The organism is Arthrobacter sp. CAN_A1 (assembly GCF_015751665.1).
Taxonomy (GTDB): Bacteria; Actinomycetota; Actinomycetes; order Actinomycetales; family Micrococcaceae; genus Arthrobacter_D.
The window spans coordinates 57,672-113,970 of sequence record NZ_JADOUR010000005.1 but is presented as its reverse complement, the minus strand read 5'-3'; the positions used below and the strand labels follow the sequence as shown (position 1 = coordinate 113,970).

Annotated in this window: 56 protein-coding genes and 1 tRNA gene (2 of these 57 only partly in view); 31 read left to right on the top strand and 26 right to left on the bottom strand. The window is 64.9% G+C overall.

Translation table 11 applies throughout. The features are described from left to right. The 16 genes from IWX62_RS07700 to IWX62_RS07625 form a co-directional block, all read left to right on the top strand. A protein-coding gene (locus IWX62_RS07700; RefSeq protein WP_196840779.1) for an ABC transporter ATP-binding protein crosses the window boundary here: on the top strand, positions 1 to 1,448 show its 3' portion. Its footprint begins 85 nt before the window's first position; 1,448 of the gene's 1,533 nt are visible here — the last part of the coding sequence; the start codon falls outside the window, past its left edge; the stop codon is at positions 1,446 to 1,448. Then, complete coding sequence (locus IWX62_RS07695; protein ID WP_196840778.1) at positions 1,448 to 2,689, top strand: ABC transporter permease; 1,242 nt, start codon at positions 1,448 to 1,450, stop codon at positions 2,687 to 2,689. The genes IWX62_RS07700 and IWX62_RS07695 overlap by 1 nt, the downstream gene beginning before the upstream one ends. Beyond that, on the top strand, positions 2,686 to 3,972 hold the full coding sequence (locus IWX62_RS07690; protein WP_196840777.1) for an ABC transporter permease: 1,287 nt from the start codon (positions 2,686 to 2,688) through the stop codon (positions 3,970 to 3,972). The genes IWX62_RS07695 and IWX62_RS07690 overlap by 4 nt, the downstream gene beginning before the upstream one ends. A 2-nt stretch (positions 3,973 to 3,974) precedes the next feature. Next, complete coding sequence (locus IWX62_RS07685; protein WP_196840776.1) at positions 3,975 to 4,394, top strand: cytidine deaminase; 420 nt, start codon at positions 3,975 to 3,977, stop codon at positions 4,392 to 4,394. 53 nt (positions 4,395 to 4,447) lie between these two features. Beyond that, positions 4,448 to 5,740 (top strand): thymidine phosphorylase, encoded by a 1,293-nt coding sequence (locus tag IWX62_RS07680; protein ID WP_196840775.1) that lies wholly within the window; start codon positions 4,448 to 4,450, stop codon positions 5,738 to 5,740. Between the two features lie 316 nt (positions 5,741 to 6,056). Next, complete coding sequence (locus IWX62_RS07675; RefSeq protein ID WP_196840939.1) at positions 6,057 to 6,695, top strand: DedA family protein; 639 nt, start codon at positions 6,057 to 6,059, stop codon at positions 6,693 to 6,695. Between the two features lie 72 nt (positions 6,696 to 6,767). Further along, positions 6,768 to 7,904 carry an adenosine deaminase gene (locus IWX62_RS07670; protein ID WP_196840774.1) on the top strand — a complete coding sequence of 379 codons (1,137 nt, stop codon included), beginning with the start codon at positions 6,768 to 6,770 and terminating at the stop codon, positions 7,902 to 7,904. After that, positions 7,897 to 8,679: a MazG nucleotide pyrophosphohydrolase domain-containing protein gene (locus IWX62_RS07665; protein WP_333483278.1), complete on the top strand. Its 783-nt coding sequence runs from the start codon at positions 7,897 to 7,899 to the stop codon at positions 8,677 to 8,679. Before IWX62_RS07670 ends, IWX62_RS07665 begins: the two co-directional genes overlap by 8 nt. A 46-nt stretch (positions 8,680 to 8,725) precedes the next feature. Continuing rightward, positions 8,726 to 10,006: a phosphopyruvate hydratase gene (gene eno / locus IWX62_RS07660; protein ID WP_196840773.1), complete on the top strand. Its 1,281-nt coding sequence runs from the start codon at positions 8,726 to 8,728 to the stop codon at positions 10,004 to 10,006. A gap of 82 nt (positions 10,007 to 10,088) precedes the next feature. Further along, positions 10,089 to 10,799, top strand: a complete 711-nt coding sequence (locus IWX62_RS16245) for an FtsB family cell division protein (protein WP_333483277.1) — start codon at positions 10,089 to 10,091, stop codon at positions 10,797 to 10,799. A 72-nt stretch (positions 10,800 to 10,871) separates the two neighbouring features. Further along, complete coding sequence (locus IWX62_RS07650; RefSeq protein WP_196840772.1) at positions 10,872 to 11,573, top strand: DUF501 domain-containing protein; 702 nt, start codon at positions 10,872 to 10,874, stop codon at positions 11,571 to 11,573. Beyond that, positions 11,570 to 12,538 carry a Ppx/GppA phosphatase family protein gene (locus tag IWX62_RS07645; protein WP_196840933.1) on the top strand — a complete coding sequence of 323 codons (969 nt, stop codon included), beginning with the start codon at positions 11,570 to 11,572 and terminating at the stop codon, positions 12,536 to 12,538. The genes IWX62_RS07650 and IWX62_RS07645 overlap by 4 nt, the downstream gene beginning before the upstream one ends. Beyond that, positions 12,535 to 13,995, top strand: coding sequence for a S8 family serine peptidase (locus IWX62_RS07640; RefSeq protein ID WP_196840771.1), 1,461 nt, complete (start codon positions 12,535 to 12,537; stop codon positions 13,993 to 13,995). Before IWX62_RS07645 ends, IWX62_RS07640 begins: the two co-directional genes overlap by 4 nt. Before the next feature lie 78 nt (positions 13,996 to 14,073). Beyond that, entirely contained in the window at positions 14,074 to 15,525 is a 1,452-nt protein-coding gene (locus IWX62_RS07635) for an NAD(P)/FAD-dependent oxidoreductase (protein ID WP_196840770.1), read from the top strand. Between the two features lie 368 nt (positions 15,526 to 15,893). Continuing rightward, positions 15,894 to 15,966 (top strand) — tRNA-Leu (locus tag IWX62_RS07630). Between the two features lie 184 nt (positions 15,967 to 16,150). Continuing rightward, on the top strand, positions 16,151 to 17,533 hold the full coding sequence (locus tag IWX62_RS07625) for an ABC transporter substrate-binding protein (RefSeq protein WP_196840769.1): 1,383 nt from the start codon (positions 16,151 to 16,153) through the stop codon (positions 17,531 to 17,533). 144 nt (positions 17,534 to 17,677) lie between these two features. Here the strand turns inward: IWX62_RS07625 and IWX62_RS07620 are convergent, their stop codons facing one another. The 6 genes from IWX62_RS07620 to IWX62_RS07595 all read right to left on the bottom strand — a co-directional run bounded on the left by IWX62_RS07620 (position 17,678) and on the right by IWX62_RS07595 (position 23,296). Next, positions 17,678 to 18,061 (bottom strand): hypothetical protein, encoded by a 384-nt coding sequence (locus tag IWX62_RS07620; RefSeq protein ID WP_196840768.1) that lies wholly within the window; start codon positions 18,059 to 18,061, stop codon positions 17,678 to 17,680. Continuing rightward, positions 17,971 to 18,483, bottom strand: coding sequence for a DDE-type integrase/transposase/recombinase (locus IWX62_RS16445; protein ID WP_442859248.1), 513 nt, complete (start codon positions 18,481 to 18,483; stop codon positions 17,971 to 17,973). The genes IWX62_RS07620 and IWX62_RS16445 overlap by 91 nt, the downstream gene beginning before the upstream one ends. Before the next feature lie 607 nt (positions 18,484 to 19,090). Continuing rightward, entirely contained in the window at positions 19,091 to 19,831 is a 741-nt protein-coding gene (locus IWX62_RS07610; RefSeq protein ID WP_196840767.1) for an ABC transporter ATP-binding protein, read from the bottom strand. Continuing rightward, a complete protein-coding gene (locus tag IWX62_RS07605; RefSeq protein WP_333483298.1) occupies positions 19,828 to 20,844 on the bottom strand; it encodes an ABC transporter ATP-binding protein in 1,017 nt (338 codons plus the stop codon). Before IWX62_RS07605 ends, IWX62_RS07610 begins: the two co-directional genes overlap by 4 nt. Before the next feature lie 104 nt (positions 20,845 to 20,948). Next, positions 20,949 to 21,929, bottom strand: coding sequence for a branched-chain amino acid ABC transporter permease (locus tag IWX62_RS07600; protein ID WP_196840765.1), 981 nt, complete (start codon positions 21,927 to 21,929; stop codon positions 20,949 to 20,951). Positions 21,930 to 21,940: 11 nt separating this feature from the next. After that, positions 21,941 to 23,296: a branched-chain amino acid ABC transporter permease gene (locus IWX62_RS07595; RefSeq protein WP_196840764.1), complete on the bottom strand. Its 1,356-nt coding sequence runs from the start codon at positions 23,294 to 23,296 to the stop codon at positions 21,941 to 21,943. A 252-nt stretch (positions 23,297 to 23,548) separates the two neighbouring features. Between IWX62_RS07595 and IWX62_RS07590 the strand changes: the two genes are divergently transcribed. Then, entirely contained in the window at positions 23,549 to 24,418 is an 870-nt protein-coding gene (locus tag IWX62_RS07590; RefSeq protein ID WP_196840763.1) for a Bax inhibitor-1/YccA family protein, read from the top strand. Between the two features lie 86 nt (positions 24,419 to 24,504). Here the strand turns inward: IWX62_RS07590 and galK are convergent, their stop codons facing one another. From galK to IWX62_RS07575, 3 genes are read right to left on the bottom strand one after another with little or no spacing between them, the layout of a single operon-like run. Further along, a complete protein-coding gene (gene galK, locus IWX62_RS07585) occupies positions 24,505 to 25,671 on the bottom strand; it encodes a galactokinase (protein ID WP_196840762.1) in 1,167 nt (388 codons plus the stop codon). Continuing rightward, positions 25,668 to 26,831, bottom strand: a complete 1,164-nt coding sequence (gene galT, locus IWX62_RS07580) for a galactose-1-phosphate uridylyltransferase (RefSeq protein ID WP_196840761.1) — start codon at positions 26,829 to 26,831, stop codon at positions 25,668 to 25,670. Before galT ends, galK begins: the two co-directional genes overlap by 4 nt. Positions 26,832 to 26,839: 8 nt before the next feature. Next, positions 26,840 to 27,655 (bottom strand): DeoR/GlpR family DNA-binding transcription regulator, encoded by an 816-nt coding sequence (locus IWX62_RS07575; protein WP_196840760.1) that lies wholly within the window; start codon positions 27,653 to 27,655, stop codon positions 26,840 to 26,842. A 141-nt stretch (positions 27,656 to 27,796) separates the two neighbouring features. On the opposite strand from IWX62_RS07575, the gene IWX62_RS07570 reads away from it, so the two are divergent. The 3 genes from IWX62_RS07570 to IWX62_RS07560 are packed head-to-tail and all read left to right on the top strand — an operon-like array spanning position 27,797 to position 30,893. Continuing rightward, on the top strand, positions 27,797 to 29,044 hold the full coding sequence (locus IWX62_RS07570) for an AI-2E family transporter (RefSeq protein WP_196840759.1): 1,248 nt from the start codon (positions 27,797 to 27,799) through the stop codon (positions 29,042 to 29,044). Continuing rightward, positions 29,041 to 30,294 (top strand): threonine ammonia-lyase, encoded by a 1,254-nt coding sequence (ilvA, locus tag IWX62_RS07565; RefSeq protein WP_196840758.1) that lies wholly within the window; start codon positions 29,041 to 29,043, stop codon positions 30,292 to 30,294. The genes IWX62_RS07570 and ilvA overlap by 4 nt, the downstream gene beginning before the upstream one ends. A 2-nt stretch (positions 30,295 to 30,296) precedes the next feature. Continuing rightward, on the top strand, positions 30,297 to 30,893 hold the full coding sequence (locus IWX62_RS07560; protein ID WP_196840757.1) for a rhomboid family intramembrane serine protease: 597 nt from the start codon (positions 30,297 to 30,299) through the stop codon (positions 30,891 to 30,893). 16 nt (positions 30,894 to 30,909) lie between these two features. Here IWX62_RS07560 and greA read toward each other — a convergent pair whose 3' ends face one another. Both greA and IWX62_RS07550 read right to left on the bottom strand, forming a co-directional pair. Further along, positions 30,910 to 31,407: a transcription elongation factor GreA gene (gene greA, locus IWX62_RS07555; RefSeq protein WP_196840756.1), complete on the bottom strand. Its 498-nt coding sequence runs from the start codon at positions 31,405 to 31,407 to the stop codon at positions 30,910 to 30,912. 254 nt (positions 31,408 to 31,661) lie between these two features. Then, positions 31,662 to 32,108 carry a DUF4307 domain-containing protein gene (locus IWX62_RS07550; RefSeq protein ID WP_196840755.1) on the bottom strand — a complete coding sequence of 149 codons (447 nt, stop codon included), beginning with the start codon at positions 32,106 to 32,108 and terminating at the stop codon, positions 31,662 to 31,664. Between the two features lie 68 nt (positions 32,109 to 32,176). Between IWX62_RS07550 and mca the strand changes: the two genes are divergently transcribed. Both mca and IWX62_RS07540 read left to right on the top strand, forming a co-directional pair. After that, complete coding sequence (gene mca, locus IWX62_RS07545; protein ID WP_196840754.1) at positions 32,177 to 33,106, top strand: mycothiol conjugate amidase Mca; 930 nt, start codon at positions 32,177 to 32,179, stop codon at positions 33,104 to 33,106. 75 nt (positions 33,107 to 33,181) lie between these two features. Continuing rightward, the gene (locus tag IWX62_RS07540) at positions 33,182 to 33,493 is read left to right on the top strand and encodes a hypothetical protein (protein ID WP_333483276.1); all 312 of its coding nucleotides are present in this window, start codon (positions 33,182 to 33,184) and stop codon (positions 33,491 to 33,493) included. Between the two features lie 51 nt (positions 33,494 to 33,544). Here the strand turns inward: IWX62_RS07540 and IWX62_RS07535 are convergent, their stop codons facing one another. The 3 genes from IWX62_RS07535 to trhA all read right to left on the bottom strand — a co-directional run bounded on the left by IWX62_RS07535 (position 33,545) and on the right by trhA (position 35,128). Continuing rightward, a complete protein-coding gene (locus IWX62_RS07535; RefSeq protein WP_196840752.1) occupies positions 33,545 to 34,027 on the bottom strand; it encodes an SRPBCC family protein in 483 nt (160 codons plus the stop codon). A gap of 23 nt (positions 34,028 to 34,050) precedes the next feature. After that, complete coding sequence (locus tag IWX62_RS07530) at positions 34,051 to 34,398, bottom strand: ArsR/SmtB family transcription factor (RefSeq protein WP_196840929.1); 348 nt, start codon at positions 34,396 to 34,398, stop codon at positions 34,051 to 34,053. A gap of 76 nt (positions 34,399 to 34,474) precedes the next feature. Beyond that, a complete protein-coding gene (gene trhA / locus IWX62_RS07525) occupies positions 34,475 to 35,128 on the bottom strand; it encodes a PAQR family membrane homeostasis protein TrhA (RefSeq protein ID WP_196840751.1) in 654 nt (217 codons plus the stop codon). Positions 35,129 to 35,318: 190 nt separating this feature from the next. On the opposite strand from trhA, the gene IWX62_RS07520 reads away from it, so the two are divergent. Then, positions 35,319 to 36,080: an isoprenyl transferase gene (locus tag IWX62_RS07520; RefSeq protein ID WP_196840927.1), complete on the top strand. Its 762-nt coding sequence runs from the start codon at positions 35,319 to 35,321 to the stop codon at positions 36,078 to 36,080. Between the two features lie 240 nt (positions 36,081 to 36,320). Continuing rightward, entirely contained in the window at positions 36,321 to 37,748 is a 1,428-nt protein-coding gene (locus IWX62_RS07515; RefSeq protein ID WP_333483275.1) for a PhoH family protein, read from the top strand. A 28-nt stretch (positions 37,749 to 37,776) separates the two neighbouring features. Here IWX62_RS07515 and IWX62_RS07510 read toward each other — a convergent pair whose 3' ends face one another. Further along, positions 37,777 to 38,520 carry a hypothetical protein gene (locus tag IWX62_RS07510; protein ID WP_196840750.1) on the bottom strand — a complete coding sequence of 248 codons (744 nt, stop codon included), beginning with the start codon at positions 38,518 to 38,520 and terminating at the stop codon, positions 37,777 to 37,779. A 58-nt stretch (positions 38,521 to 38,578) separates the two neighbouring features. On the opposite strand from IWX62_RS07510, the gene IWX62_RS07505 reads away from it, so the two are divergent. Further along, positions 38,579 to 39,091, top strand: a complete 513-nt coding sequence (locus IWX62_RS07505) for a prepilin peptidase (RefSeq protein ID WP_196840749.1) — start codon at positions 38,579 to 38,581, stop codon at positions 39,089 to 39,091. A 4-nt stretch (positions 39,092 to 39,095) separates the two neighbouring features. After that, positions 39,096 to 39,566: an NUDIX hydrolase gene (locus IWX62_RS07500; protein ID WP_196840748.1), complete on the top strand. Its 471-nt coding sequence runs from the start codon at positions 39,096 to 39,098 to the stop codon at positions 39,564 to 39,566. Here IWX62_RS07500 and IWX62_RS07495 read toward each other — a convergent pair. The 5 genes from IWX62_RS07495 to IWX62_RS07475 all read right to left on the bottom strand — a co-directional run bounded on the left by IWX62_RS07495 (position 39,563) and on the right by IWX62_RS07475 (position 44,801). After that, positions 39,563 to 41,218 carry an MDR family MFS transporter gene (locus IWX62_RS07495; protein ID WP_196840747.1) on the bottom strand — a complete coding sequence of 552 codons (1,656 nt, stop codon included), beginning with the start codon at positions 41,216 to 41,218 and terminating at the stop codon, positions 39,563 to 39,565. The two genes, IWX62_RS07500 and IWX62_RS07495, sit on opposite strands and share 4 nt — an antisense overlap. Continuing rightward, on the bottom strand, positions 41,215 to 41,859 hold the full coding sequence (locus IWX62_RS07490; RefSeq protein ID WP_196840746.1) for a TetR/AcrR family transcriptional regulator: 645 nt from the start codon (positions 41,857 to 41,859) through the stop codon (positions 41,215 to 41,217). The genes IWX62_RS07495 and IWX62_RS07490 overlap by 4 nt, the downstream gene beginning before the upstream one ends. 192 nt (positions 41,860 to 42,051) lie before the next feature. Then, positions 42,052 to 43,479, bottom strand: a complete 1,428-nt coding sequence (locus tag IWX62_RS07485; RefSeq protein ID WP_196840745.1) for a class II fumarate hydratase — start codon at positions 43,477 to 43,479, stop codon at positions 42,052 to 42,054. 22 nt (positions 43,480 to 43,501) lie between these two features. After that, a complete protein-coding gene (locus IWX62_RS07480) occupies positions 43,502 to 44,116 on the bottom strand; it encodes a carbonic anhydrase (RefSeq protein ID WP_196840744.1) in 615 nt (204 codons plus the stop codon). A gap of 37 nt (positions 44,117 to 44,153) precedes the next feature. Next, positions 44,154 to 44,801 carry a DUF4245 domain-containing protein gene (locus tag IWX62_RS07475; RefSeq protein ID WP_333483274.1) on the bottom strand — a complete coding sequence of 216 codons (648 nt, stop codon included), beginning with the start codon at positions 44,799 to 44,801 and terminating at the stop codon, positions 44,154 to 44,156. Positions 44,802 to 44,945: 144 nt separating this feature from the next. On the opposite strand from IWX62_RS07475, the gene glpX reads away from it, so the two are divergent. After that, on the top strand, positions 44,946 to 45,995 hold the full coding sequence (gene glpX / locus IWX62_RS07470) for a class II fructose-bisphosphatase (RefSeq protein ID WP_196840743.1): 1,050 nt from the start codon (positions 44,946 to 44,948) through the stop codon (positions 45,993 to 45,995). 52 nt (positions 45,996 to 46,047) lie between these two features. Next, the gene (locus tag IWX62_RS07465) at positions 46,048 to 47,079 is read left to right on the top strand and encodes a lipid II:glycine glycyltransferase FemX (protein ID WP_196840742.1); all 1,032 of its coding nucleotides are present in this window, start codon (positions 46,048 to 46,050) and stop codon (positions 47,077 to 47,079) included. 2 nt (positions 47,080 to 47,081) lie between these two features. Here the strand turns inward: IWX62_RS07465 and IWX62_RS07460 are convergent, their stop codons facing one another. The 5 genes from IWX62_RS07460 to IWX62_RS07440 form a co-directional block, all read right to left on the bottom strand. After that, a complete protein-coding gene (locus IWX62_RS07460) occupies positions 47,082 to 48,719 on the bottom strand; it encodes an ABC-F family ATP-binding cassette domain-containing protein (protein WP_196840741.1) in 1,638 nt (545 codons plus the stop codon). Between the two features lie 285 nt (positions 48,720 to 49,004). Beyond that, positions 49,005 to 50,270: a mannose-6-phosphate isomerase, class I gene (manA, locus tag IWX62_RS07455; RefSeq protein WP_196840740.1), complete on the bottom strand. Its 1,266-nt coding sequence runs from the start codon at positions 50,268 to 50,270 to the stop codon at positions 49,005 to 49,007. A gap of 13 nt (positions 50,271 to 50,283) precedes the next feature. Continuing rightward, positions 50,284 to 51,879, bottom strand: coding sequence for an LCP family protein (locus IWX62_RS07450; protein WP_196840739.1), 1,596 nt, complete (start codon positions 51,877 to 51,879; stop codon positions 50,284 to 50,286). Continuing rightward, a complete protein-coding gene (gene purE / locus IWX62_RS07445; RefSeq protein ID WP_196840921.1) occupies positions 51,876 to 52,379 on the bottom strand; it encodes a 5-(carboxyamino)imidazole ribonucleotide mutase in 504 nt (167 codons plus the stop codon). Before purE ends, IWX62_RS07450 begins: the two co-directional genes overlap by 4 nt. Positions 52,380 to 52,402: 23 nt before the next feature. Then, on the bottom strand, positions 52,403 to 53,536 hold the full coding sequence (locus tag IWX62_RS07440; protein WP_333483297.1) for a 5-(carboxyamino)imidazole ribonucleotide synthase: 1,134 nt from the start codon (positions 53,534 to 53,536) through the stop codon (positions 52,403 to 52,405). 242 nt (positions 53,537 to 53,778) lie between these two features. On the opposite strand from IWX62_RS07440, the gene IWX62_RS07435 reads away from it, so the two are divergent. After that, the gene (locus IWX62_RS07435) at positions 53,779 to 54,384 is read left to right on the top strand and encodes a GtrA family protein (protein ID WP_196840737.1); all 606 of its coding nucleotides are present in this window, start codon (positions 53,779 to 53,781) and stop codon (positions 54,382 to 54,384) included. On the opposite strand, the gene IWX62_RS07430 is transcribed toward IWX62_RS07435, so the two are convergent. Continuing rightward, entirely contained in the window at positions 54,362 to 55,090 is a 729-nt protein-coding gene (locus tag IWX62_RS07430) for a TIGR03089 family protein (protein WP_196840736.1), read from the bottom strand. The genes IWX62_RS07435 and IWX62_RS07430 overlap by 23 nt on opposite strands. A 332-nt stretch (positions 55,091 to 55,422) precedes the next feature. Between IWX62_RS07430 and IWX62_RS07425 the strand changes: the two genes are divergently transcribed. Both IWX62_RS07425 and IWX62_RS07420 read left to right on the top strand, forming a co-directional pair. Further along, entirely contained in the window at positions 55,423 to 55,989 is a 567-nt protein-coding gene (locus IWX62_RS07425) for a WhiB family transcriptional regulator (protein WP_196840735.1), read from the top strand. A 29-nt stretch (positions 55,990 to 56,018) separates the two neighbouring features. Beyond that, positions 56,019 to 56,299, top strand: the start of a protein-coding gene (locus tag IWX62_RS07420) for a glycosyltransferase family 2 protein (RefSeq protein WP_333483272.1). 3,268 nt of this gene lie beyond the right edge of the window; the window shows 281 of its 3,549 coding nt (coding positions 1-281); its start codon is at positions 56,019 to 56,021; its stop codon lies off the right edge, out of view.

Sequence of the window (56,299 nt, the reverse complement as noted above, 5' to 3'; positions counted from 1 at the left end):
AAGTGCACTGTCTGCTCGGCGAGAACGGCGCAGGCAAATCCACGCTCATGAACGTCCTCTACGGACTGTATGAACCCACCGAGGGCAGCATCCTGCTCGACGGCAAGCCCGTCACCTTCAGAGGCCCCGGCGACGCCATGGCAGCAGGGATCGGCATGGTGCACCAGCACTTCATGCTCATCCCCGTCTTCACCGTCGCTGAAAACGTTGCGCTCGGTGACGAGTTCACCCGCGCCGGCGGCCTCCTTGACCTCGAAAAAACCCGCGCCAAAATACGGGCCATCTCCGACCGGTATGGGTTCGACGTCGATCCTGACGCCCTGATCGAAGACCTCCCGGTCGGAGTGCAGCAGCGGGTCGAAATTATCAAGGCGCTGGTCCGTAACGCCAGTGTCCTGATCCTGGACGAGCCCACCGCCGTCCTGACCCCGCAGGAAACCGACGAACTCATCGACATCATTGGCCAGCTCAAGGCTGCCGGTACGGCAATCGTTTTCATCTCCCACAAACTGCGGGAGGTCCGCGCCGTATCCGATGTGATCACCGTGATCCGCCGCGGCGCCGTGGTCGGCAGCGTTGATCCCGCCACCAGCACCACCGATCTGGCTAACATGATGGTGGGCCGACAGGTGAGCCTGAGCCTGAACAAGGCGCCCGCGCAGCCGGGGGAGCGTACCTTCCAGGTCAAGAACCTCACCGTGCTCTCCGCCACCGGGCAACGCCTGGTCGACGACGTCACCTTCGACATTGCCCAGGGCGAGATCCTCGCCGTCGCCGGTGTCCAGGGCAACGGTCAAACCGAACTGACCGAAGCCATCCTGGGCCTGCAGCCCCATACCAGCGGATCAATCACCCTGAAGGGCACCGAGCTGATCGGGATGAAGGCCAAAGAGGTGATCCGGCAGGGTGTCGGTTTTGTTCCCGAGGACCGGAAGGTCGACGGGCTCGTCGGCACCTTCTCGGTTGCCGAGAACCTGATCCTCAACTGGTACAACGAGCCGCCCTTCGCCAAGGGCGTGGCCATGAAGCCCTCGGTGGTCCTCGCCAACGCGACAGCGAAAATCGCCGAGTATGACGTGCGCACCCAGTCGCCTGAATCGGCTGTCGGCACACTGTCGGGCGGCAACCAGCAGAAGGTGGTGCTGGCCCGCGAACTGTCCCGGCCACTGAACCTGTTCATCGCCTCGCAGCCGACCCGCGGGGTCGACGTCGGCTCCATCGAGTTCCTGCACAAACGCATCGTTCAGGAGCGCGACGGCGGCACGCCAGTCATGATCGTCTCGACTGAACTGGACGAAATCAGTGAGCTGGCCGACCGGATTGCCGTGCTGCACCGCGGGAAACTGATGGGTGTGGTCCCCGGGAACACCACCCGCGACGTCCTTGGATTGATGATGGCCGGAATGACGGCGGACGAGGCCCTGGGCCAGTCCGCGGAGGAGAAATAATGAGTTCACAGCTGCAGCAGGGAGAAGGCTCCCGCAGCGTACTGCACCGGATCATGGGCGGAAGCTCTCTGGTGGCGTTGCTGGCCGTGGTGCTGTCCATGGTGTTGGGCGGTCTCCTGATCGCCGTCACCGACGAGCAGGTTGCCGAGACGTCGTCGTACTTCTTCAGCCGGCCCGGAGACATGCTGTCCGCCGCCTGGGAAGCAGCCAGCGGCGCGTACATCGCCCTGTTCCAGGGTGCCGTCTTCAACCCGGGTGCCGACACCATTGCGCAGGCGTTCCGCCCGTTCACTGAGACGCTCACCGTCGCCACCCCGCTCATCCTGGCGGGCCTCGGTGTCGCCATCGCGTTCCGCACCGGCCTGTTCAACATCGGCGCCCAGGGGCAGATCATCCTCGGCGCAACCTTCGCCGCCTGGGTCGGATTCACCCTCGACCTGCCGCCGGGCATCCACCTCCTCATTGCTGTGCTCGCCGGGTTCCTCGGCGGTGCGCTCTGGGGCTTCATCCCCGGCATTCTCAAGGCACGCACCGGGGCCCACGAGGTGATCGTGACGATCATGCTCAACTATGTGGCCGTCTACCTGGTGGCCTACCTCCTGTTCACCCCGGCGTTCCAGAACCCCGGCTCGTCGAACCCGATCAGCCCGCGGCTCGACGATTCGGCCTTGTTCCCGCTGCTCCTGGGCTCCGGTTTCCGCCTGCACCTGGGCTTCCTGGTGGCAGTCGCAGCAACCTACGGCGTGTGGTGGTTGCTGAACCGTTCGACAACCGGGTTCGAGCTCAGAGCTGTCGGCGCCAACCCCAACGCGGCACGCACTGCCGGGATCAGTGTCACCAAGGGCTACGTCGTCGTCATGATGATTGCCGGCGGACTTGCTGGCCTTGCCGGGGTGGCGCAGGTCGCCGGGACCGAGAAGGTCCTCACCGGCGGCATCGCGGCGAGCTTCGGTTTCGACGCCATCACCGTCGCCCTGCTGGGCCGGTCGCACCCCTGGGGCGTGTTCTTCGCCGGGCTGCTGTTCGGTGCCTTCCGCGCCGGCGGTGTCCAGATGCAAACCCAGACCGGCACGCCGATCGACATTGTGCTGGTGGTGCAGTCACTGATTGTGCTGTTCATCGCCGCACCACCCCTGGTCAAAGCGATCTTCAGGATTGACCAGAAAAAGAAGAAGACCAACAAACCCGATCAGTCCCCGGCGGACATCACCACCACGACGGCAGCTGGAGGAGTGGCGTGAGCGTTGCAACAGACACGCGGCCTGAGGGCCCGGCCCGGACCGCGACAGTGAAGAACTGGAAGGCGCCTATCGGCTTCGGCATTGGTGCCCTCGTCGCGCTGTTCGTCTTCGCCCTGGGCAGTCCATCGCAGACGGCAGTTTTCCGTGTCTCCAACGACTCGGACCGGTTCCGGCTCGCGGACGTGGCACTTCCCGCAGCGGGAGTCGGCTGGTTCACCGCCGTCGTACTCACCCTCATTGCGGTGTATGCGTTCCTGCAGGTGAGGAACGGCCGCCCGGTGAACCGGTGGATCCCGATCATCTATGGCGTGCTGTTCATGGTCGCCTTCCTTACCTGGGTGGTGGCCAGCGCCAACACCCCCAGCATCTCCCTGTCCGGACTCATCGCCGGATCAGTCACCCTCGCGATTCCCCTGATCTTCGGTTCGCTCTCCGGCGTGCTGTGCGAGCGGGTCGGCGTGGTGAACATCGCCATCGAAGGGCAGCTGCTCTCCGGCGCATTCGCTGCAGCCGTGGCAGCCTCGATTTCCGGGAACGCCTACGTCGGTCTGATCGCCGCAGCCTTCGCCGGCACCCTGGTTTCGGTGGTGCTCGCCGTCTTCAGCATCAAGTACTACGTCAACCAGATCATTGTCGGCGTGGTGCTGAACGTGCTGGTATCCGGGCTGACCGGGTTCCTCGCCTCGACGCTCCTGAACCGTGACCCGGCCACGTTCAACTCCCCGCCCAGCCTGCCGGTGATCAGCATCCCGCTCCTGTCCGATCTGCCCATCATCGGTGGAATCCTCTTCAGGCAGAGCATCGTCGGCTACCTGATGTACATCGCTGTCATCGTTATCTACGTGGGTCTGTTCCACACCAAGTGGGGGCTGCGGGTCAGGGCCGTCGGCGAGCACCCGCAGGCCGCCGACACCATGGGGATCAAGGTCAACGCGACCCGGTTCTGGAATGTCCTGCTCGGCGGCGCTGTCGCCGGCTTCGGTGGCGCCTTCTTCACCCTCGTCTCGGTGAGTTCCTTCTCCCGGGACATGACCGCCGGTGCAGGCTATATTGCCCTTGCGGCACTGATCTTCGGGCGCTGGAACCCGATCGGAGCGTTCTTCGCAGCTCTCCTGTTCGGCTTCTTCACCAACCTGCAGTACGTGCTCTCCATCGTGGGGACCTCGGTACCGAGCCAATTCATGGCCATGCTTCCGTACGTCGTCACCATCCTCGCCGTCGCCGGACTGGTCGGTCGTTCGCGGCCACCCGCTGCCGGCGGCACCCCATACATCAAGGAGTAGCCATGACCGCCGTCCCCACCGAGCGCGACCAGATTCCCTGGGAGCAGCTCACCGCCGCCGCCACCGAGGCGATGCGCCATGCCTACGTGCCGTACTCGAAGTTCCCGGTCGGCGCCGCAGCGCTGACCGACGACGGCCGGGTAGTCTCCGGGTGCAATGTGGAGAACGCCTCCTACGGGCTGACGCTGTGCGCCGAGTGTTCCCTGGTGAGCCAGTTGCAGATGACCGGCGGCGGGAAGCTTGTCGCGTTCAGTTGCGTTGACGGCAACGGCAACACCCTGATGCCGTGCGGCCGGTGCCGTCAGCTGCTGTACGAGTTCCGCGCCCCCGGCATGGTGCTCCTCACGGTCAGCGGCATCAAAACCATGGACGAAGTGCTGCCCGACGCCTTCGGGCCCGAGCACCTCCCCGACAACCACTAGGGCGCTCCCTGTGCAGCCCAGTTCGAAGCCACGAAGTAAAGGACACCCAGTACATGTCTGAGCAGTTCGACGCCGTCGACATCATCCGCGTCAAAAGGGACAACGGTACCCTCAGCCCGGAGCAAATCGACTGGACCATCGACGCCTACACCCGCGGCGCCATCGCTGATGAGCAGATGGCCGCCCTCAACATGGCGATCCTGCTCAACGGGATGGACCGCGCCGAGATCAGCCGATGGACGACGGCGATGATCGCCTCGGGCGAGCGCATGGACTTCTCGTCCCTGGGCAAGGCCACCAGCGATAAGCACTCGACCGGGGGAGTGGGCGACAAGATCACTCTGCCCCTGGCACCCCTGGTGGCGGTCTTTGGTGTTGCCGTCCCGCAACTGTCGGGGCGGGGCCTCGGCCACACCGGCGGCACGCTGGACAAGCTGGAGTCCATCCCCGGCTGGCGCGCGGACCTCAGCAACGACGAGATGATGCGACAGTTGGCTGACGTCGGAGCGGTGATCTGCGCTGCCGGTGCGGGCCTCGCCCCGGCCGACAAAAAGCTGTACGCGCTCCGTGACGTCACCGGCACCGTCGAAGCCATCCCGTTGATCGCTTCGTCCATCATGAGCAAGAAGATCGCCGAGGGCACCGGCTCGCTGGTCCTCGACGTCAAGGTGGGCAGCGGCGCGTTCATGAAGAACCTTGACCAGGCCCGCGAGCTGGCCAGCACCATGGTGGCGCTTGGCCTCGACGCGGGAGTCAACACTGTTGCCCTGCTCACCAATATGGCGACACCGCTGGGTCTTACCGCCGGTAACGCCATTGAGGTGCAGGAATCGGTTGAGGTGCTCGCCGGCGGCGGTCCGCAGGACGTGGTGGAGCTGACCGTCAGGCTGGCCGAGGAAATGCTCGCCTGCGCCGGGGTCCGGGACGCTGACCCGGCAGCAGCACTCAAGGACGGACGAGCCATGGACGTCTGGAACGCCATGATCGAAGCCCAGGGCGGAGACCCGCGCGCGGAGCTTCCCGTCGCCAGGGAATCGGAAACCGTGTACGCGCCAGCCGATGGCGTGCTGGTGGAACTCGATGCCCTGTCCGTCGGCATTGCCGCGTGGCGCCTCGGAGCGGGGCGTGCGCGCAAGGAAGACGCTGTCCAGGCCGGAGCGGGAATCCGGATGCACGCCAAGCCCGGTGCGTTGGTGCGCGCGGGGGAGCCACTGATGACCCTGCTCACCGATACGCCAGAGAAATTCGGACGGGCACGCGAGGCGCTGGAGGGCGCCGTCGTCATCGCCCCCGAAGGATCCCGGCCCGCCGCGCAGCTCATCCTGGACCGGATCGCCGAAGCCTAACCCCGAAGCCCTACCCACCCTGACGCCGCGCCGCCTGTTCCCCCACCCAGGTCCCCCTATGGGTGGACGCGGGCGGCGCAAAGATCAGCCGAACGGTCGACGCGGCGCCTACCCGCGGCACCCTAACGTTGGATTATCACAGCGACCGAACACTCCGGCACTGACCCAACCCACCGCCTACGTCGCGTAAACAGGGGTTGGGTCAGGGTCACCACCCATGGTGGCGACCCCCGCCGGATGGCATCGTGAGAACTGTCGAACAGCCAGCGAGCGGGATGAAGGGGGTGGGCCACACGTGGACTCGGTCATCACAGCCCTGAACGCGGTCAGCACCTTCATCCTCAGCACCGCGGAGCTACCCTGGGTCTATCTCCTGGTGTTCATCTGCTGCACCGTCGACGGGTTCTTTCCCCCTTTCCCCAGCGAATCGGTGGTGGTGGGCCTCGCCTCCCTCGTCCTCACCCAGGGTGTCCCCAACCCGTGGTTCCTGATCATCGCTGCGTGCCTTGGGGCATTCATCGGCGACAACATTGCCTATGCGATGGGACGGGCGATCGGCATCCACAGGTTCCGCTGGATGCGATCGGCCCGAATGCAACGCTCGTTCGGGTGGGCTGGGTATGAACTGCAGAAACGTGCCGCGTCGCTGATTCTCGTGGCCCGGTTCATCCCGATCGGACGCGTCGCCGTCAATCTCACGGCCGGTGCGACCGGGTACTCACGCCGACGCTTCGTCGCGTTGACCGCCCTCTCTGCTGTGGTGTGGTCGACCTACTCAGTAGGCATCGGCGTCGTCGCCGGCGCCTGGTTTGAGCACAATCATCTGCTCGGAGTAATGGTGGCCATCGGGATCGCCGTGATTCTTGGGATCGTCGTAGACCGGATCATTGCCGCCGTCCGTGGCTCAACGCCGATGCGTCCCGAGCAAACCCGGGTCCACTCGGACAGCCCATAGGCCACTCGGACAGCCGATAATTGTGTCTCCCACCAGTAGGACCGGCACCACACCTCGCGTAAGGTAAGTGAAGTGACTGAGCCAATCATCTCCCCAGCGACCGACCTTTCCTTCGACCTGCGGAGCCTGCCCAAGGTGTCCCTGCATGACCATCTCGACGGCGGTCTGCGCCCGTCCACCATCATCGAGCTAGCCGAAGCGGTGGGCCACCCGCTGCCCTCCACCGACGCCGTGGCCCTGGGCGAATGGTTCCGCGAATCAGCCAACTCCGGCTCGCTGGTCCGCTACCTTGAGACTTTCGACCACACCATCGCCGTGATGCAGACCCGTGACGGCCTGATCCGGGTAGCCCGCGAATTCGTGGAGGACCTTGCCGACGACGGCGTTGTCTACGGCGAAGTGCGCTGGGCGCCGGAACAGCACCTCACCCAGGGTCTGAGCCTCGACGACGCAGTTGAGGCGGTCCAGCAGGGCCTCGACGAGGGAGTCGACGCCGTCGTCGCCGGGGGCAGGGCCATCCAGGTGGGTCAACTGATTACCGCCATGCGGCACGCCGACCGCGGCCAGGAAATCGCCGAACTGGCCGTCAGGCACCGCGACAAGGGCGCCGTCGGCTTCGACATTGCCGGCGCCGAGGACGGGTTCCTGCCCTCCCGGTTCAAGGACGCCTTCACCTACCTGGCCGAACACCAGTTCCCCGTCACAGTGCATGCTGGCGAGGCCGCCGGCCTGGACAGCATCGTCGATGCGCTGGTGCACGGGCACGCGCTCCGCCTCGGTCACGGGGTCCGCATCGCCGAGGACATCGAGATTGAGTACGACGCCGAGAGCGACGAGCCGGAACTCGGCGTCGTCTCCCTGGGCCAGGTGGCCTCCTGGGTCCGGGACCGCGGCATTGTCCTTGAGGTGTGCCCCTCCTCGAACCTGCAGACCGGTGCGATCGCGGCGTTCGGCGGGGACATCGCCAGCCACCCTATCGACCTGCTGTTCCAGCTCGGGTTCAAGGTCACGGTCAACACCGACAACCGCCTGATGAGTGGGGTCACTCTGACCGATGAGTTTGACCTCCTCACTGAAACCTTCGACTACGACATGGATGACCTGTTGCAGCTGACCCTCAACGCGGTCGACGCGGCCTTCCTGCCGCTGGAGGACCGTGAGGCCCTGGCCGACTACATCACCGAAGGTTTTCTTCGCGCCGATGCCTGAGTCAGTACCGGGTCCCACCTCCCCGGCTGGCCAGCATCCGCTGGACCGGCTGGTGGAGGTGGTGGCCCAACTGCGGGAACACTGCCCGTGGATGGGCGCGCTCACTCACGCCTCACTGGTCGAGTATCTGGTGGAGGAATGCTATGAGCTGGTCGATGCCCTCGCCGCCTTCGACGCCGGTGATCCGGGGGAGGCCGGAGCGACCGGCCACCTGCGTGGGGAGTTGGGCGACGTCCTCCTGCAGGTGGTCCTGCACGCCCAGCTGCAACGCGAACAGGGCAGCTTCGACCTCTCGGCCGTGGTTGACGGGCTGACCCGGAAGATGATCCGGCGCAACCCTCACGTTTTCACCCCCGACGGCACGCTACAGGCGAGTTTCCCGGCAACCGTCGAGTCCATCATCGGCACCTGGCATCAGGTCAAGCGTGCCGAAGAACCGCAGCGCGCCGACCCGTTCCACGGCATCCCCACCCAGCTGCCAGCGCTGGCCCTGGCGGCGAAAACCCTCCGACGGACTGCTGAACCGGTGCCGGAGGCCGCTGGCCTGCCCACCGCGCCGCACACCGAGGAGGACCTCGGCGACCTGCTGTTGTCAGTGGTCCAGCAGGCCACCGCTGAGGGGCTGGACCCGGAGCGCGCCCTCCGGTCCGCGGTGCTCCGGCTCCAGCAGCGGGCCAGGCAAGCCGAGGACACGATCGGCGCCGGTGCCGCCGTTTCCACTAGGCTTGGGGGAGACCCCGTCACCGAGACCCCAACCCGGTCAGGTCAGCCCTGACCGGACGCATTGCGATTACCTATCCCCGGACCGAAGGAGCATTCCCATGGCCATCATTGACGCCATCCACGCACGTGAAATCCTTGATTCCCGCGGCAATCCCACCGTTGAGGTAGAGGTATTGCTCGACGACGACACGTTCGGCCGCGCAGCAGTTCCCTCCGGCGCCTCCACCGGTGCTTTCGAAGCCAACGAACGCCGGGACGGCGACAAGGCACGCTACCTCGGCAAGGGCGTTCTGCAGGCCGTCGAAGCAGTGATCGAACAGATCCAGCCTGCACTCCTCGGTTTCGACGCGACCGACCAGCGAGCCATCGACCAGGCCATGATCGACCTTGACGGCACCGAGAACAAGTCGAGCCTTGGCGCCAATTCGATGCTGGGCGTGTCACTGGCCATCGCCCGCGCCGCCGCCGAATCATCGAAGCTGCCGCTCTACCGCTACCTCGGCGGCCCCAACGCCCATGTCCTTCCTGTCCCCTTGATGAACATCCTCAACGGCGGCTCCCACGCCGACTCCGACGTCGACGTCCAGGAGTTCATGATTGTCCCCCTCGGTGCCGAGTCCTTCTCCGAAGGCCTCCGCTGGGGTGTCGAGGTGTACCACGAGCTGAAGTCAGTGCTCAAGGAGCAGGGCCTGGCCACCGGACTCGGCGACGAGGGCGGATTCGCTCCGAACCTGCCATCCAACCGGGCGGCCCTTGACCTGATCACCACCGCCATCAAGCGCGCCGGCTACACGCCGGGCAAGGACATTGCGCTGGCACTGGATGTCGCAGCATCGGAGTTCTACACCGACGGCGCGTACCACTTCGAGGGCAAGGCCCGGACCACTGCGGAGATGAACACGTACTATGGCGAACTGGTCCGCGACTACCCGCTGGTCTCCATCGAAGATCCCCTGGATGAGGAGGACTGGGAGGGCTGGAAGGCATTGACCGAGCAGATCGGTTCAAAGGTCCAGCTCGTTGGCGACGACCTCTTCGTCACCAACCCGGTGCGCCTCGCCCGGGGTATCGACGCCGACACCGCCAACTCGCTGCTTGTGAAGGTCAACCAGATCGGTACGCTCACCGAAACGCTTGACGCAATCTCCCTTGCCCAGCGCTCCGGGTACACGACCATCACCTCCCACCGGTCGGGTGAAACCGAGGACACCACCATCGCCGACATCTGCGTGGCAACCAACGCCGGGCAAATCAAGACCGGCGCTCCGGCGCGGTCCGAGCGGGTCGCCAAGTACAACCAGTTGCTGCGGATCGAGGAAGAGCTCGACGACGCCGCACGCTACGCAGGACGTGGCGCCTTCCCGCGTTTCACAGCCTAGTTACCAGCAGCGGCGGTTACCCTCGTTAACAGGGATGGCCCACCGGCCACTTATCCCTGACCGAGGATTTAGAGGAGTTTGGATGTCGACCCGCCGCCCCAAGGTGCCGCGCAGCGCTGGTCCTCGGATGCCATTATCCCCAGCATCCGAGGACCAGCACCGCGAACCCCGGGCCCGGCCCCCGGTGCGGCCGGCCCCGAAAGCTGCAGCCTCCGGTGCTGCCAAAGCCCCACGCTCCACCGGTCCTGCCAAAGCCCCACGCGCCACCGCGGTGCCCCCGGCGGCTGCTCCGTTGACTCCCTCCGAAGCGCGGGCCCAGCAACGGCTGCAGCTGGCCGGAGCCATTCGGCGTGCACGCCAGCCGTTCAAGCGGGAAACGCCAGCCATCGTCCCGGCCGAGGATGCCAAGCCGATCCCGGCCAAGTCCTTCTCCGGCCGGCTTCTGGCGTTGGCCGTAGTGCTGGTGACCATCACGGTGCTGCTGGCACCGTCAGTGCGCACCTACCTCCTCCAGCAGGGCGAACTTAACACCCTGCGAGACGAGATCGCGGCACTCGAGCAAACCCAGGTCGAGTCCCAGCAGCAACTTGCCCGGTGGGAGGACCCGGCCTACATCAAGGCACAGGCCCGTGAACGGATCTTCCTGGTCATGCCCGGAGAAACCCGGTACGTGGTGGTCGGCGACACCGCACCCGGCGAGGAAGCAGTGGGATCCTCAGGCGACGCCCCGCAGGACCTACCGTGGGTCGACGCGCTGTGGGACTCAATCGAACGTTCGGCAACCGATTCCTAGCCTCACGGTCACCCCGGGACGCCCGCGCCCCGCCCCTACTCCAGCCCTCCATCACGAAAGGTAGGACCCCGCATGGATTCTGCGCCCAGCACCGAGCTGACTCCGTCTGACCTTGACACCCTCAGCCGCCAGCTCGGCCGACCCGTGCGCGATGTTGTGGAGATCGGTGCCCGCTGCATCTGCGGCAACCCGCTGGTGGCCACCACCGCCCCCCGGCTGTCCAACGGCATTCCCTTTCCCACCACCTACTACCTGACCCACCCGATCATTACGGCAGCGGTGTCCCGCCTCGAAGCGTCGGGCCTGATGGCGGAGATGACCGAACGGCTGGAACGCGACCCGGTGCTCGCAAAGACCTACGAGGCGGCCCACCAGCACTACCTGCAGGTCAGGAAGGCCATCGGCGACCGGTCAGGGACTGGTCCGGTGCCGGAAATCGATGGTGTATCGGCGGGGGGAATGCCCACCCGGGTGAAGTGTCTGCACGTCCTGGTTGGCCATTCGCTCGCCGCCGGTCCCGGCGTCAACCCGCTCGGTGATGAAGCCATTGCTGGCATTGCACAGTGGTGGACCCGCGACGCCTGCTACTGCGCGGGGGCCTGGGACACCGAGGGCTCTACCCCCGACCGGGAACTGAGCCGGCATACCCGCACCCAGGGTCTCACCCCCGGGGAACTGGAGACCAAACGGGCCAACCGCCGTCTGGCCGCCGATGCTGCCGCCGGAACCACCACAGCACCCACTACAGAAACCACCAGACCGGAGCGGCCCTGATGCGTACAGCTGCGATTGACTGCGGGACCAACTCGATCAGGCTCCTCATTGCCGACGTCGACGACGACGGCCGGACACTCACCGACGTCGTCCGCCTCATGCGGGTGGTCAGGCTGGGCGAAGGCGTTGACACTACCGGACGGCTATCCGACGCCGCGCTGGAACGCACCTTCGCCGCCGCCCGCGAGTACGCGAAGCTGATCCAGCAGCACGGCGCGGACCGGGTCCGGTTCGTCGCCACGTCGGCAACGCGTGACGCTGAAAACCGGGAAGAATTCGCCGCCGGGATCCGTGAACTGCTGGGCGTGAGCCCCGAGGTGGTCAGTGGTGACGAGGAAGCGGGGCTGTCCTTCGACGGCGCTCTCAGCGTGTTGTCGCCGGCGGTGGCAGATGCCGGGGAATCGCTCGTCCTCGTCGTCGACCTGGGCGGCGGAAGCACTGAGTTCGTCGTCGGTAACGCCGGCGGCGTCGTGGCCTCACGCAGTATGAACATGGGATGCGTGCGCTTCACCGAGCGGTACCTCGCCTCGGACCCGCCCACCCCCGGGGAGATCGCCACCATGGAAGCGGAAGTGCGGCGACTGGTCGCTGAGGCGGCGCTCGACGTCCCTTTCAGCAAGGTCACCGAGGTGATTGGCGTGGCGGGCAGTATCACCACCATCACCGCTCACGCGCTGGGCCTGCCCGAGTACCGGTCAGCCGACATTCATGGAGCCGAGCTGCCCCAGGAACGGGTCTGGGACGCTGCCTCCGAGCTGTTGGGGATGAGCCGTGACCGGCGTGCCGACCTGCCATACATGCATCCCGGACGCGTTGACGTTATCGGGGCCGGAGCGCTGATCTGGCGGACCATCACCGCGCACCTGATGGCCGCCACCGACGGCAGGGTGGCAACCTTCATCGCCAGCGAACACGATATTCTTGACGGAATTGCCCTCGGCGAGACCAGGAAAGTTAACAAGTGACCAGCTCTCGCGGTGCACTCAGTAGCCGGCTGCGCGCCACCGCCTGCCTGGTGGGGGTTGCCGTGGCCACCGCTCTCCTGCCCGCGGCGCCGGCAGCGGCCGACGACCTGCGGGAACGCGAGTACTGGCTTGAGGATTACGGGATTGTCGAGGCCTGGGAGACCACCAAGGGCGAGGGCGTCCGCGTTGCTGTGATTGATAGTGGCGTCGACGGCTCGCACCCCGATCTGGACGGTGTGGTGGTGGGCGGTACCGACGTCTCAGGGTCCGGGCAGCCCGACGGTCAGCTCGGGATCGGCGAGGTAGCCGAGCACGGCACGCTGGTCGCCAGCCTGTTGGCTGGGCGGGGCCATCTTCCCGACCCGCCACCGAGCCCCTCTCCGTCACCCGACGATGACGGGGCGGATGAGGGCTCGGATCAGGAAACCCCGTCGCCGGAACCTGTTGCGACCACCGGGCCGGACACCTACGGGCGCGGGGCGGACGGCATTGTGGGGGTTGCCCCGGAGTCCGAACTTCTTGCCGTCTCTGTCTGGATCGAGGGCGAGACCAAGGGGCCCAACCCTGCGGGAATCAGCATCGACACCCAAATCCCCAACGCTGTGCGCTGGGCGGTGGACAATGGTGCCCAGGTCATCAACATGTCGCTGGGAAGCACCTCGCCCACCTGGCCCGAAAGCTGGGATGAAGCGTTCCTGTATGCCGAGCAAAACGATGTGGTGATCGTTGCAGCTGCCGGTAACCGTGCCGGGGGTTCCCTGCAGGTCGGTGCTCCGGCCACGATGCCGGGAGTCCTCGCCGTCGCTGGCCTGGACCGGGAGGGCGAAGCAAGCCGCGAATCATCCTCGGAGGGAATCAGTATCGGGGTGGCCGCTCCCGCTGAGAATCTCGTAGGAGCACTTCCCGGCGGTGTATACGCCGACTGGTCAGGCAGCTCGGGAGCTGCACCCCTGGTCGCCGGAACAGCCGCGCTGATCCGATCAAAATATCCTGACCTTTCCGCGGCCCAGGTGGTCAACCGGATCCTGCTGACGGCCCAGGACGCCGGAGCGGAAGGTGCTGAACGGGACACCATCTACGGGTACGGTATCCTCGACGTCGCTGCGGCAGTCAATGACGACCTTGCCGTCCCCGAGGAAAACCTTCTCGGCAGCATGGCGGAATTCATCGAGATCTACCGCAGGGGCGCACCGGCTCCACCCCCGGAACCTGACGCGCCCACCAGCGAGGCTACCGCCGTCGACATCCCTGAACCCGAGGTGCCGGTCGCCGAAGACCCATCGGCTACGTCCGGGGGGCTACCGGCGGCCATTGTGCTGGGATTCGCCGGGCTGATCGTCGTGGTGCTCGGCGCCGGAACTGTCGCGGTGCTGCGCGCCCGACGGTCAGCGCTGGCCAATCCGGACGACGATAGCGCCGATACTGACTCTCTCGACACGGCCGCTCCCCGCGCCTGACCAGCCCGCCGGAAGCCGGGTTTCCGAAGGTGACGTAAAGTTAGTGAAGATTTTCACAAAGTCCGGTACCATCGAGGCATGGCACTGAATCAACAGTTCTCCGATCGTCCGCGCATCCTTGTAGTCGGTGGCGGCTACGTTGGTCTTTATGTGGCCCACAAGCTGCAGAAAAAGATCAAGTCCCACGGTGGCATTGTCACCCTGGTGGACCCGCTGCCCTACATGACCTACCAGCCCTTCCTTCCCGAGGTGGCCGGTGGCAACATTGAGGCCCGCCACGCTGTGGTGTCGCACCGCACCCACCTCAAGCAGACCGAGCTGATCACCGGCAAGGTCACCAGCATTGACCACGCCAGCCGCACTGCGACGATCGCCCCTGCCGACGGCGGCGAGCCGTTCGAGCTGACGTACCGCGACGTCGTCATGGCAGCGGGCTCCATCACCAGGACGTTCCCGATCGACGGTCTCAAGGACCAGGGAATTGGGTTGAAGACCATCGAGGAAGCGGTCGCCCTGCGCAACCAGCTCCTCGAGCGCATTGAGACCGCGTCGCTGATGGCTGCCGGCCCCGAGCGGGACCGGGCACTGACCTTCGTCGTCGTCGGCGGCGGTTTTGCGGGCATTGAGACCATCACCGAAATTGAAGACCTTGCCCGCGCTGCTGTCAGGAAGAACGACCGCCTTGAGCACTCGGACCTGAGGTTCGTCATGGTGGAGGCCATGGGCAGGATCATGCCGGAGGTCACCGAGTCCCAGGCAGTGTGGGTGGTTGCCCACCTGCGGTCCCGTGGCATCCAGGTGCTGCTGAACACCTCGCTGGCCAGTGCAGTGGACGGCCGGCTGAAGCTCATCAATATGCCGGACAAGACTCCTGCCGACGAGTTCGAGACTGACACGTTGATCTGGACCGCAGGTGTGCAGGCGAATCCGATGGTCAGGTCCTCCGACTTCCCCATCGACGAGCGTGGGCGCATTCGCGCCAACGCCGAACTGCGCATCACCGGCGACAACGGCCCCCTTGAGAACGCCTGGACCGCAGGAGACGTCTCTGCGGTTCCTGACCTGACCGGCGGCGGCGTCGGCGGGTTCTGCGTTCCGAACGCCCAGCACGCTGTGCGTCAGGCCAAACTCCTCGCGAAGAACATCTATGCGCAGAACAACGGAGTGGGCCGGGTCAAGGAATACAAGCACAAGAACCTCGGCGCTGTTGCTGGCTTTGGCCAGTACAAGGGTGTTGCCAACATTATGGGATTCGGCATGCGCGGTCTCCCTGCCTGGCTGGCACACCGCGGGTACCACGGCATGGCAATGCCCATGTTCGAGCGCAAGTTCAGGGTGGTCATCAGCTGGATTCTGAGCTTCGTCTTCGGTCGCGATACCACCCAGCTGATGGATCTGCAGACTCCCAAGCGCCAGTTCCGTGAGGCTGCTACCCCGCCGCCGCGGAAGGTCGAGGCTCCGGCCAGTTCGGCTCCGGCCAGTTCGGGCGCCGCCAAGAGCGACTCCTATAGTGAGTCCGCCAAAAGCTAGACCCCGCGTCACCCACCCCGCATCACCCACCCCCTTCGCCGATCGTGAGATCTGGCGAAGGGGGTTTTTGGGTTTGAGCTTCGTTCTAGGACGGTCATGCCGCACCCATTGGTTCGCGACTAACCTTGGCGGAATGAACCTCCCGATTCGCCTGGGGACCGCGAGCGGGGTGGCGGCGCCGGATCCGTCCTGGGCCGACTACTTCATGATCAGGGCCCTCGATGGCGCCAGCATAGCCTAGGGGACATTCACCTACGCGAGGCCGTTCACGCGGCTCTGACAGCGTCCCGAGGGACCTTCACCGCGGCATCCGGATCACACCCTCGCCCACGATCACGTATTCTGAGGGAGACGCTTCAGTCCGTCACGCCCCAGTAGCCCAATGGCAGAGGCACCAGACTTAAAATCTGTTCAGTGTCAGTTCGAGTCTGACCTGGGGCACAGTAACCCCCGTTTGACGACGGTGATTTCATCGTCGTTGTACCCCTCTGTGGCGAGCGTTACAAGGATGTGACCGTAATTGCTTAGTTTCGACACATTTTTGCATTAGCTTTTCTACATACCAGGAACACCTGGTGATCGCATCAAAGGCACAGAATGCCTTTCGGTCGAGGAGAAAACATACATGACTGCAACACGCAACTCCGTGCGGTTCGGCATTGGGGACAATGCACCGCGCGTGGCGAAGGTCGCTGCCCTGGGGCTGGGCATCGCGCTCTTCGCATCTGCCTGCGGCGGATCGACTCCTGAAGGAGACGGCGGCGAAACCTCAGCCGCACCCGCCGCAACCGGGCTTAGCTGCCCGGAGAGCCAGGGCGGCGAAGCGCCCGAGGCCAACCCGAAGGGGGACCCGTCCGCTGTCCCTGAGGCCACTAGCACTACTGACACACCATTGATCCTCGGATCCATCCTCCCAACCACTGGCGCACTGGCGTTCCTCGGCCCACCCGAAATTGCAGGCACCAACCTCGCGGTTCAGGAGATCAACGAGGCCGGCGGCGTTTTGGGCGCGGATGTTGAGATCGTCCATCGTGACTCGGGTGACACGACAACTGACATCGCCACCCAGTCCGTCACCGATCTGCTCTCCCAGGACGTCAGCGCCATCATCGGTGCGGCATCGTCTGGCGTATCGCAGACTGTGATCAACCAGATCACTGGTGCTGGGGTACTCCAGATGTCCCCGGCCAACACCTCGCCAGACTTCACTGACTGGGACGACGACGGCCTGTACTGGCGCACTGCGCCTTCTGACGTACTGCAGGGCCGGGTGCTGGGTAACTACATTATGGAATGTGGTGCACAGACGGTCGGCATGGTCGTCCTGAACGATGCCTATGGCACCGGGCTGGAAGCCAGCGTTACCGAAGCAGTTGAAGGCGCAGGTGGCCAGGTGGTCGCGAGCGAAATGTTCAACGAGGGTGACTCGCAGTTCAGCAGCCAGGTCGACGCAGTGGTAGCTGCCGAGCCCGATGCGATTGTGGTTATCAGCTTCGACCAGGCGACCAGCATCGTTCCACTGCTGACCCAGCAGGGCGTGGACCCGACCACCATGTTCTTTGTTGACGGCAACACCGCCGACTACAGCGAAGACCTTGATCCGGGCACCATGGAAGGCGCTCAGGGCACCCAGCCCGGCTCCTTCGCGGGCGACGAGTTCCGCGCCTCACTGGCGGAAATCGACCCAGCGCTCACTGTCTGGAACTACGCAGGTGAAAGCTACGACTCAGTCAACCTGATCGCTCTGGCTGCCGAGGCAGCGGGTGCCACAGACGGCCCGTCAATCGCCGCTGAGCTTGAAGGCGTCTCCAAGGATGGCGAGAAGTGCTTTGACTTCGCAGGCTGTGTCACGCTGCTTCGCGACGGTGGAGACATCGACTACGACGGTATCTCCGGTCCGATCACATTCGACGAAAACGGTGATCCTACCGAGGCATTCATCGGGATCTACGCGTTCGACGAGAACAACACTCCTCAGCCGAGCCGCTCCGAAGCTGGATCACTCTAAGCAGACTAGTCAGTTCAACTGAACGAACCAGCTCCACACTCGCACCACAAACGGTCGTTGCACCTCCCGCACTATGGGGAGGTGCAACGACCGTTTTGCTGCGCCGAGGAGTGAGCTCCGGTGGATCTGCAGGGGTGTCATGTCTCAGGACTTCGTGGACACTTGGTTTGCCATGAAGCCTCGTGGTTTGTTGTTGCCGATGTATCTTGTGAGGCGTGGGGGTCGTTGGTGGCGGGTGATTTCTGTTCCCCGGGAGTCGAAGAACATGATGGTGTGGTCGTCATAGATGACGTGAATTTCCTGGCCGATGTATTCCTTCCCGAGTTTGAAGCGGGTGCCCACGACGGTTGCTTCGCCGTTGAGGTTGGCGGTGCGACGGACGCTGCGTCGTGGTGAAATTGTCGTGGTTTCCGGTGCAGGAGGTTGGGGTGGTTCGGCTATGGTAGTCGCGTTCCAGGCCTCGAATGGTGTGGTCCCTGATGGTAGCGCCTGGTGTTCGCGTTCGGTGTTGTAATAGCGGTCGAACACGTCGATGGTGGTTGGAGTTCGTCCATGGTGGCAGCTGCCGGTCGCTTGTTCAGGAACAGGTGCAGGGTCCGGTGGAAGCGTTCGTTTTTGCCTTGTGTGGTCGGTTTGTAGGGCTTACCGGTGATCGGTTCGACGCCCAGTGACTTCAGGTATTCCACCAGCGCACCACTTTTCCCTCGACGGGTGGGATTGAATGCTGCCCCGTTGTCGGATAAGAACTTTTGTGGGACTCCGTGGCGTTCAATGGCGGTTTTCACGACCCGGATGGCTGCTTCGGACGTCTCCGCGCGGGCTACGAGCGAAGCCAGCGCGAGGCGGGAATGGTCATCAATAAGCTGGAAAATCGCGACCCTCGCACCGCTGGCCAGAAGCCATTCCGTCGAGTCGATCTGCCAGCACCCGTTGGGCTCGGGTAAACGAATCGTCGGTAGGCGCTGCGTGGCTTTTTTCGCGGCTCGGGAATCACGACCCCGGCCCGGGTGAAGATCCGGGCCAGCGTCGCCCGAGACGGAGGTTCGAACCCTTGCCGGCGTAGTTTCGCGGCCACGCTCAAGGGCCCATGGTCGTAGCCGGCTTGCTTCAGCGATTCTCTGGCCAACAGGACCAGTTCCACCGTGCCAGCACCTACTCTGGCCGGACTGGTGTCGGGTTTGGTGGTCCCGGTTTCCATCGCCTTCAGTGGCCCTGATTCCAGGGCTGTAGCCCGGATCTTATAAAACCATGCCCGAGAACACCCATGGCGTCGACAGAACTGCGTCACCGCACCACGTGGGGCGTCCTCAGGCCACGTCGCTACCAAGTGCCGGATCTTGATATCCGGATCGAATTTGCTCATGCCGCGACCCAACACCCCGGAAGTGTCCACGATGTCCTGAGACAGAACTGTCCATTAAGTCATGAGACTCCACAGTGGATCTGCAGGGCTCCAAGTCGCCTTGTCCCACAGCTCGGCGAGGAGGGCGGGCCGCCCGTTAACGCAGAACGCCCGGCTGGATTATCCAGCCGGGCGTTCAGGGTACTGACAGCCTGCTACGCGGTGTCGGCGAGGGTGCCCAGATACAACTGGATCACCTTCGGATCCTTCATGAGTTCACGGCCGGTGCCTGTGTACGCGTCCTTGCCCTGATCCAGCACGTAGGCCCGGTCACAGATCTGGAGGCAACGGCGGGCGTTCTGCTCGACCATGATCACTGACACCCCTGCCCGGTTGATCTCATGCACCCGCAGGAAGGTTTCATCCTGTTTCACCGGAGACAGACCGGCTGAGGGCTCGTCCAGCAGCAGGACCGCTGGATCCATCATGAGTGCGCGCCCCATCGCTACCATCTGGCGCTCGCCGCCGGACAGTGACCCGGCCCGCTGTGCCCGCCTCTTCCCCAGTTCGGGGAACAGATCGGCCACAAACTCAAACCGCTTCTTGAAGTCCTTGGGCCGCTGGTACATGCCCATCTCAAGGTTCTCCTCGATGGTCAGGGTCGAGAACACATTGTTGTTCTGTGGCACGAAGCCCACGCCCTGGCTCACCAACTTATTGGCCTTGAGCCCGGTGATGTCCTTATCCCTGACCACTACAGTGCCGGAATGGACTTTCACCAGCCCGAACATGGCCTTCAGCAGCGTGGACTTGCCAGCGCCGTTGGGTCCAATGATGCCGATCAGCTCGCCGGAGCGGGCCTCGATACTGCACCCGTTGAGGATGTTCACCCCCGGCAGGTACCCGGCCACCAGATCAGTGACCTTGACCACCGATGTGCTGTTGTCCTCGCTCATGGTCGGTTCTCCTTGCTGTCAGGTGCAGAATCTGGCTCGGTGCTATGCGTGGGGGTGGCGCCCGCCTGGCCCATCTCCGGCGGGGTACCGCCGGGATTGGCGAGTATTCCGGCGTCGGCGGTCCCGACGACGGAGTCCTCATCCTGAGCAAGCTCCACCTCAAGCATTTCCACGCCCTTCGAATCCCCGAGGTCGACGTCGTGGTGGGCCCCGAGATAGGCGTCGATCACTGCCTTGTCCTTCATAACCACCTCTGGTGGCCCTTCGGCGACAATCTTGCCCTCCGCCATGACCACCACCCAGTCAGCAATGTGCCGGACCATATGCATGTCATGTTCGACGAACAGCACCGTCATGCCATCGGCCTTGAGGTTCTTGATGTGGTCCAGCAACGACTGGGTCAACGCAGGATTGACGCCGGCCATCGGTTCGTCAAGCATGACCAGGACGGGTTTCACCATCAGCGCCCGCGCCATCTCGAGCAGTTTCCGCTGGCCGCCGGACAGCGACGCCGCGTAGTCATCCTTCTTCTCGTCGAGCTTGAACTTGGCGAGCAGGACGTCGGCCTGCTCGGTGATTTCCTTCTCCCGCTTGCCCCACATTCCCTTGAAGAGGGCACGCGCCAGGCTTTCGCCGGGCTGCTTGGTGGCGCCCAAACGCATGTTTTCCATCACGCTGAGCTTGCCCATGACCTTGGTGAGCTGGAAGGTGCGCACCATTCCCATCCGTGCGACCTTGTAGGACGGCACGCCGGCGATGCTCTGGTCATCGAACCGCCACTGCCCACTGTTGGGGGTATCGAACCCGGTCAGTAGATTGAACAAGGTGGTCTTCCCTGCACCGTTGGGGCCGATCAGCGCGGTGATCTTGTTGCGGGGCACCTCAAGATATTCGACGTCGACGGCGTTCATCCCCCCGAATGTTCGCGTCACCTTCTCAGCGACCAGGATGGGATCTCGTTTACGGCACCCCGGGCCTACCTCGCCCGCGGCGATGTCGCGGGTGTCAGTCATGAAGTCGACCGGTGCGACGCCCGGGGATACTGGCTCCTCGGCTGCGCTGTGCTTCGGCGGGCGCTGATCTTCGGTGGTACCCGGCTGCGTTTCCTGTGGTTCGGTCATGCGAACGCCAGCTCCTTTTTGTTGCCCAGGACTCCCTGGGGTCTGAACACCATGAGCAGCATCAGGGCAACACCGACAAGGATGTACCGTAGCTGACCGGCCTGCACGTTGGACAGGAAGGTAATGGCGCCAATTTCGATTGCTCCGTACAACAGTCCCTGAGTCAGAGACAGCACCACCCAGAAGATCATGGCGCCGATCACTGGTCCCAGAACGGTGGCCATGCCACCCAGCAGGAGACAGGTATAGAGGAAGAACGTCAGTTCGGTAGCGTAGTTGGCCGGCTGGACGGCTCCGCGGGGGAGCGTGAAGATCATGCCGGCCAGGGAACCGAGCAGGCCGCCGATGACCAGTGCCTGCATCTTGTAGGCGTAGACGTTCTTTCCCAGGGCGCGGACAGCGTTCTCGTCCTCCCTGATGCCCTTGAGAACGCGGCCCCACGGGCTCCGCATGAGCAACCAGACGGTCAGGCAGGCGAGGGCCACGATGGTCCAACCCACAATCCTGATCCACAGGTCACGTTCATTCATGGCGATGGGACCCACATTGTAGGTACCGGGAGAGAGCGGGTTCAACCCAAAGAACCCGTTCTCGAAGTCGGCGAGTCCGTTGGCGGATCCCGTGACCTCGGTGAGCCCGTTAGTGGTCACGATGTATCTGACGATTTCGGCAGCCGCGATGGTCACGATTGCCAGATAGTCCGCTCGTAGACGGAGGGTGGGGATACCGAGGATGAGCGCGAAGAGCACCGATGCCGTCAGCGCCACCAGGACGGCCACCGGCAGGGGAGCGTCGAAGGTCAGGGTGGAGATGGCAAAGCCGTAGGCGCCCACGGCCATAAAGCCGGCCTGGCCGAAGTTCAGCAGCCCGGCATAACCAAAGTGGACGGCCAGACCGAGAGCCGCAAGAGCGTAGGCGGCGGTGGTGGGACTGATCATTTCGCCGAAGGCGAGTGCAAGAATATTTCCGAAATCCATGGTGTGAGCCCCTAACCGACGCGCTCTTTACGGCCGAGGATACCCTGCGGCCGGAACAGAAGGACCAGAATCATGATCAGAAGCGCTCCCACATATTTGAGGTCCGCCTCCAGCCAGATGGTTGAGATTTCGACGAACAATCCCACGATGATGGACCCGATGAGGGCGCCGAACACCGTGCCGAGTCCGCCGAGGACGACGCCGGCGAAGATGAGCAGCAGGATCTGCTGACCCATGTTGAACGAGACGCCGGGACGGTAATACGCCCACAGGATACCGCCGAGCGCAGCAAGGGCACCGCCCACCATCCAGACGATCCGGATCACCCGGTCCACGTCAATACCGGAGGCCGCGGCGAGGGCCGGGTTGTCCGATACGGCGCGCGTAGCCTTACCGATGCGGGTGCGCAGCAGCAGGAATCCTACGAGGAGAATGACTACCAGCGAGATCAGCAGGGAATTGAGGTTGTTCTGGGAGATGGATACCGGGCCGAAGTCCAGGCGGGGGCTCTGGGCTCCCGGCAACTGCTGGGTCGAGCCACCAAAGTTGAACTGGATGATGTACCGCAGGGCCAGCGCAAGCCCGATGCTGACGATCATCATGGGAACCAGGCCCGTACCGCGGCGACGCAGCGGCTTCCAGAGGCCGGCATCCTGCACCCAGCCGAGGAGTGCGCCAGCAACCACCGCCAGGGGTATGGCAACGAAGATGGGCAACCCGAGGGCCGAGAAACCGAAGGCAACGACGGCGCCGAAGGTGACCATCTCGCCGTGCGCGAAGTTCGTCAGTCCGGTGGTCCCGAAGATCAGGGACAGGCCAACAGCACTCAGTGCGAGCAGCAAGCCGAAGCTGAGCCCGGCGAGGGAGCGCTCAGCGAGGGTGTCCCAGAAACTGGTCGTGGTCAGCACAATCCCTTCGCCAAACAGGAACAGGGTGGTGACATTCGAGGTGCCGGCGAAGGTCACCGTTCGCGGATTGGCTTGACCCTCAGCGAGACTAGCGCCCTCGGGGAGGGTTTCTTCGTCGAGGGTGACCTCGTAGGCGCCCTGTTCGGGGACACCGACGGACCAGGATCCGTTGGCGGCGGAGGTGGCCTCACCCTCAAAGCCGTTGCCCGTCACCGAGATGGTGACGTCGGGCAGGGGGCCGTCGGCGTTCCTGAGGACACCACTGATCCGGTCAGTGAACTCCTCGGCCACGACCTGGCCGGCAGGAACTGATGACGATACCAGCGCGCTAGGAGCGGTGGCAGGGGTCCCCGGGTGGTAGCCCTGGGCAGCAGGGGCGCTGAGCAGCAGGATGGCTATGAGGCCGGTTGTGAAAACCAGCAGCCTCCTGATCCACGCAGGCGTCGGTCGGGTTATCAAGTTATGAACCTCACTATGGGCTGCCCCGCCGGCGATCCGGCGGAGTAAGGACGGCTTGTGACACATGTCACCGAGTGTGAGTTCATGTTACCCGCGCAGTGTTTCGCCTGACACCGAAATGGCTACCTGCGGGTAGCGATTGGGTAACGACTGGTGGGAGGCGCTGTGCTGTGGGGGAACAAAACGCGGCAGCGAGCGTTGAGATTGGTAAGGTTAAACCCACATTCATCCCCCATTGGAGGACTAGTTCACATGGCACTTGGCGGCAATCCGGTATTCAACGGAAAGAACTTCCGTTCCGCTGCGCGCGGCGACAATCCAGCAGGCAGCAATGCTGCAGGGTACGGCGCGACGGCGCTCGCTGGCCAGAGCGCAATGAGCACCACCCAGATGGAGGACCTGTACAACCAGCCGTCGGCTGGTCCCTCGCAGATGGGGCGGATGACGTTCGACGACGTCATCGTCAAAACGGTCCTGTCGATCGGCGTGGTCCTGCTGGGTGCAGCCGTCCCAGCGTTCCTGCTCCCAGGTCTCGTTGTACCGCTGATGGTCGTCGGTATGATCGGCGGTCTGGTCCTCGGCCTGGTCAACTCGTTCAAACGTGAGCCTGTCCCCGCGCTGATCCTTGGTTACGCATTCCTTGAGGGCCTGTTCCTCGGTGGGCTCACCATGATCCTCGAGGCCCAGTTCCCCAACATCGCCCTGCAGGCGCTGCTCGGCACGCTGACCGTCTTCGCCGTCACCCTCGTGCTTTTCAGGAGCGGGAAGGTACGGGCGTCGCCCAAAGGCATGAAGATCTTCATGATCGCCATCATCGGCTACGCCGCCTTCAGCCTGATCAACCTCGGCCTGATGCTCTTCGGTGTGAGCCAGGACCCGTGGGGCCTCCGCGGCGCTACGATCCCGGGTACTGACATCCCCTTCGGTCTGGTCATCGGTATCTTCGCGATCGGTCTCGCCGCCTTCTCGCTGGTCATCGACTTCACCTCGATCAGCGTCGGTGTGCGGAACGGCGCACCGCAGAAATACTCCTGGACTGCGGCCTTCGGCCTCACCGTCACCTTGGTCTGGCTGTATGTGGAGTTCATCCGCGTCATCGCCATCATGCGTGGCAACGAGTAAATACGGCACCAGTACATCTGCCTTAACGAGGATGGCGCCCCGCAGCGATTGCTGCGGGGCGCCATCCTCGTTAAGGTGAGGAACGCTTAGGCAAGACGCCCGGCGCCGTCGGCCGGCAGTACCGCGAAGATCGCCGGGGCGGCGTATCCCGCCGCGGCGAAGGCCTCCTCCACGGCAGCGATGACGCGCTCGACGTCGTCGTGGGGTGTCAGGGCAATCGCTGCGCCACCGAACCCGCCCCCGGTCATCCGGGCACCCAGGGCACCGTTACTGCGGGCCGAGTCGACGGCGAGGTCGAGCTCAGGGCAAGAGATTTCGAAGTCGTCCCGCATGGAGGCGTGGCTTGCGTCCAGCAGCGCCCCGATTGCCCCTGGCCCCTTGGCCGCCAGGATCCCGACCATGTCCTCAACCCGCGCGTTCTCGGTCACCACATGCCGGACTCGGCGAAAAGTCTCCTCATCGAGAGTTCCGGCGGCCTCGGCGAGATCCGCCACCCGTAGCTCGCGCAGTGAGGACACCCCCATCAGTTCGGCGCCCCGCTCGCAGGACGCGCGCCGGTCAGCATAGCCGCCGGTTGAATGCGAATGGCTGACCCGCGTATCGATGACCAGGAGGGTCAGCCCAGCGTCGGCGAGGGGGAGGGGCACCAGCTGGGCCTTGAGACTGCGGCAATCGAGGAACACTGCATGCCCGGATCGGCCAAGGAGCGACGCCGACTGGTCCATCACACCGGTCGGCGCACCGACCATCTCGTTCTCGGCCCGCTGACCCACCAGTGCCAGCTCCGGTGCTGAGAGGCCAGTGCCAGCCAGCTCGTTGGCGGCGACGGCGACGGCGCACTCGATGGCAGCCGAGGAGGACAGGCCGGCGCCCACCGGCACGCTTGAGTCGATCAAAAGGTCCAACCCGGGCAGCCGATGCCCCGCCTGCTCCAGCGCCCACAGGACTCCCACTGGGTACGCTGCCCAGCCGGTCACGCTACCCGGCTGCAGCTCGTCCAGGTTCACCGTCACCTCGCCGGCACCGCTGAAGGTTGACGCCACCCGGACCGTCCGGTCCGTCCGGAGGGCCGCCGCGACGCGCGTTGAATGGTCGATGGCGAAAGGCAGCACGAAGCCTTCGTTGTAGTCGGTGTGCTCGCCAATCAGGTTCACCCGGCCGGGCGCCGCCCAGACCCCCGCCGGTTCATCGCCGTACCGCTCGGTGAAGGCTGCTGCAAGGTCGGTTGCTGCCGGTGTCACGGGGGGCGTCATGGAGTGTCCTCTGCTGGTGATCGGAAGTCTGCTGTTGGCACGCTGGCTGCTGGTCGGGCGACGGCGGCACGAAGATTGGCGGCCACCTGTTCGGGGGTGGTGTCGTTGATGAAGGCACCCATGGCGGCTTCTGATCCGGCCAGGAACTTCAGCTTGTCCTCAGCTCTCCGGGGAGAGGTGAGCTGCAGATGAAGCCGGCTCGCGGGCCGCAGGATCGGGTCGAGCGGCGCCTGATGCCAGGCCGCAATGTAGGGGGTGGGGGTGGAATAGAGCCGGTCGACCCGGCCCAGCAGATCGAGGTAGATAGTGGTCAGCTCGTCCCGCTCGTCGTCGGCCAGTGCCGCAAGATCAGCCACCTGCCGATGCGGCACCAGATGAACCTCCAGGGGCCATCGGGCGGCGAACGGGACGTAGGCGCTGAAGTGCTTGCCCTCGAGGATCATGCGCTCGCCTGAGTCCCGCTCAGCGCCCAGCATTCCTGCCAGCAGCGTTTCCCTGCCGTCGACGGAGTCGTAATGCGCACGTGCTGCCTTGGCCATCACTGCAGAGCGGGGCGGGATGAACGGGTAGGCGTAGATCTGCCCGTGCGGGTGCAGGAGCGTGACACCGATGTCCTCGCCCCGGTTCTCGAAGCAGAAGACCTGGCGGATCCCCTCAAGCGCCGAAAGGGCCTCCGTCCGGTGCGCCCACGCGTCGACGACGGTCCTGGCCCGGGCCGGGGTGAGGGACCCGAAGGACCCCTCGTGGGCGGCGTCGAAGGCCACCACCTCGCAACGGCCGTGCGCGGGAGCAGTGGTGCCCCACCCCGCGGCCTCGGGAAGTCCGCCGAGGGAGGGGCCGAACGATGAAAAGCGGTTTTCGAACACCACCACCTCGTAGTCCGGCGCCGGGATCTCCGACTGGTTGTGGTCGGTGGTGGGGCAGAGCGGGCACTGGTCCGCTGGTGGCAGGTGCGTCCGCGACTGTCGGTGCGCCGCGACGGCCACCCACTCCCCGGTGAGCGCGTCGAAGCGCGCAGCCCCGGTTCCGCCACGGGCCGGGAGCCCCCGGGTATCGGCGACGGCGCCCGGGTCTCGGTGAAGGGCAGCCGACGCATCCGACGCATCGAAGTAAATCAGCTCCCGGCCATCGGAAAGCCGGGTTGGGGTGATCAGGGTCATGGGGCTTCCTAGGCTGGAACGGTGTCGGGGGTGAGGAGGGTGGTGTGCAGCGCCAGTTCGGCAAGGGGATTGACGACGGCGTCGGTGGCGCCGGATCGGACCGCCGCAGCTCCGTCGGTGACCACGCAATTGAGTTCGGACAGGTCGGCGATGTGTGCCAGGCTGACCACTCCCACCTTGGTGGAGTCAGCGAGGACCACCAGCCGGGCGCACTGCTGCGCGAACGCGCGGTTCGTGTCAGCCTCGGCCAGGTTGGGTGTGGTGATTCCGGCATCGGGGTGGATTCCGTGGACGCCCATGAAGCAGATGTCCACGTTGAGGCCGCGGACCGCGGCGGTGGCGAGTGGCCCCACCAGCGCCTCGGACGGAGTCCGTTCACCACCGGTGAGGAGCACGGTGACCCCGCCGTGCCGGTCCGCGGTCAGGCTGTGCAGCAGGTCCGCTGCGGGCAGCGAATTGGTCAACACGGTCAACGGACCCTGCACCGGCAGGAGGGCGGCGAGCTGGTACACGGTGGTGCCGCCAGTGAGGGCAATGGTCATCCCGGGACGGATCAGGCGGCTGGCTGCCTGCGCGATCAGCTTCTTCGCTGCTGACTGCCGGTCCGAATTGGTCAAGAAGCCCGGTTCGAGCGCGCTGAGTGCCGATGTGCGGGTCGCGCCCCCGTGGACCCGGATCAACGCACCCGCGGCGTCGAGAGCGTCAATATCACGCCGGATGGTCATGTCGGACACCCCGAACCGATCCGCCAGCCAGGCGACGCGAACCGCCGGTTTGGACTCCAATTCGTTGACGATGGCGTCCCGCCGTTCAGCAGCCAGCATCCAACCCTCCCAAAGTAACTTTTTCAAACAGTTTCAAACATATCCGATAATTGTTCGGACAACTAGGGCAGACGGTTCGCCGTCATCCCCGGGGTGGTCATCCGGCGTCATTCGGTCAGGAACGTGTGGAAAGATTGCAGCATGATTCGCCCCGCGCAGCGGAAGTCCCCGGAAGCACTTCAGGGTGCCCACGACCACGTTTCGAAACGTGCGCTGGCCCGGGACGTCCCCTATGCGCTGAGCCTCTCGGCCGCCTGGGCCTGGCGGGTGGGATTGATCGTCCTGGTTGCCGGGGTGCTGATCTGGTTGCTCGGACATATCTCGTTGCTGATCATTCCGCTCCTCCTCGCCGGTCTGCTGGCCAGCCTCCTGCTGCCGGTGATGGGCCTGCTCAGGAGGGCGAAGATTCCCAACGGATTGGCCGTCGCCCTGACCGTCGTCGTGTTCCTGGGCGTGGTGGGTTCGATGGCCACGCTCGCCGGTCGGCAGCTCGCGCTCGGGTTCGCCGACCTCTGGGATGAGGCTGTCGAGGGACTCCAGCAGGTTCAGGGCTGGCTGCATGACGGGCCGCTGGGACTCACCACCATCCAGATCGACCAGTTCATCGATGAAGGCGCTGCCGCCGTCCAAAACAACAGCGGCAGCATCCTGACCGGGGTGATCTCGCTGGGGAGCAGTGCGGGAAGCTTCGGCGCTGGAGCGCTGCTGACCGTCTTCGCCCTGATCTTCTTCCTGCTGGAGGGCGAGCGGATCTGGCGTTTCGTCGTCGGCCTGATGCCCCGCGACGCACGGATAGCAGTCGACGGCGCTGGCCGCCGCGGTTGGTCCTCCATGGCCAACTATGTGCGGGTGCAGATGCTCGTTGCCTTCGTCGATGCGGTAGGCATTGGTGCCGGTGCCGCCCTGATAGGGGTGCCCCTGGCCCTGCCGCTCAGCGTCGTGGTGTTCCTCGGGTCCTTCGTCCCCATCGTGGGAGCCCTGTTCACTGGGCTGGTCGCGGTGCTGTTGGCTCTGGTAGCCAACGGCTGGGTGAATGCGCTGATCATGCTCGCCATTGTGCTGGTGGTACAGCAACTGGAGGGGCATGTCCTGCAACCGTTGATCATGGGCCCCGCGGTGTCGCTGCATCCCCTGGCTGTGGTCCTCGCGGTCGCTGGCGGAACACTGATCGCCGGCATCCCCGGGGCGCTCTTCTCGGTGCCGCTCCTTGCCGTGGTCAACACCGTGGTGCGGTACATCGCCGCACGTTCCTGGGAAACCGATCCCGCAGTGGGCGGCGTGCCGCCCCCACCCCAGAACCTTCCCCAACCACCTGCTGGTCCACCCCACACCGATTCGTATGACAGCGAAACTACTGACAGCGAAGAACCACGAAAGGCCACCCAGTGACTGATCTTCTTGATCTCGCGGTGACGCTCGACGACGTCCAGGCCGCCCAGAAACTCCTGGACGGCGTCATTGCCCGCACCCCCATTGAGGAGTCGAGGGCCCTGGGGCGGCTGATCGGCGCCAACGTGTCGTTGAAGTGCGAGAACCTGCAGCGGGCAGGATCATTCAAGATCCGCGGTGCCTATGTCCGCATGGCGCGGCTCTCCGACGCCGAGCGTGCCCGGGGCGTCGTCGCCGCATCCGCCGGCAACCACGCGCAGGGAGTCGCCGTCGCTGCTGCGCGTCTCGGTATTAAGGCACGCATCTACATGCCGCTCGGTGTCGCCCTGCCCAAGCTGGCGGCAACCCGCGGCCACGGCGCCGAGGTGGTGCTGCACGGCCACAACGTGGATGAAGCGCTCGCCGAAGCCAAGCGCTACGCCGAGGAGACCGGCACAGTGTTTGTGCACCCTTTCGACAACGTTGATGTGGTGGCCGGGCAGGGGACCATCGGGCTGGAAATCCTTGAGCAGGTGCCCGACGTCGACACCATCTTGATGGGGGTGGGCGGCGGTGGGCTCCTGGCCGGCGTCGCCGTGGCGGTCAAGGCCAGGGCCCGCGAACTGGGGCGGGAGATCAGGATCATCGGGGTGCAGGCGGAGAACGCTGCGGCGTACCCGCCGTCGCTGGCAGCCGATGCCCTGGTGCCGCTGACCAAGGTCTCCACTATCGCCGATGGTATTGCCGTCGGCCGGCCGGGCCAGCTCCCGTTTTCCATCATCAAGGAACTGGTCGACGACGTCGTGACCGTGACCGAGGATTCGCTGGCGCGCGCCCTGATCTTCCTGCTGGAACGCTCCAAGATGGTGGTGGAACCCGCCGGTGCGGTGGGCGTGGCAGCCCTGCTGGATGGCAAGCTGACCGAGAACGGTGCGTCACCGGGCAACACCGCGGTGATCCTCTCGGGCGGCAACATCGACCCCATGCTGATGCTGAAGGTCATCCAGCGTGGGCTCGCCGCAGCGGGCAGGTACCTGGTGGTACGGATGCTTCTGGACGACCGCCCGGGATCGCTGGCCACCATCTCGCGCATCATCGCTGAATCCGATGCCAACGTGACCGGCGTCGATCACACCCGGGTGGGTGGATCGATCAGCATGGGCGACGTTGCGATCACCATCAATATGGAGACCAAGGGCGAGGAACACTGCCACCTCGTCCTGAACAACCTCCGGGCTGAAGGCTTTCAGCCCATGGTCATCGAGGGGTGACCATGCTCGCAGCACGCGCCCGCAAAGGATTGCTGCTGGTCAGTGCGTTCACCGCGCTGCTCTGGGTCATCCACCTGGTCAACGTGCTGACGGGGGCACGGCTGATCGGCTGGTTGGGGATCGATCCGCGGGAACTAACAGGGCTGGACGGGGTGGTGTTTGCGCCGTTGCTCCACGCCGGAGTTGGTCACCTGCTGAGCAATACGCTGCCGCTGCTGGTGCTCGGGTTCCTGACATTCCTGGAAGGGACCAGGCGGTTCGCCGTGGCGGTCGCCGCGAGCTGGCTGGCCTCCGGGGTGGGGGTGTGGATCTTCGGCGGGGGACTGACCATCGGGGCCTCGGGTGTGGTCTTCGGCCTGTTCGCCTACCTGATTGTCAGGGGCTTCTACAACCGCAGCCTCCGGCAGATCCTGCTGGCCGGGGTGCTGTTTCTGATGTACGGCTCGATCCTGTGGGGGATCCTGCCCACGGCTGGCTCCAATGTGTCCTGGCAGGCGCACCTGTTCGGGGCGCTCGGCGGAGTCCTCGCCGCCCTGATACTGAGACGGCGGCCCGTCCCGGGTGGGACGGACCGCCGTCGACAGTCACCGGCGCGGTAGGCGCGCCGCAGCGTGGCTACCCCACGTAAGGGGTGGCTGAAAGCACCTCGACGTCTATCGACTTGCCGTTCGGGGCGGTGTAGGTGACCTTGTCCCCCGACTTTTTGCCCTGGATAGCTGCGCCCAAGGGAGATTTCTCGCTGTAGACGTCGATGTCGGTGTCCCCGGCGACCTCGCGGCTGCCGAGCAGGAACGTGGCGTCGTCGCCGGCGATCTTGGCGTGGACCAGCATGCCGGGCTCAACGATGCCGTTGTCTTCCGGGGCTTCGCCCACGTGGGCGCTCTCCAGCAGGGCCGTCAGCTGGCGGATACGCGCCTCCGACTTGCCCTGCTCCTCCTTGGCCGCGTGGTAGCCGCCGTTTTCCTTGAGATCACCCTCGGACCGGGCCTGCTCGATGCGGGCGACAACCTCGGTCCGGCCAGGCCCGGACAGATGTTCCAGTTCGGCCTTGAGGCGGTCGTAGGACTCCTGGGTAAGCCATGCGACAGGTGCACTGTTGGTGGACACGGGCATCTCCTTAGCTATGTCCGAAACCTGTCAACTGCTGGTTTCGGCATGGTGGCAGCCTGCACAAGGTGCTGTAAGCAGGCTTAGCAACAAATAAAGGCCCCACCCTTGGGTGACCACATACACCGCTGATCACCGGTTGGGGGAGCCGAACGTCTTGCCCCCAGTGTAGTCGTGATGCCTGACATATCCCAAGGGAGGCCAGGGGGGTGCGCCCCGAAATGTAGTGAAATTGAGACGTTCCGGCCTCGGGGGACAGCCTAGGGGGAGGACGCCTCATCCAGCACCCAGCAGGCGTTGACCCCACCGGAGACGCCTTCGGACTCGGTGCGAAGCGGTGCCCGGTGCGCGGTGGTCCGCCCGCCGTCGGTTCCCTCATCGGTGTCGTTGGGGCCGATCTCCACCACATCCCACCCGACCACGGCGTAGGTTTCGCTCAACACCTGGATGGCGCATTGCACGGTGGTCTCTGGTGCCTTGGTCACCTCAAAGTCCACCGTGGCATTGCCGGGGTCCTGGATGCTGAACCCGACGTCCTTGGTGGTCACCTCGGGGACCGCCGTCTGCAGGCTGAACACGGCTGTCGCCACCACAGCAACAGCGAGGGTGGCCCAGATGATCCGCTTCCTTGTCCGCACAGGAATTCCCGGCTTGGGGGTGCCGTAGCGATTGGCTACTCTTGATACTGGCGGTTGGTTGGTATCCATCGCACACCATTTTATCCCCGCCGGATTTTATTGCCTAAAGCGAATAACCAGAACCCCAGGAGCAGTAGTTGCCCAGCCCGGAAAACACCTCGTCCTTCAGTGCGTCAGCCCCCGGCCAGGGGTTCCGGTTGCTGGCGGTTCACGCCCACCCGGACGATGAGTCGAGTAAAGGCGCCGCGACCATGGCGCGGTACGCGGCCGACGGCGTCGACGTCCTGGTGGCCACCTGCACCGGCGGCGAACGTGGGGATATTCTCAATGAGAAAATCGCCGGCCAACCACACGCCCTGCGGGACCTCGCCGGGCTCCGCCGGCTGGAAATGGCCGACGCCGCCTCGGCGCTGGGTATCCGCCAGCGCTGGCTGGGCTTCGCCGACTCCGGCCTGCCGGAGGGAGATCCCCTCCCGCCACTACCCTTCGGGTGCTTCGCCCTGCAGCCGCTGGAGCGCGCTGCCGCACCCCTGGTCAAACTCGTACGGGAGTTCCGCCCGCACGTGATCCTCAGCTACGACGAGAACGGTGGCTACCCCCACCCGGACCACATCATGGCGCACAAGGTGGCCGTCGAGGCCTATCACGCAGCAGGCGACGCCGAACGGTACCCGGGCACCGGGGCGCCCTGGACCCCGTCCAAGCTGTACTACGACCGCGCCTTCAACCCCGAACGGTTCCGCGCCCTACACGACGCGCTTGAGGACGCCGGGCTGCAGTCTCCGTACGCCGCCAGGATTGCGGCCTGGCTCGAAGCCGACTCAGAAGGCCATCAGGCCCCGGCGCCCACCCATGAAACCACCACCCAGATTGAGTGCGGAGCGTTCTTTGAGCACCGCGATCAGGCCTTGCTGTCCCACCGGACCCAGGTGGACCCGGAGGGGTTCTTCTTCGCCGTGTCGGCGGACCTGCAACGGAAGGTCTGGCCGTGGGAAGACTACTCGCTGATTGACTCACGGGTGGAAGCCACACTGCCCGAGTCCGACTTCTTCGCTGGCATAGAATAGGAGGGTGGGCCACGCTGCCCGCCGTTCCTTTGAAAGTGGTGCATTGTGTCTTACCTGCTCAATCTGGTGTCCGCCGTGAGCCCCGCCCCCAATCAAGAGGACGGGCTCAGGCCGGGACTCGACCCCAGCCAGGTGACCCCTGGTCTGTTGGGGTTCATCTTCACCCTGGTGATGGTGGTAGCCGTGATTTTCCTGATCCGCGATATGTCCAAGCGGATCCGGCGGGTGCGCTATCAGGGGGTCGTGGACGACGCCGCCGCGGCCGACGCCACTGAGGGGCAGCTCGACGACGACGGCGGCTACCGCCCTGACGGCAATCGGACCCCCGACGATCGTGCACCCGAGCGCTCCGACACGGGGCCGGGATCCCCGCCGACGAACCGCTGACCTGCTGAGGGTCAGGGTGCCTCGATCACCCCGCCAGGTGTCCTCCGACAACTAGGTGGCGATCGAGGAGAGTAGTTCCTCAAGCCGTTCGTAGCCCTCGGACATGCCGCCTTCCATCCCGGAGGCAGCCATGCCGTCCCGTGCCTCCTGGGTGGGGTAGACCGCATGGCCAGTCAGCCTGCATCTGCCGTGGCCCAGGTCCTGGAAGGTGAGAAATTCGATGCTGACCACATCGGGGTACCCACCAAACTCGAAGGTCTGGATGGCGAACTCATTCTCCCGCACGGTGTGAAACACGCCGCTGAAGGTGTACATGACGCCGTCGGGACCCGTATGCCGGTACTGGTAGCTTCCGCCCGTGCGGAAATCGTAGTGATCAACCTCGATGGAGTTCCGGCGCGGTCCGAGCCATTGACTAATCAGCTGGGGCTGGGCGTGGGCCTGGAAGACGAGGTCGAAGGGAAAATCGAAATCCCGCTCAAAGTCGATGAACGGGGCGCCGTCCGGGACGGCGAGTGTCAACGCGTTCCTCATGATGAATCCTTTCGGATTGGCTGCTACTGGGTGCCGCGCTCCGCGGCGGATGTGCGCAGCAGGGCATCGAGGCTGCGGAACTGTCCCTCACGGACCAACCGGTATTGGTCAATCCATGCGGTGAGCGCCTCAAGCCGAGCCGGGTTCAGGTGAACGGGCCGGCGCTGCGCATCGCGGGTGCGCGTCACGAGGTGTGCCTGTTCAAGGACCTGGATGTGCTTCGAGATCGCCTGCTTGGTGATCGCGAAGGGTTCAGCCAGTTCGTTGACCGTGGCAGGGCCGCGGCTGAGGTGGGCGATGATGCGGCGCCGGGCTGGGTCGGCGAGGGCCAGGAAGGCCCTGTCGAGAAGCTCGCTGTCCGCGTCATCCACACTAATCAACTGCTTCCTTGATCAATCAACTGGTTGATAACGAATCTACTCCGACGCCCCTACCGGGTCAAGGGTTTTAAAGGGGGTTGAGAACGGCAATCATGATCGCGATGAAGTGAACTGTGAACGCCGCGATGGTGAGAGTGTGGAAAAGCTCGTGGAAACCAAACCAGTTCACGCTGAAGTTGGGCCGCTTGAGCGCGTAAAAGACTGCTCCTGCGATGTAGAGGGCGCCGCCGATGCAGATCAGGACGGTCGCGGCTGGGCTGGCGGCGAAGAAGTCGGGGAGGTAGAACAGGGCGCCCAGCCCGAGGGCCACATAGACCGGGACATACAGCCAGCGGGGAGCGTTGACCCAGAGCACCCTGAACAGCACTCCGGCAATAGCTCCGGACCAGATCACCCAGAGCAGCACCGTCGCCTTGTCGGGTTCCAGGAGTGCCCACGCCAACGGGGTGTAGCTGCCCGCGATCACCAGCATGATGTTGGTGTGGTCGAGGCGCTTCAGGACCACCCGGGTGCGGTCACTCCAGGTGCCTGTGTGATACACGGCGCTGACGCCAAAGAGCAATACCCCGGTGAGAGCGTAGATGGCCGAGGTGATCTTGCCGGCGGCTGTGGGCGCCACGGCAATCAGGACGATCCCGGCGGCCAGCGCCAGCGGTGTCGCCCCAGCATGAAGCCAGCCGCGCAGCTTCGGTTTCAGGGCGCCTGGAGTGGTCGAGGTCATGACTCAATGCTAACCGGACGGGGCCTAAGTTACCGCCCGGTAGCTTGGCTCCGGTGGGGAACTGGGGCGACCCATCACAGCGTCGTCGGCGGCGCACCGGGCCCGTGGCGGTACCGTAGGAGTAGACCTATTCGGTGCCCATGCTGGTGCTGCCGGAGGACCAGAGGAAGTAGGACAGGTGAACCACCCAGTGAAGTTTCCAGGATTCGCCTACAACTTCTATGAACGCCGGCTACAGCGGTCCCTGAGTCCCGACCGGATTCCTCACCATATTGGTGTGATGGTTGATGGCAACCGCCGGTGGGCCAAGCTGGCCGGGGCGCCCACCCGTGATGGACATCAGGCTGGTGCCGACAAGATTCATGAATTTTTGGGATGGTGCGAGGAGCTCGGCGTCGAGGTTGTGACGCTGTACATGCTGTCCACCGACAACATGAGCCGTTCCCCGGAGGAAATCGAGCAGCTCCTGGACATTATTGCCAATACCCTCGACCGGCTGGGGGAGAGCAACCGGGTGCGGGTGCAGCCGGTGGGCGCCCTCGAACTTTTGCCCGATAACCTCGCCGACAAGCTGTGTTCCCTTGCCACCCAGACCGGGGAGATCGACGGCCTGCACGTGAATGTTGCGGTGGGATACGGTGGGCGCCGGGAAATTGTTGATGCAGTCAAAGAACTGATGCGTGCTGCGGCGTCGAAAGGCGAATCCCTTGAGGACGTCGCCGAGGGCCTTACCGACCAACAAATCTCCTCCTTCCTCTATACCCGCGGGCAACCAGACCCGGACTTGGTCATTAGGACGTCGGGAGAGCAACGCCTGTCAGGGTTCCTCATGTGGCAGAGCGCCTACAGCGAGTTCTACTTTTGCGAGGCGCTCTGGCCCGATTTTCGCAGGGTGGACTTCCTGCGTGCGCTCCGCGACTACGGACGGCGTCAGCGGCGTTTCGGCGGCTAAAAGTTAACGCCAAATTCTTCTTCGACACGCCGTACCAGGTCCCCTGAACACCATTGCCCGGCGTAGTCTCGACTGCATCAGGAGGCACCCATTGCCGACTGGTCGGGAGGCTACCGATGCAGCGACTAGTGCGGACCAGCACAGCGCCACGTCAGGGGAGGCCGTGCCAGGCCTCGCGGCCTCACTGTCTTGCCCACCCCAAACAAGTCGGGGATTGCACGCCCCGCCAGTGGAGTCCACATGGCCATATCTGACACACCCCAGCGTTCATTTGATTCAGGCCACACCCTCCCCCCAGCAGACACCACCCAGGCCCGCACCAGCACGGATGACGATGTCATCCTTGCCGAGGCGGGCCTTTCGTCTGTCGAGAGCCTGGGGAGCCGGAGCTATGTCATTGACACCTCGGTTCTCCTCTCCGATCCGCTGGCGATCACCCGGTTTGCCGAGCATGAGGTGATCCTGCCGATCATCGTCATCAGCGAGTTGGAGGCCAAACGTGACGATCCCGAGCTGGGGTACTTCGCCCGCAAGGCGTTGCGGCTCCTTGACGACCTGAGGGTGCAGCACCACGGCCTCAACCGGGCGATCCCCCTCGGGGAAGAGGGCGGAACGCTCCGGGTCGAGCTGAACCACATTTCGCCGGCGGTGCTGCCTGCCGGATTCAGGGGCGGCGACAACGACTCCCGGATTCTCGCCGTCGCCAAGAACCTTTCGGATGAGGGCCGGAATGTCACAGTGGTGTCGAAGGACCTGCCGATGCGGGTCAAGGCATCGGCGATGGGACTGAAGGCTGATGAGTACCGCAACGAACTGGTCAAGGACTCGGGGTGGACCGGCGTCGCCGAACTTGATGTCGCCGAGGACGACGTCAACGCGTTGTACGACCACCAGCCGGTGTTCCTTCCCGAAGCCGCGGAGATGCCCGCGAATACGGGTCTGGTGATGCTTTCGCTCCGGGGATCGGCGCTAGGCCGGGTGGGAGCTGACAAGCAGGTACGGCTGGTGCGGGGTGACCGGGACGTCTTTGGACTCCACGGCAGGTCCGCTGAGCAGCGGTTGGCGATTGACCTGCTGATGGACCCCGAGGTGGGGATCGTGTCGATGGGCGGCCGGGCGGGCACCGGAAAATCGGCGTTAGCGCTGTGCGCCGGGTTGGAGGCCGTCCTGGAACGCCGGGAGCACCGGAAAGTGGTGGTCTTCAGACCGCTTTACGCGGTCGGAGGCCAGGAACTGGGGTATCTCCCCGGCAGCGAGAGCGAAAAAATGAATCCGTGGGCCCAAGCCGTCTTCGACACCCTGGGAGCACTGGTGTCCCAGGGTGTGGTGGAGGAGGTGATGGATCGGGGCATGCTCGAGGTGCTGCCCCTGACCCACATCAGGGGCCGCAGCCTGCACGATTCGTTCGTCATTGTCGATGAGGCCCAGTCGCTGGAGAAGAACGTGCTGCTCACGGTGATGAGCCGGATCGGCCAGAACTCACGGATCGTGCTCACCCACGATGTGGCCCAACGCGACAACCTGCGGGTGGGACGCCACGATGGAATCGCGGCAGTCGTCGAGACGCTTAAGGGCCACCCGCTGTTCGGTCACATCACCCTGACCAGGTCCGAGCGGTCTCCGATCGCCGCGCTCGTCACCGAACTCCTGGAGGGAGCCGAAATCTAGGCGGGTCGGTCGGGGCGGTGCGCCGGGGTCAGGACACATTCCACGGGATGTGGGAGCTGACATCGGTCAGGTCCATCCCGGAGTCAACGAAGTGGTCATCAACCATATATTCGTCGACACCCAGGATGCGCAGCCGGTGCCCGCCCCCGGCGAACTCCCCGTCCAGGGCAAGGGTTGACACGCAGATGCCCGTACCCACATCCACCTTGACCTCGGTGCGCCCGCGTCCAATCAGCGGGTAGCCGGGCGCGAACGGCTTGTAGGAGAGGTTGGGGGTGGCAATCGCGCTGAGGACCGGCCGTCCCTCGAAGGTCTCCTCGACAATACTGTCGAGTTCCACCCGGTTGGCGAACGGGGATTCAAAGGCGACCGGTGAATCACCGGCAAACTCAACCGGGTCCAGCATCGCCGCCCACCGGGGGTCGCCGAATGCCGGCTCACCATAGGCAGCATCCGGCCGCCGGAGCACGAAGCCAAGGTCGTTGTAGACCGGGGTGATGAGCCGGGGAGCAAGCAGCCAGGACTTGCGGGTGGCGCTCACATAGAGGGCGTCCCGCGAGCCCGACGTGCCGGTGGTGCTGTGGAGGAGCACTCCGTCGTCGTCCTCGACCCGGAGCGCCGCTGGCCGGCGCAGCCAGGCTTTGAGCGGCCGGCTGTCTCCCCCGGGCTGACGCCAGGCCACGGCGAACCGCAGGGTCTCCCACTTCCAGGGGGAGGACCGGCAGAGCGACCGGAAGGTGGCTGCTGGAGATCCGCTGTGTGTTGCCGACATATCCACAGTGTAACCGCCGCCATTGGAGCACCAGCAGGGGTCTACTACCGTGGATTCCATGACCGACATTCTCGCCACCTACCTTGCAGAGAGCCGGGTCTCCGCGGTGCTCGCCGTGCTGGCACTGCTGGGATTCTTGGTGGTCGGTGCGCGGCTGAGCATTATCGACGTCCGCAGCCACCTGCTGCCGAACCGGATCATCTTCCCCGCCTACCCGAGTGCCGGCCTGCTGTTGGGATTGGCTGGCCTGCTGGCCGGGGATGGGGCCAGGGTGCTCACCATGATCGGGGGAGCGGTAGTGCTCTGGCTGGCCTACTTCCTGCTGCGCGTGCTCTACCCGGCAGGGATGGGATTCGGTGATGTGAAGCTCGCCGGCCTGTTGGGGCTCTATCTGGGGTTCGTCGGCTGGAGCCACCTGCTGTGGGGGACGATTGCCGCGTTCGGGCTCGGCGCCCTCTGGGGGGTGGTTCTGATCGCGTCCCGCCGCGGAACGCTCACCTCGGCGATGCCTTTCGGCCCGTTCATGATCGCCGGGACTGCGCTGGCGATGGGCCTGCCCTCGCTAGGCTGAACGCATGCCTATCCCTGACTTCATTCTGTCCCTGCGCGAGAAGATTGGGCACCAGCCGCTCTGGCTGCCCGGCGTCGGCGGCGTGGTGCTCGACGACGACGGCCGGGTGCTGCTGGGGAAGCGCGCCGACAACGGGCAGTGGACGGTCATCACCGGCATCCTGGAGCCGGGCGAGGAGCCAGCCCCCGGGATTGAGCGCGAGATTTTCGAAGAGACCGGAGTGACGGCGCGGGTGGAGCACCTGATCCGGGTCGAGGTGGTGGGTCCGGTCACTTTCCCCAACGGAGACGTGTGCACCTTCCTTAATACCGACTTCAGCTGCCGGTACGTAGCGGGCGTTGCACGGGTGAACGACGACGAATCCACCGACGTCGGCTGGTTCACCCTCGACGAACTCCCGGAGCTCAACGACAGGCACCGGCAGCTGGTCGAGGCGGCGCTCACTGCCGACGGGGTGCCGCACTTCGTCCGCTAGCCGGCGTCGGGTCGGGGCGGAGTTTCGTTCACCGGGGTAGCGGCAGCGGGAACTCCCGCCCGTTCGCGCTGCAGGAGTTCAGCCTCCTCACCGCCGATGGCCTCACCGCGTGCCACCATGCCTGAGGTCTCAGACAGGGGGATGTGTTTGAGCGTCAGGGCCAGGACCAGGGCAATGACCAGGAAAGGCACCAGATACCAGAACACGGGGGCCAGGGCGCCCGCATAGTCGGCCACAATTGCGTCGCGCACCGGCTCGGGGAGCTGGGCCAGGGTCTGCGGATCGATAGTCGCCGAAGCCTCGCCAGCCTCAGCCGCCGTCGACCCGAATCCGGTGAAGGTCTCATTGAGTGACTCCGACAGCCGGCTGGTGAAGATTGCCCCGAATACTGTGACGCCCAGCGAGGCCCCGACTTCCCTGAAGTAGTTGTTGGTGCTGGTCGCGGTGCCGATCATGTCAGGCGATACTGCGTTCTGTACCACGAGGACGATCACCTGCATGATCAGACCAAGGCCTGCACCGAAGAGGAACAGCTGGGCGCAGATCACCCAGATGGGGGTATCGGCGGTGAGCGTGGTCATCCAGAGCAGGGCGGCAATGGTGAGAATGGTTCCAACGATGGGGTACGGCTTGTATTTGCCGGTCCGGGAAATGGCAATTCCCGAGTAGATGGACATGCCCATCAAGCCAACCATCATGGGCAGCATGAGGAGCCCCGACACGGCGGCCGAGGTGCCGGAGGACATCTGGAGGAAGGTGGGGACGAAGGCCAGGGCAGCGAACATTCCGAGGCCCAGGGTGAAGCCGATCGCCGTCGCGTTGATGAAGACCTTGTTGCGGAACAGGCTGAGCGGAATGATGGGGTCCTCGGCGCGGCGTTCAACCATGATGAACGCGGTGACGGCCAGGACCAGCCCGGTGCCGAAGGCCCAGGTCATCGGTGCTCCCCAACCCTCGGCCGGGTCGGCGCCGAAGTCGGTGAAGAAGATCAGGCAGGTGGTGGCAATCGACAGCAGGACGATGCCCAGGTAGTCGATCCGCCGGGTGGCCTTTTTGGATGGGAGGGTCAGGGTGAACCAGGCGACGGCGAAGGCGGCGATGCCGATGGGGATATTGATGTAGAAGGCCCAGTTCCAGGTCAGGTTGTCAACGAAGAACCCGCCGAGCAGGGGGCCAGCGACCGCCGAGAGGCCGAAGATTCCGCCCAGCGGACCCATGTATTTCCCGCGCTCGCTGGCGGGAACGATATCGGCGATGATGGCCTGGGAGAGGATCATCAGCCCGCCGCCGCCCAGCCCCTGGATGGCGCGGAAGATCACAAATGCCCAGAAGTCGGTGGCAAATGCGCAGCCGATCGACGCGACAGTGAACAGGGCGATGGCGAACAGGAACAGGTTGCGTCGACCGAACACGTCACCGAGTTTGCCGTAGATCGGCATCACAATAGTGGTGGCGAGCAGGTAGGCCGTGGTGATCCAGGTCTGGTGTTCGACGCCGCCGAGCTGACCCACGATGGTAGGCATCGCCGTGGAGACGATGGTCTGGTCGAGGCTGGCGAGCAGCATGCCAGCGATCAGGGCGGAAAAGATGATCCAGATACGCTTCTGGGTCAGCAGCAGCGGGCCCGTTTCCTTCTGGGTGGTCGAACTCATGGCGTTCCTTCGGAGGTGGTGTGGTGGGTGTCGTCGGCGAAAAGGTACCGCGCAGCGTCAATCTGGGAGTCAAGAATCTGTCGGAAGCTGGGACCCTCTTCGCCACTGAAGAAAGCGTGGGTGGATTGCCAGGCCAGCTGGCCGATGAGCTGTGCTGCCATGATGGCGCGGGGATCGTCGGCGGCCATTGACTCCCGGCGGGCGATCAACGCAGCGAATTCCTTCTGCTTGACGGCTGAATCACCGAACAGTTTCACCAGCAGTTGTGGTTCACGTTGCATGACCGCGTGAAGCTGGGCGAACTCATCCCGGGTCATCGCCAGGCGGCCGCCAGCGGCGGCGGCGAAGTCAACCAACGCCTCCAGAAGGGGGACAGAGCCGGCGCTGGCAATGAACGCATCGACGAGATCGTCGGGGCGGTGCCCATCGCTGTGGCCCAGTATTGCGTCTTCCTTGGTGGGGAAGTAGTTGAAAAAGGTGCGACGGGAGATCCCTACCTGCTCGCAGAGCTCTTCGACGGTGAACCCGTTGAGGCCCCGATCGGTGGTCAGCTCGCGGGCAGTATTGCAGATTGCGGCCCGGGTGATGAGGCGCTTTCGCTCCCGCAGGCCGCCGTCCTCGTTTTTTGCACTATTCTCCACGGAGTAAATAATTGCACGCTTAACACGATAGTGCAAAACATCCAACGGGTCACACAGTGTGGTGAGCCCCGATAGGCCTGCCGCAACAAAAACTGCCCTGGGAGTCAGAAACGCCGATTGCAATCGGCGTTTCTGACTCCCAGGGCAGTTTCTGGCGTGCAGGGTGCGTGCGGGATGCTACTACTACTACTACTACTGCGGCGGGCGGGTCATCGACAGGACGTCGAGCGAATCGTCCAACTGCTGCTCGGTGAGCTCCCCGCGCTCCACGAACCCGAGGGCGACGACGGCTTCGCGGACCGTGAGACCCTCGGCGACGGCCTTCTTGGCGATCTTGGCGGCGTTCTCGTAGCCGATGTACTTGTTCAGCGGGGTGACGATTGAGGGGGAGGCCTCGGCGAGGAACCTGGCTCGCTCCTCGTTGGCCGTGATGCCGTCAATCATCTTGTCGGCCATCACCCGGGTGGAGGTGCTGAGCAGGCGCACCGACTCGAGCACGTTGCGGGCGATGACTGGGATGCCGACGTTCAGTTCGAACGCGCCGTTGGTGCCGGAGATGGCGACCGTCGCGTCATTGCCCATCACCTGGGCGCACACCATGATGACCGCCTCGCAGATGACCGGGTTGACCTTGCCCGGCATGATGGAGGATCCCGGCTGCAGGTCGGGCAGGGCGATCTCGCCGAGGCCGGTGTTGGGACCGGATCCGAGCCAGCGCAGGTCATTGTTGATCTTGGTCAGGGATACGGCAATGGTGCGCAGCATCCCTGACACCTCAACCAGGCCGTCGCGGTTCGCTTGGGCCTCGAAGTGGTCGCGGGCCTCGGTCAGGGGCAGACCGGTGTCGCTGGCCAGCAGTTCGATGACCCGTGCCGGGAAACCGGCCGGCGTGTTGATGCCGGTGCCCACGGCGGTGCCACCCAGCGGCACCTCGGCGACCCGGGGGAGGGACGCCTTGATGCGTTCGACGCCGTACCGGACCTGTGCTGCGTACCCGCCGAACTCCTGGCCCAGGGTGACCGGCGTGGCATCCATCAGGTGGGTGCGGCCGGACTTCACTACACTCTTGAACTCTTCTGCTTTGCGTTCAAGGGATGCCGCAAGGTGCTCGAGGGCGGGAATCAGGTCTTTGGTCAGCGCGGACGTCGCAGCGACGTGGACCGAGGTGGGGAAGACGTCGTTGGAGGACTGCGAGGCGTTGACGTGGTCATTCGGGTGCACCGAGGTCTCGCTGCCAGCGGCGGTCAGGGCCCGGCTGGCCAGCGTGGCGATGACCTCGTTGATGTTCATGTTCGACGACGTGCCGGAGCCCGTCTGGTAGATGTCGACGGGGAAGTCGCCGTCGTACAATCCCTGCGCCACCTCTTCTGCTGCTGCTTCGATGGCCCGGGCCCGCTCGTCGTCGAGCACTCCCAGTTCGGCGTTGGCAGTGGCGGCGGCCTTTTTGATGCGCGCCAGCGCTTCAATGTGCGCCCGCTCGAGGCGGGTGCCGGAGATGGGGAAGTTTTCCACTGCGCGCTGCGTCTGTGCGCGGTACAGGGCGTTGACCGGAACCCGGACCTCACCCATCGTGTCGTGTTCGATACGGAATTCGGCGTCGGATCCAGGGGTTTGAGTCATGCGCCAATTCTTGCTGGTGGGGCTACAAGGCGCCAAATCCGGAGACTATTTCGGCTTTGCCGTCCTCCAGCCGGTAGGTCACGCCCATCACCGCTGTTGACCCGCGCTCGACGGCGTCGGCGATGACCCGCGAGGAATCGACCATGCGCCGGGAGGTCTGCTTGATGTGTTCAACGACGGTGGCGTTGATGTCAGTGACCCCGTTGCGTTGGGAGGTGAGGACTGACGGGGTGATCCTTTCCACCAGTTCGCGGAGGAAGCCTACCGGCATCACCCCGGAGTCGATGGCGTCGATGGTCGCCGAGACGGCCCCGCAGCGGTCATGGCCGAGCACGACGATCAGCGGGACATTGAGCACGCTGACGCTGAATTCGAGGGATCCCAGGACAGCGTCGTCGATCACCTGGCCGGCGGTGCGCACCACGAACACGTCCCCCAAGCCGAGGTCGAAAATGATCTCGGCCGCCAGCCGGGAGTCCGAACAGCCGAAGATGACGGCGAAGGGGTGCTGGGTCTCCACCAGGGAGGCGCGGTGCAGGGCGTCCTGATTGGGATGCGACGACTGCCCGGAGACGAACCGCAGGTTTCCCTCGCGGAGTCGCTCCCAAGCGAGGACGGGAGTCAATTGGTTATCCACGGGCCCACCTTACGCCGGTTTGGTCTTCAGTTGCAGACTAGGGGGAGTTGAGGTCTTCGACGATCGCGGCGCCCAGCACATCGAACTCCGCCAAATCAGCGGTGCCGTTGAGGATCAGGGTGAAATCGTCAGTTTCAGTGGTCAGGAATGAGTCGCCGGAAGAACTATCCAGCAACTCCCAGTCCAGGTTCTCGATGGTGCGTTGCCCGGAGACCTGGGCCTCATCAAGCCGCTGGGCAGTCCAGGTTGAGTTCGCTGCGTCGGTTTGCGTGAGCTGGATAAATTGCCGTCCAGGGGTGAGATAGCCCACCTCCCAGAAGGGGACGCCGTCGCTGCCCCCGGCGTTCCAGCGGGCAAAGTTGGAGGTCCATCCCTCGGGCAGTTCGGGAGCCAACGGGGCGTACCCGGCAATGTCGGCGGCCTCGGCTGAGACACTCTGTACGTCGATGTCCCGGGCATAGGTGTCGGCGGTATGGGTTGGATTCAGCAGCAGGACCGGCAGGACCAGCCCAAACGTGGCGGCAATCGCGATAAGCATCCCGACCACCGTCGAATTGGCCCGCTTCGCCTGCTTCGGGGTCAGGACCGGCGTCACCTGCGGTTCGGTGTCATGCTGCTGGTCAGTCGCCGGACGGGGGTCGCCGTCGACGGGGCTTTCTGATGATCCGGGCTGGAGGTTGCTCACAGGTCCATTTTCCACCACACCGGGGGCGCCCACCTAAACGGCACCCCTCACCCGCATAGTCCCCCGAAGGAGGGGCCACTATGATGGGGCGCAGGGGATTAGTCCCGCAGCTTTCGCCAGCAATGGCACAGCACCGCTTCGACGATGAGGATTGACGTGTCCAATACCGCCAAATCAGCCCAGTATTCAACGCTCTCCCGCTCACTGGCAGTCGGCGACGACGAGCCGGACCGCAACCTCGCGCTGGAGCTGGTCCGCGTCACTGAGGCAGCAGCCATCGCCGGCGGACACTGGGTGGGATACGGCGACAAGAACAAGGCCGACGGCGCGGCAGTCGATGCCATGCGCTCACTGCTGTCGACAGTTCACTTCAACGGCGTCGTGGTCATCGGCGAAGGCGAGAAGGACGAGGCGCCGATGCTCTACAACGGCGAGCGGGTCGGCGACGGCAGTGGACCAGAGTGCGACGTCGCTGTGGATCCCATTGATGGCACCCGCCTGACCGCCCTCGGCATCAACAACGCCATCGCCGTCCTCGCTGTCGCCGAGCGCGGCACCATGTTTGATCCGTCGGCGGTGTTCTACATGGAGAAGCTCGTGACCGGCCCCGAGGCGGCCGACATGGTTGACCTGCGCCTCCCGGTTAAACAGAACCTGCACCTGATCGCCAAGGCCAAGGGCAAGTCGGTCAACCAGGTCACCGTCATGATCCTGGACCGAGACCGCCACCGCCCGTTGGTCGACGAGATCCGCGCTGCCGGCGCGCGCACCAAGTTCATCATGGACGGCGACGTGGCCGGGGCCATCGCCGCCGCCCGCGAGGGTACCGACGTCGACGCCCTGATGGGGATCGGCGGCACCCCGGAGGGAATTGTTGCGGCCTGCGCCATCAAGTCGCTGGGCGGAGTCATCCAGGGCCGGCTGTGGCCGACCAGCGACGAGGAAAAGCAGAAGGCTATTGACGCCGGTCACGACCTGGACCGCGTGATGTCCACCTCGGACCTGGTCACCAGTGACAACTGCTACTTCGCAGCGACCGGCATTACCGACGGCGACCTGGTCCGCGGTGTCCGCTATGACAAGGGTAAGGTCCTCACCCAGTCCATCGTGATGCGCTCCAAGTCCGGGACCATCCGTGTGGTCGATGGCGAGCACCAGGCCCACAAGTGGGAAAGCTATGCACGCCTGAAGTAGCACCCGACTGAGGCCGCCGGGGTGCCCTGCGATCAGCGCTAGGGTTGAGTGCATGACCTTATCTGTTGTGCAGTGCGCCGACGAGTCCCGCTGGGACGGCGCCGTCAATGCCTTGTCCGGCCACCCGCAGCAGCTGTGGGGCTGGGGCAAGACCAAAGCCTCCCACGGCTGGAGTGTTGACCGGGTGCTGATTCAGGACGACGGCGTGCTGGTGGGTGCTGCGCAGGTGTTGCTCCGGAAGCTGCCTTTGCCGTTCCGCGCGTTGGCTTATTGCCCGCGCGGCCCCCAGGCCGTCCCCGGCCGCGAGGCCGAGGTCCTGCGGGCGCTCGAGGTGTACGTCCGTCAGGCCCACCGCGCGGTGGCGTTGAGCATCGAACCGGATTGGGAAACCACCACCGCCCCGGCGTCGGAGCTTGCCGCCGCCGGGTGGCGCAGCACCGATAACACCATTTTGATTGGCCGGACCCTCATCCTCGACCTCACGCTCACCGAGGATGAGTTGCTCGCCGAGATGAGCAAGAAGCACCGGCAGTACATCAGGAAGTCCGGCCGGGAGGACCTCGACTACCGCGAGGTGACCCGCGCGGAGCTGCCCAAGTGCCTCGACGTGTACCGGCAGACCGCCGAGCGGGCAGGGTTTGGCATCCACGAGGACCGCTACTACCTGGACATTTTCGACAACCTTGGCACGGCGTCGCCGGTCTTCGCAGCGTTCAAGGGTGACGACGTCGTCGCGTTCCTGTGGCTGTCGACCAGCGAGAACACGGTGTTCGAGCTCTACGGTGGAATGACCGCCGAGGGCGAACAGTTGCGGGCCAACTACGCCTTGAAGTGGCTGGCCATCCAGGCCATGAAGGAACGCGGCGCAGTGCGCTACGACTTCAATGGGCTGCTGAACGACGGCGTCTCGAAGTTCAAGATGGGCTGGGCGAAACACGAGAACCAGCTGGCGGGCACCTGGGACAAACCGCTCTCTGCGCTGTACCCGCTGTATTCCCGCGCCATGCCCCTGGCCCGAAACGGGTTGCGGGTAGCCCAGAACTCTGCGGCGAAGCTGAAAGCGAAGGTCCCCGGGCGGTCCTAGGGTCAGCTGGTGCTGACCTTTCCGCCCTCGACGCTCCACCGGCTGTCCAGCCGCACGTTCTCCAGCAGCCGGCGGTCGTGGGAGACGAGGAGCAGCGCGCCGTCGTAGTGCTCGAGGGCTTCCTCGAGTTGTTCGATCGCTGGCAGGTCGAGGTGGTTGGTTGGCTCGTCAAGTACCAGCAGATTCACGCCGCGGACCTGTAGAAGTGCAAGCGCGGCGCGGGTCCGCTCACCGGGGGACAGGCTGCCCACTGTTCCGCTGACCTGGTCGGCTTTGAGCCCGAACTTGGCGAGCAGCGTGCGGACTTCGGCCCGGTTCAGGCTGGGCACGAGGGCTTCGAAGGCATCACCCAGCGGCTCCGACTCAGCAAACACGCCGCGCGCTTGGTCGATTTCCCCGACGGCGACACTCGCGCCCAGCCCGGCGCCGCCGTCGTCGGGCACCACCTGGCCCAGCAGCAAAGCGAGGAGGGTGGACTTCCCCGCACCGTTGGGGCCGGTGATCCCGATCCGGTCACCGGCGTTGACCTGCAGGGACACCGGGCCCAGGGTGAAACCGCCGCGGTTCACTACAGCCCCGTTCAGGGTGGCGACCACCGAACTGGAGCGCGGAGCGGCGCCGATGCTGAACTGAAGCTGCCACTCCTTGCGCGGTTCGGCAACCTCATCGAGGCGGGAGATCCGCGACTCCATCTGCCTGACCTTCTGCGCCTGCTTCTCGGAGGATTCCATGCTGGCCCGCCGCCGGATCTTGTCATTGTCCGGCGCTTTCTTCATCGCATTCCTGACGCCCTGGGAGCTCCACTCCCGTTGGGTCCGGGCACGGCCAACCAGATCAGCCTTCTTGTCGGCGAACTCCTCATACGCTTCGCGGGCGTGGCGCTTGGCGACAGCGCGCTCCTCGAGGAACGCGTCATATCCGCCGTCGTACACGGCGACGCTGCGCTGGGCCAGATCCAGTTCCACCACGGTGGTGATGCAACGGGCCAGGAATTCGCGGTCGTGGGATACCAGGACGACGCCGCCGCGCAGGCTCCGTACAAATTCCTCGAGCCGATCCAGGCCGGCCAGATCGAGGTCATTGGTGGGCTCGTCCAGCAGGACGATGTCGAACCGGCTCAGCAGCAACGCGGCAAGAGCGACCCTGGCCGCCTGACCGCCCGAGAGCCCGGTCATCGGGGTGTCAGCGCCCAGCGTCAGTCCGAGTTCGGCGAGGACGGGCGGGATGCGGTCGGCGAGATCGGCCGCCCCACACGCCATCCAGTGGTCGAGCGCCGTTCCGTAGGCATCGTTGGCAGCGTTGGTGCCGGAGGCAAGCCCTTCGGCTGCGGCTTCCATCGCCTCGGTGGCCGCCGTCGTGCCGGTGCGGCGGCCGAGGTACCCCTCGATGGTCTCGCCGGGGAGCCGGTCCTGTTCCTGGGGAAGCCACCCAACAAACGCGTCGCTGGGAGTGGTGGTCACGGTGCCGCCCAGCGGCTCGTCGACGCCGGCCAGCAACCGGAGCAGGGTCGATTTACCGGCACCGTTGGCACCAACAACGCCGACGACGTCCCCCGGCGCCACGGTCAGGCTGAGGCCGGAGAAGAGGGTGCGGTGGGCGTGACCTCCAGAGAGGTCCTTCGCCACGAGAGAAGCAGTCACCCGTCTATCTTAGAGAAGCCCGCCGGAGGCATGGACCACCGGTGGGTACCGCCTGGGTGTGCGTCCGTCCGCAAAGCAGTGCCCGGTCTACGCCGGGTGTCCACAGATTAGTGCCCGGGCTGCGTCCGGTTCGCAAAATAGTGGCCGGGGTGCAAACAAGCGGTGGGGCAATCACTTACCTGCGGGCCAGCCACTTTTCTGGGCGGGGGCCGGGTGAGTGGCTGCGGGCCAGCCACTTTTCCGGCGGTCCGACCGGAGCCCGAACGGGGCAGGGTTGGGTCAGGGTCAGCCGGCGAGGGTCACGGCAAACGCCAGGGCGCCGTCGTCGTCCTGGTCGGATTCGGGGCCGGTTCCGGCGGCGAGCTTCACCATCACCGGAGCCTCGTTGGCTGGGACGAAGGCGCTGGACCCGCGCGGCACCAGAAGATCACCGCGGGGGGAGTCGAGGACGATGCTGCCGGAGACGGCGAGCACCAGCACCGGCCCGTTTTGGGCCAGCGGCACGTCGGAGGAGGCCATCGACCCCGACCCGGCGCGCAACTCAAGGCGCTGCAGGGCGAACTCGTCGAACGGCGGGCAGTACAGTTCCTGGCCAAGCCCAGTGTGGCGAACCTCGACTGCGGGCACCGTCACGGACTCGAAACTCACTGTCTTGAGCAGCTCCGGCACATCGACGTGTTTGGGGGTGAGCCCGCCACGCAGCACATTATCCGACGACGCCATCACCTCGATCCCCAGGCCACTCAGGTAGGCGTGGATGTTGCCGGCGGGCAGGTAGATGGCCTGGCCAGGGCTCAGCGACACCCGATTCAGTAAGAGGGACACCAGCACGCCCGGGTCCGCGGGGTAATGCTCGGTCAGCTCACGGACCGTTGCAGCCTCCGGACCGGTAGCACTAAGGAGGGCTGCAGCAACCGTCTGTGCTGCCTGCACCGACGCCCCGCCGCCGGTCAGCAGGCGGGTGAAGGCGCTCCGCAAACCAGCGCGCTGGTCGGAACCGGCAAGATCGCCGACGACGTCGGTGAGGAGCTGGGGCACGTTGGCTCCCGAGATTTCCACAGCGGCCACCAGCTGCCTAAACACCGCAGCAGCCTCGGGCGCCGGTCGGAACCCGCACAGGGCCTCGAACGGGGTGAGCGCGAAAATCATCTCCGGTTTGTGGAACCCGTCACGGTAGTTGCGGAGGGGTGCATCGGCGGGAACCCCGGCGGCGTTCTCGGCGTCGAACCCTGCCGTGGCCTGGGAACTGCTCGGATGCACCTGCAGCGACAGCGGTGCAGCGGCGGCGAGGATCTTGAGCAGAAACGGCAGCCGGGCACCGAAGCGCTGCACCGCTGCGTCACCGAGTGCCCGCACCGGGTCGGAGGCAATCAGCCGGTCGAGGTCTTCCCGGGTGCCGTCGTCGAGCAACGCCCGCGAGGGCGAATCCGGGTGGGCGCCCACCCACAGTTCTGCTTCGGGACCGCCGGAGGGAACCCGGCCTAGGAGCTCGGCGATGGCGGTTTCGGATCCCCAGGCGTAGGGCCGCAGGGTGTTCTCCAGCAGATACATGGGACTCGTTTCCTTAGGCGGGACTGCATTCCCCGTTGTTGTCCAACAGGGTGCTGAGGTTCGCAATATCTCCGTTGATAGCCAACTGCTGAAGGTATTCCTCGGTGATCTCAGGCTCGGTGACCTGCCCCGGGACCGTTGCGGGCAGTAGCGTCGACTGCACGGCGCGCACCATGGCCGGCTCTTCCAGCGCCGTGGATCCCGGCGCGTTGGCGGCCGGTTCAGCGCCAGTGGTTTCGGTGAGGGTCTGCTGCACCTTGGCGTGGATTTCCTCGAACACCGGGTAGGTGACGAAGTTGTCCGCCGGGGTGCCGAAGTCGGGCGGACCGATGGTCAGGCGACGCGTCTCGTGATCCTTGGCCTTCAGTGCCAGATCAACGAAACTACCCAGCTGGTCCAACGGAATGTCAGTTTCGACGATGTCGGCGCCGGCGCTGGCCAGGTCCTGGAACCGGGTCAGCACGGTGGCAGGGTCCAGCTGGGCGATCATCGCCTGCTGCACGCACTGCTGCCGGGAAATCCGGTGATAGTCGGTGACGAATTCGCGGGACCGTGCGTACCAGAGTGCCTGGTAGCCGTCGAGCGTCTGGACTCCGGGGGCGATCCATCCTGACGGCGGGTAGTGCCGGATGGGGTTGGTGCCGGGGATCTCCGCGGCAGTGATGGGAACCCACCCGCCAGCGTCAATAGTGATCCCGCCCATGGCGTCAATCACCTGGGAGAAGCCTTCCATATCCACGAGGATGTAGGCCTGGACTTCGATACCCAGAATGCCGCCCGCGGCGTCCATCATGGCTTCTGCCCCTGGATCATCGGAATCGGGGTACAGGTCGGCGTAGTCCTGCGCGACCACCGGGTAGAGACTGTTCACGATGCACTCGTCGCCGCAGTTGTACCCGTCAGGCCACACCTGCCACAGAGGCGAATCTTCAGTGAACTGCGCATTCTGGAAGTTCCTCGGAATGCTGAACGTCACGGCCTCGCCGGTTTCCGCGTCGACGCTGATCACCGAGATGCTGTCGGGCCGGCGTCCGGTCCGGTCCTCCCCGGCGTCACCACCCATGAGCAGGAAGTTGTACCGTCCGTCCACGGGTTCGAACGCGGGCCCGGCCTGGAAGATCGAACCGAAGGTGCCACGGCTGACATTGAGCAGATACGCGCCGTAGGCAAGGGAGCCGCTGGTGACCACCATCAGGGCCACCAGCGACCCGGCGACCACCGGGCGCATTGACCGCTCCAGCAGGGGAGACCTGATGATGCGCAGGGTATTGAGAAACAGGACGGCCCAGGATACAGCTAGCACCAGCAGCACGATGATGAGCACCAGGGACCACCACTGGTGGGTCACCAGGCTTACCAGGAGGCTGCGGTTGGTGACGGCGACGGCGGCGGCCACAGCGATCGCCAGCCAGGCGGTGAACGTCACGAGCAGGGCCCGCCGGCCCAGATGGCGGTCGCCGGCGACAATCTGCGCGGAGCCGGGCAGCACCAGGGTCAGTAGCAGGAGCACGAAGGCGCGTTTCGTGCGGATTCTTGGGGTAGCCGACTGAGGGTAGCGAACCGGGTCAGTCAACAACCACTGCCCTTCCGGGCGGGGGTCCTGACTCATACGCTGCTCCCCCTGGGGGCGGCCGCCCGGGTACGAAGCGCCTCGCCCTTCTGCATTGCGGTTTCCCGCAGCCCCGCGGCGAAGTCAATAAGGTCAGCGCGGAGGCGTTCGGCGAGGGCGCCTTCACCGGCAGCGAGGATCCGCACGGCGAGGAGCCCCGCGTTGCGGGCGCCGCCAATGGACACTGTCGCGACCGGAACACCGGCGGGCATCTGAACGATGGACAGCAGGGAATCCATCCCATCAAGGTATTTCAGGGGTACCGGCACGCCGATCACGGGCAGGGGAGTGACCGAGGCCAGCATCCCGGGGAGGTGTGCTGCTCCACCGGCACCCGCAATGATGACCCGCAACCCACGCTCCTGGGCCTGCTGGCCATACGCGATCATCTCGGTAGGCATCCGGTGCGCCGAGACGACGTCGGCCTCGAAGGGCACCCCGAATTCCGTCAGCGCCTGAGCCGCTGCCTCCATGACGGGCCAGTCCGAATCGGACCCCATCACTAGTCCCACCAGCGGGTTGTTCACGCGTTGTCCTTCCGGAGCTCTGTGCCGTTGTGCCCATCACGGAGGATGGCAGCTGTTCGTTCCGCCCGGTCACGGACGGTGTCAAGGTTTTCGCCGGCCAGGGCCACGGCGGTGACATGCCCAATCTTGCGGCCCGGCCGCACCTCCTTGCCGTAGGCGTGGATCTTCGCCTCGGGCTCAGCGGCCAGCGCCGTCGGGTAGGCGCTATAGAGGTCAACGTTGGTGCCGCCCAGATAGTTCTTCATCACCGTTACCGTGCCCAGCGTCGCAGTGCTGCCGAGTGGCAGGTCGAGGATGGCCCGCAGGTGCTGCTCGAACTGCCCGGTCACCGAACCGTCCATGGTCCAGTGCCCTGAATTGTGGGGGCGCATCGCCAGTTCATTGACCATGAAGCCGGGCTCCGTGCCGGGGGTCTGGAATAGTTCAACGGCCATCACGCCGGTGACCCCCAGCTGGTCGGCGATCCTGAGCGCGGCGTCACCAATCGTCGTCGCAAGCTCTGGGGTGAGGTCTGCGGCAGGGGCAATCACCTCGTCACACACCCCGTCCACCTGGATGGAGTGCACCACGGGCCAGGCGCGGGACGCCCCCGACGGGGTGCGGGCCACCAGGGCTGACAGTTCGCGGCTGAAATCCACTTTGGCTTCGGCGAGCAGCGGGCTGCCCTGGAACCACGAGGCGGCGCGTGCCGTGTCGGCTGGAGTGTCGAGCACTATCACCCCTTTGCCGTCGTATCCGCCGCGTGGGGTCTTCAACACGATCGGCCAGCCAATCCTGTCCCCGAAGGCGTGTAGTTCCTCAATCGTCGAGACCTCAGCCCACTCCGGGTTCGGCAGGCCCAGCCGATCGATGGCATGGCGCATCACAATCTTGTCCTGCGCGTGGGCCAACGCCTCCGGGGGTGGCTGCACATTCACGCCATCGGCTTGTAGCGCCCTCAGTAGGTCGCCGGGAACATGTTCGTGGTCGAAGGTCAGGACGTCGACGCCGCGGGCAAACTCCCGCAGGTCGTCGAGATTGCGGTAGTCACCCACCGTTGAGGACGCGACGGCGGCCACCGCCGACACGTCGGGACCTTCGGCGAGGACGCGGAGGGTGAAGCCGAGCTGGACAGCGGGAGGGGCCATCATGCGGGCCAGCTGGCCGCCGCCAACCACACCGATTACAGGAAAAGTCACGTACTCAGGGTACCTACTGCCCGGCGGTGCACTGGCATGCAGCGCCTGCGGCGGGCGGGTTTCTAGGAAACTCCCATGCTGGGCGGCTAAAATGACTCACTGGCCGTTATGCATGCTGCATGGTGGTACTTCATTCCTCGGTTGCACGTCCGTGACCAGGGTGAACCAGACATGCAACCGGACCGCGGAGGGTCATGTTTTCTACAGTGACAGAGCGCATCAGGGGCCTGGCCTCCCTGTTTTGGCGTGAGGTTGCCAAGTTCGGCGCCGTCGGCGGTGTCGCCTTTGTGATCGATAACGGGTTGTTTTGGTATCTGATTCACGGTCCCATGTCCGACAGTGAGGTGAAGGCGAGATTCGTGTCAGCGTCGGTGGCGACGGTCTTCGCCTGGATTGCCAACCGCTACTGGACCTTCAGGCACCGTCGGCAGCCGAACCCGCTCCGCGAACTCGGCATGTTCGTTTTCATCAACCTCATCGGCATGGGGATCGCTGCAGGCTGCGTCTGGATAGCCAAGTATCCGATGGACATCACGGACCGTCCCACCCTGTTTTTCGCCGGCATCGTCGGCACGGTGCTCGCCACTGTCCTGCGTTTCGTCGCCTACCGGTTTTGGGTGTTCAACGCCGAACTGGACGAGGACCCGGCGTTCAGCCAGGACAGGGAACTCTTCGGCCACCCGGACCCCGGAACCGGCGATACCCCCGTCACTGCGTCGACCGGAGCCCCCGCAGGACCCGGGCTGGTCGACTCCCTTGGCTCCGCGCCGACCGAGCCTACGCTCCCACGCGATCAGTAACCCGTTCGCTGGTTACCAGCTGTTCGGACACGGCAACACCCGGGTGGGCGACAATCAGGGTCCCGCCGGTGCTCCAGGCATGGACCGCCGCAGCAAGGGTGGTTTCGAGAGTCAAATCGGCGGGAACCAGCAGCACCCCACCGGGTGTCCACCCGCAGGCGGCGGCGCGGTCGAAGAGTACCGGCATGCTGAGGTTGCCGCTTTCCTGCTCCACTGCTGTCTGGGCGTCATCCGCTGGCGGCAGGTCGAAGAACTCATCCCCATAGCTGCGCACCTCCGCCGCGTAGTCAACTGCGCCGGCGGGGAGGGTTCCCGACCATTTGAGGTCGAGAGCGCCCAACGCCACGAGGACCAGGAGTTGGGTAGGGCCGTCTACAGCTGCGGTGGCTGCTGAGCTGACCACGATGTCCACTGGCCGGTCGGGTTCCGTCGCACCATCGACTGGCACAGCCCCCACCTGCCAGCAGGCCAAAGCCCACACCAGGGTCTTCCAGTGCCCCGGCAGTTCCAGTGCAACCCGGGTGCCGGGGACGGCGTCCAATTCCTCAACCAACAGGTTGCAGGTCTTGGCAACCCAGTTGTCGAGCACGCGGCCGGACAGCTCAATCCGTTCCTGATCCGGCCCGTACCAGATCAGGCGTGGCTCCGATGGGCTGACGGTGCGGAGCTGGTTCATGAGCTGGGGGACTGAGGGTGATGAATCCATGACCGGTTGGTGCCTTCCTGGTGACTTTCTCATTTTGCTGCCGATTGTGGCGGAAAATCCCGGTGGAGTGGATTTGCCAGTGTCACAGGGGACACGCCGCCGACATGGTGAGAAACTCTCAGCGTGGCGTGAACGGGTTCCCAGGAATAAACTCTATAAGATTCCTCCCGGCGCTTGACTGAACACGTATTACACACGTGTAATTAGGTATCGGAAAGTTCCAGCACACCGGATACTTGGGCCGCATTGCCTCTCGCAGAAATCTTTTGCTCAGCAGTCGTGCCTGAATCCACCACAGTAGCTGCTGGAGCGGCAACACCGGGAGGGCTGACATGGGACAGGTAGAAAAGGTCCACGACCGCACAACCATCGAGGCACAGGCATCTGCACGCTACGGATCTCGTGGCGTTCCGAGCGACTGGTTTGTCGATCCGGCAGACCCGGACGCCGCCGAGCGATACCGGCAGAGCACTGAGAGCTCCCTTGAGGACCAGGCCACCGCCTTCCTGACCGCCCATGAGGCGCTGGCTGAGCTTCCCGCCGGGGACGTCGAGTCGACTCCCTCAGCGCTCCTGACACCCGAGCGCCTGTCATCGCCGTCGAGGCAAGCGCCGGGCCGCAGCGATCAGGCCGTGTGGATTGGCTTGCCCGGTATCGGCCAGGACTTCGACGACGAGGGTGAGCTCGGCTGGCAGGCCGATTCCCTCTGCGCGCAGACGGACCCCGAAGCGTTCTTCCCCGAGAAGGGCGGCTCGACCCGCGACGCCAAGAAAGTCTGCGGCGCCTGCAACGTGCGTTCACAGTGCCTCGAATATGCCCTCGCCAACGACGAGCGGTTCGGCATCTGGGGCGGGTTGTCCGAGCGCGAGCGGCGCCGGCTACGAAAGCGAGCGGTCTAATTCTGCAGCACCCCCGCGTCACAGCCGTTGTGGTAGCCCACAACGGCTCTGCTTTTCTTTCAGCAACTCTTGCCGCGCTCCGGGCGCAGCAACACCAGCCCAACTTTGTGATCGGCGTCGACGCCGGATCCACTGATGACTCGGCGTCGATCCTGCAGTTGGAGCTGCCAGTCGGCAGTCCAGTGGTTGGTTCGGCTGCCCGAGCAGGGTTTGGCGCCGCGGTACGCGTGGGTCTCGCCGAGATCCCCTCACGCACTACGCCCGCCGGGGACGAAAACGCCCACGAGTGGATCTGGCTGCTCCACGACGA

What these genes read in the sequence shown, in the direction of transcription:
- IWX62_RS07465 (WP_196840742.1), top strand. Translation starts at nt 46,048, where the DNA reads ATGACCTTATCTGTTGTGCAGTGCGCCGACGAGTCCCGCTGGGACGGC.
- IWX62_RS07535 (WP_196840752.1), bottom strand. Translation starts at nt 34,027, where the DNA reads ATGAGGAACGCGTTGACACTCGCCGTCCCGGACGGCGCCCCGTTCATC.
- greA (WP_196840756.1), bottom strand. Translation starts at nt 31,407, where the DNA reads ATGCCCGTGTCCACCAACAGTGCACCTGTCGCATGGCTTACCCAGGAG.
- IWX62_RS16245 (WP_333483277.1), top strand. Translation starts at nt 10,089, where the DNA reads ATGTCGACCCGCCGCCCCAAGGTGCCGCGCAGCGCTGGTCCTCGGATG.
- IWX62_RS07430 (WP_196840736.1), bottom strand. Translation starts at nt 55,090, where the DNA reads ATGGATTCATCACCCTCAGTCCCCCAGCTCATGAACCAGCTCCGCACC.
- IWX62_RS07600 (WP_196840765.1), bottom strand. Translation starts at nt 21,929, where the DNA reads ATGGATTTCGGAAATATTCTTGCACTCGCCTTCGGCGAAATGATCAGT.
- glpX (WP_196840743.1), top strand. Translation starts at nt 44,946, where the DNA reads ATGAGGATTGACGTGTCCAATACCGCCAAATCAGCCCAGTATTCAACG.
- IWX62_RS07425 (WP_196840735.1), top strand. Translation starts at nt 55,423, where the DNA reads ATGGGACAGGTAGAAAAGGTCCACGACCGCACAACCATCGAGGCACAG.
- IWX62_RS07695 (WP_196840778.1), top strand. Translation starts at nt 1,448, where the DNA reads ATGAGTTCACAGCTGCAGCAGGGAGAAGGCTCCCGCAGCGTACTGCAC.
- purE (WP_196840921.1), bottom strand. Translation starts at nt 52,379, where the DNA reads ATGGGGTCCGATTCGGACTGGCCCGTCATGGAGGCAGCGGCTCAGGCG.
- eno (WP_196840773.1), top strand. Translation starts at nt 8,726, where the DNA reads ATGGCCATCATTGACGCCATCCACGCACGTGAAATCCTTGATTCCCGC.
- IWX62_RS07570 (WP_196840759.1), top strand. Translation starts at nt 27,797, where the DNA reads ATGATTCGCCCCGCGCAGCGGAAGTCCCCGGAAGCACTTCAGGGTGCC.
- IWX62_RS07650 (WP_196840772.1), top strand. Translation starts at nt 10,872, where the DNA reads ATGGATTCTGCGCCCAGCACCGAGCTGACTCCGTCTGACCTTGACACC.
- trhA (WP_196840751.1), bottom strand. Translation starts at nt 35,128, where the DNA reads ATGACCTCGACCACTCCAGGCGCCCTGAAACCGAAGCTGCGCGGCTGG.
- IWX62_RS07635 (WP_196840770.1), top strand. Translation starts at nt 14,074, where the DNA reads ATGGCACTGAATCAACAGTTCTCCGATCGTCCGCGCATCCTTGTAGTC.
- IWX62_RS07510 (WP_196840750.1), bottom strand. Translation starts at nt 38,520, where the DNA reads ATGTCGGCAACACACAGCGGATCTCCAGCAGCCACCTTCCGGTCGCTC.
- IWX62_RS07685 (WP_196840776.1), top strand. Translation starts at nt 3,975, where the DNA reads ATGACCGCCGTCCCCACCGAGCGCGACCAGATTCCCTGGGAGCAGCTC.
- IWX62_RS07560 (WP_196840757.1), top strand. Translation starts at nt 30,297, where the DNA reads ATGCTCGCAGCACGCGCCCGCAAAGGATTGCTGCTGGTCAGTGCGTTC.
- IWX62_RS07625 (WP_196840769.1), top strand. Translation starts at nt 16,151, where the DNA reads ATGACTGCAACACGCAACTCCGTGCGGTTCGGCATTGGGGACAATGCA.
- IWX62_RS07500 (WP_196840748.1), top strand. Translation starts at nt 39,096, where the DNA reads ATGCCTATCCCTGACTTCATTCTGTCCCTGCGCGAGAAGATTGGGCAC.
- galT (WP_196840761.1), bottom strand. Translation starts at nt 26,831, where the DNA reads ATGACCCTGATCACCCCAACCCGGCTTTCCGATGGCCGGGAGCTGATT.
- IWX62_RS07495 (WP_196840747.1), bottom strand. Translation starts at nt 41,218, where the DNA reads ATGAGTTCGACCACCCAGAAGGAAACGGGCCCGCTGCTGCTGACCCAG.
- IWX62_RS07680 (WP_196840775.1), top strand. Translation starts at nt 4,448, where the DNA reads ATGTCTGAGCAGTTCGACGCCGTCGACATCATCCGCGTCAAAAGGGAC.
- IWX62_RS07435 (WP_196840737.1), top strand. Translation starts at nt 53,779, where the DNA reads ATGTTTTCTACAGTGACAGAGCGCATCAGGGGCCTGGCCTCCCTGTTT.
- manA (WP_196840740.1), bottom strand. Translation starts at nt 50,270, where the DNA reads ATGTATCTGCTGGAGAACACCCTGCGGCCCTACGCCTGGGGATCCGAA.
- IWX62_RS07485 (WP_196840745.1), bottom strand. Translation starts at nt 43,479, where the DNA reads ATGACTCAAACCCCTGGATCCGACGCCGAATTCCGTATCGAACACGAC.
- IWX62_RS07575 (WP_196840760.1), bottom strand. Translation starts at nt 27,655, where the DNA reads ATGCTGGCTGCTGAACGGCGGGACGCCATCGTCAACGAATTGGAGTCC.
- IWX62_RS07665 (WP_333483278.1), top strand. Translation starts at nt 7,897, where the DNA reads ATGCCTGAGTCAGTACCGGGTCCCACCTCCCCGGCTGGCCAGCATCCG.
- IWX62_RS07515 (WP_333483275.1), top strand. Translation starts at nt 36,321, where the DNA reads ATGGCCATATCTGACACACCCCAGCGTTCATTTGATTCAGGCCACACC.
- IWX62_RS07605 (WP_333483298.1), bottom strand. Translation starts at nt 20,844, where the DNA reads ATGACTGACACCCGCGACATCGCCGCGGGCGAGGTAGGCCCGGGGTGC.
- galK (WP_196840762.1), bottom strand. Translation starts at nt 25,671, where the DNA reads ATGACGCCCCCCGTGACACCGGCAGCAACCGACCTTGCAGCAGCCTTC.
- IWX62_RS07610 (WP_196840767.1), bottom strand. Translation starts at nt 19,831, where the DNA reads ATGAGCGAGGACAACAGCACATCGGTGGTCAAGGTCACTGATCTGGTG.
- IWX62_RS07550 (WP_196840755.1), bottom strand. Translation starts at nt 32,108, where the DNA reads ATGGATACCAACCAACCGCCAGTATCAAGAGTAGCCAATCGCTACGGC.
- IWX62_RS07590 (WP_196840763.1), top strand. Translation starts at nt 23,549, where the DNA reads ATGGCACTTGGCGGCAATCCGGTATTCAACGGAAAGAACTTCCGTTCC.
- IWX62_RS07440 (WP_333483297.1), bottom strand. Translation starts at nt 53,536, where the DNA reads ATGATGGCCCCTCCCGCTGTCCAGCTCGGCTTCACCCTCCGCGTCCTC.
- IWX62_RS07450 (WP_196840739.1), bottom strand. Translation starts at nt 51,879, where the DNA reads ATGAGTCAGGACCCCCGCCCGGAAGGGCAGTGGTTGTTGACTGACCCG.
- IWX62_RS07505 (WP_196840749.1), top strand. Translation starts at nt 38,579, where the DNA reads ATGACCGACATTCTCGCCACCTACCTTGCAGAGAGCCGGGTCTCCGCG.